General features: G+C 61.3%; 45 protein-coding genes (2 of these 45 only partly in view). 24 read left to right on the top strand and 21 right to left on the bottom strand.

From position 1 onward, the window contains the following. On the top strand, positions 1-430 hold the final stretch of the coding sequence (locus HB376_RS10010; protein WP_213763540.1) for a sodium:solute symporter. Its footprint begins 1,121 nt before the window's first position; 430 of the gene's 1,551 nt are visible here — the last part of the coding sequence; its start codon lies beyond the left edge, outside the window; it ends in the stop codon at positions 428-430. Between the two features lie 155 nt (positions 431-585). Continuing rightward, positions 586-1,695 carry an FUSC family protein gene (locus tag HB376_RS10005; protein WP_213763485.1) on the top strand — a complete coding sequence of 370 codons (1,110 nt, stop codon included), beginning with the start codon at positions 586-588 and terminating at the stop codon, positions 1,693-1,695. A 41-nt stretch (positions 1,696-1,736) separates the two neighbouring features. On the opposite strand, the gene HB376_RS10000 is transcribed toward HB376_RS10005, so the two are convergent. Continuing rightward, positions 1,737-2,153, bottom strand: a complete 417-nt coding sequence (locus HB376_RS10000; protein WP_213763484.1) for a VOC family protein — start codon at positions 2,151-2,153, stop codon at positions 1,737-1,739. A 169-nt stretch (positions 2,154-2,322) separates the two neighbouring features. Next, a complete protein-coding gene (gene tal / locus HB376_RS09995; protein ID WP_213763483.1) occupies positions 2,323-3,276 on the bottom strand; it encodes a transaldolase in 954 nt (317 codons plus the stop codon). Between tal and HB376_RS09990 the strand changes: the two genes are divergently transcribed. After that, the gene (locus HB376_RS09990; protein ID WP_213763482.1) at positions 3,247-3,477 is read left to right on the top strand and encodes a hypothetical protein; all 231 of its coding nucleotides are present in this window, start codon (positions 3,247-3,249) and stop codon (positions 3,475-3,477) included. The two genes, tal and HB376_RS09990, sit on opposite strands and share 30 nt — an antisense overlap. 235 nt (positions 3,478-3,712) lie before the next feature. On the opposite strand, the gene HB376_RS09985 is transcribed toward HB376_RS09990, so the two are convergent. The 4 genes from HB376_RS09985 to HB376_RS09970 all read right to left on the bottom strand — a co-directional run bounded on the left by HB376_RS09985 (position 3,713) and on the right by HB376_RS09970 (position 7,769). Next, entirely contained in the window at positions 3,713-4,900 is a 1,188-nt protein-coding gene (locus HB376_RS09985; RefSeq protein ID WP_213763481.1) for a benzoate/H(+) symporter BenE family transporter, read from the bottom strand. Positions 4,901-5,083: 183 nt separating this feature from the next. Further along, positions 5,084-6,259: a VWA domain-containing protein gene (locus HB376_RS09980; protein ID WP_213763480.1), complete on the bottom strand. Its 1,176-nt coding sequence runs from the start codon at positions 6,257-6,259 to the stop codon at positions 5,084-5,086. A gap of 39 nt (positions 6,260-6,298) precedes the next feature. Beyond that, complete coding sequence (locus HB376_RS09975) at positions 6,299-6,913, bottom strand: GNAT family protein (protein ID WP_213763479.1); 615 nt, start codon at positions 6,911-6,913, stop codon at positions 6,299-6,301. 13 nt (positions 6,914-6,926) lie between these two features. Further along, positions 6,927-7,769, bottom strand: a complete 843-nt coding sequence (locus HB376_RS09970) for a MoxR family ATPase (RefSeq protein WP_062090977.1) — start codon at positions 7,767-7,769, stop codon at positions 6,927-6,929. A gap of 410 nt (positions 7,770-8,179) precedes the next feature. Between HB376_RS09970 and HB376_RS09965 the strand changes: the two genes are divergently transcribed. Beyond that, complete coding sequence (locus tag HB376_RS09965; protein ID WP_097261818.1) at positions 8,180-8,545, top strand: c-type cytochrome; 366 nt, start codon at positions 8,180-8,182, stop codon at positions 8,543-8,545. A gap of 79 nt (positions 8,546-8,624) precedes the next feature. Beyond that, entirely contained in the window at positions 8,625-9,005 is a 381-nt protein-coding gene (locus HB376_RS09960) for a c-type cytochrome (RefSeq protein ID WP_213763478.1), read from the top strand. Positions 9,006-9,121: 116 nt separating this feature from the next. Here HB376_RS09960 and HB376_RS09955 read toward each other — a convergent pair whose 3' ends face one another. The 3 genes from HB376_RS09955 to rsxB form a co-directional block, all read right to left on the bottom strand. Further along, positions 9,122-9,553, bottom strand: a complete 432-nt coding sequence (locus HB376_RS09955) for a DUF1841 family protein (protein WP_031361310.1) — start codon at positions 9,551-9,553, stop codon at positions 9,122-9,124. Between the two features lie 115 nt (positions 9,554-9,668). After that, on the bottom strand, positions 9,669-10,313 hold the full coding sequence (nth, locus tag HB376_RS09950; protein ID WP_213763477.1) for an endonuclease III: 645 nt from the start codon (positions 10,311-10,313) through the stop codon (positions 9,669-9,671). Between the two features lie 5 nt (positions 10,314-10,318). Then, a complete protein-coding gene (gene rsxB, locus HB376_RS09945; protein ID WP_346730468.1) occupies positions 10,319-11,215 on the bottom strand; it encodes an electron transport complex subunit RsxB in 897 nt (298 codons plus the stop codon). Between the two features lie 478 nt (positions 11,216-11,693). On the opposite strand from rsxB, the gene HB376_RS09940 reads away from it, so the two are divergent. Next, complete coding sequence (locus tag HB376_RS09940; RefSeq protein ID WP_213763475.1) at positions 11,694-12,326, top strand: TetR/AcrR family transcriptional regulator; 633 nt, start codon at positions 11,694-11,696, stop codon at positions 12,324-12,326. Between the two features lie 111 nt (positions 12,327-12,437). Here HB376_RS09940 and phaZ read toward each other — a convergent pair whose 3' ends face one another. Both phaZ and HB376_RS09930 read right to left on the bottom strand, forming a co-directional pair. Then, a complete protein-coding gene (phaZ, locus tag HB376_RS09935) occupies positions 12,438-13,709 on the bottom strand; it encodes a polyhydroxyalkanoate depolymerase (RefSeq protein ID WP_213763474.1) in 1,272 nt (423 codons plus the stop codon). 447 nt (positions 13,710-14,156) lie between these two features. Then, positions 14,157-16,022 (bottom strand): glycoside hydrolase family 15 protein, encoded by a 1,866-nt coding sequence (locus tag HB376_RS09930; protein ID WP_213763473.1) that lies wholly within the window; start codon positions 16,020-16,022, stop codon positions 14,157-14,159. Between the two features lie 390 nt (positions 16,023-16,412). Here HB376_RS09930 and HB376_RS09925 point away from each other — a divergent pair, with 390 nt between their 5' ends. Continuing rightward, positions 16,413-16,661, top strand: a complete 249-nt coding sequence (locus tag HB376_RS09925) for a hypothetical protein (protein WP_213763539.1) — start codon at positions 16,413-16,415, stop codon at positions 16,659-16,661. A 189-nt stretch (positions 16,662-16,850) separates the two neighbouring features. Here HB376_RS09925 and HB376_RS09920 read toward each other — a convergent pair whose 3' ends face one another. Then, positions 16,851-17,003, bottom strand: coding sequence for a DUF3096 domain-containing protein (locus tag HB376_RS09920; protein WP_075645423.1), 153 nt, complete (start codon positions 17,001-17,003; stop codon positions 16,851-16,853). Between the two features lie 320 nt (positions 17,004-17,323). Between HB376_RS09920 and HB376_RS09915 the strand changes: the two genes are divergently transcribed. Both HB376_RS09915 and HB376_RS09910 read left to right on the top strand, forming a co-directional pair. After that, the gene (locus HB376_RS09915; protein WP_213763472.1) at positions 17,324-18,559 is read left to right on the top strand and encodes a lactonase family protein; all 1,236 of its coding nucleotides are present in this window, start codon (positions 17,324-17,326) and stop codon (positions 18,557-18,559) included. Positions 18,560-18,709: 150 nt separating this feature from the next. After that, positions 18,710-19,771, top strand: coding sequence for a transporter (locus HB376_RS09910; protein ID WP_218627210.1), 1,062 nt, complete (start codon positions 18,710-18,712; stop codon positions 19,769-19,771). 53 nt (positions 19,772-19,824) lie between these two features. Here the strand turns inward: HB376_RS09910 and HB376_RS09905 are convergent, their stop codons facing one another. Then, on the bottom strand, positions 19,825-24,249 hold the full coding sequence (locus HB376_RS09905; protein ID WP_213763471.1) for a DNA translocase FtsK: 4,425 nt from the start codon (positions 24,247-24,249) through the stop codon (positions 19,825-19,827). 410 nt (positions 24,250-24,659) lie between these two features. After that, positions 24,660-25,268, bottom strand: coding sequence for an META domain-containing protein (locus HB376_RS09900; RefSeq protein WP_213763537.1), 609 nt, complete (start codon positions 25,266-25,268; stop codon positions 24,660-24,662). A gap of 342 nt (positions 25,269-25,610) precedes the next feature. Here HB376_RS09900 and purT point away from each other — a divergent pair, with 342 nt between their 5' ends. The 6 genes from purT (at position 25,611) to HB376_RS09870 (ending at position 33,257) form a co-directional block, all read left to right on the top strand. Continuing rightward, a complete protein-coding gene (gene purT, locus HB376_RS09895; RefSeq protein WP_213763536.1) occupies positions 25,611-26,825 on the top strand; it encodes a formate-dependent phosphoribosylglycinamide formyltransferase in 1,215 nt (404 codons plus the stop codon). Positions 26,826-26,892: 67 nt separating this feature from the next. After that, positions 26,893-27,048: a DUF6726 family protein gene (locus HB376_RS09890; protein ID WP_346730470.1), complete on the top strand. Its 156-nt coding sequence runs from the start codon at positions 26,893-26,895 to the stop codon at positions 27,046-27,048. A gap of 174 nt (positions 27,049-27,222) precedes the next feature. Continuing rightward, the gene (locus HB376_RS09885; protein WP_255631256.1) at positions 27,223-27,588 is read left to right on the top strand and encodes an MliC family protein; all 366 of its coding nucleotides are present in this window, start codon (positions 27,223-27,225) and stop codon (positions 27,586-27,588) included. Between the two features lie 385 nt (positions 27,589-27,973). After that, on the top strand, positions 27,974-29,626 hold the full coding sequence (locus tag HB376_RS09880) for an acetolactate synthase large subunit (RefSeq protein ID WP_213763470.1): 1,653 nt from the start codon (positions 27,974-27,976) through the stop codon (positions 29,624-29,626). A gap of 28 nt (positions 29,627-29,654) precedes the next feature. After that, a complete protein-coding gene (locus HB376_RS09875) occupies positions 29,655-31,112 on the top strand; it encodes an aldehyde dehydrogenase family protein (protein ID WP_213763469.1) in 1,458 nt (485 codons plus the stop codon). A 537-nt stretch (positions 31,113-31,649) separates the two neighbouring features. Continuing rightward, positions 31,650-33,257: a DEAD/DEAH box helicase gene (locus HB376_RS09870; protein ID WP_213763468.1), complete on the top strand. Its 1,608-nt coding sequence runs from the start codon at positions 31,650-31,652 to the stop codon at positions 33,255-33,257. Between the two features lie 102 nt (positions 33,258-33,359). Here HB376_RS09870 and gluQRS read toward each other — a convergent pair whose 3' ends face one another. Continuing rightward, on the bottom strand, positions 33,360-34,259 hold the full coding sequence (gene gluQRS / locus HB376_RS09865; RefSeq protein ID WP_213763467.1) for a tRNA glutamyl-Q(34) synthetase GluQRS: 900 nt from the start codon (positions 34,257-34,259) through the stop codon (positions 33,360-33,362). A gap of 47 nt (positions 34,260-34,306) precedes the next feature. Beyond that, the gene (locus HB376_RS09860) at positions 34,307-35,251 is read right to left on the bottom strand and encodes a sulfurtransferase (protein ID WP_255631255.1); all 945 of its coding nucleotides are present in this window, start codon (positions 35,249-35,251) and stop codon (positions 34,307-34,309) included. A 238-nt stretch (positions 35,252-35,489) separates the two neighbouring features. Between HB376_RS09860 and dnaE the strand changes: the two genes are divergently transcribed. Both dnaE and HB376_RS09850 read left to right on the top strand, forming a co-directional pair. Then, entirely contained in the window at positions 35,490-39,056 is a 3,567-nt protein-coding gene (gene dnaE / locus HB376_RS09855) for a DNA polymerase III subunit alpha (protein ID WP_213763534.1), read from the top strand. 11 nt (positions 39,057-39,067) lie between these two features. Next, entirely contained in the window at positions 39,068-40,165 is a 1,098-nt protein-coding gene (locus HB376_RS09850) for a glycosyltransferase family 4 protein (RefSeq protein ID WP_213763466.1), read from the top strand. Here HB376_RS09850 and HB376_RS09845 read toward each other — a convergent pair. Then, positions 40,134-40,901, bottom strand: a complete 768-nt coding sequence (locus HB376_RS09845) for a glycosyltransferase family 2 protein (protein ID WP_213763465.1) — start codon at positions 40,899-40,901, stop codon at positions 40,134-40,136. The genes HB376_RS09850 and HB376_RS09845 overlap by 32 nt on opposite strands. A gap of 451 nt (positions 40,902-41,352) precedes the next feature. Here HB376_RS09845 and HB376_RS09840 point away from each other — a divergent pair, with 451 nt between their 5' ends. The 6 genes from HB376_RS09840 to msbA all read left to right on the top strand — a co-directional run bounded on the left by HB376_RS09840 (position 41,353) and on the right by msbA (position 49,152). Then, on the top strand, positions 41,353-42,450 hold the full coding sequence (locus HB376_RS09840) for a glycosyltransferase (RefSeq protein WP_213763464.1): 1,098 nt from the start codon (positions 41,353-41,355) through the stop codon (positions 42,448-42,450). Next, complete coding sequence (locus tag HB376_RS09835; protein WP_213763463.1) at positions 42,447-43,286, top strand: polysaccharide deacetylase family protein; 840 nt, start codon at positions 42,447-42,449, stop codon at positions 43,284-43,286. The genes HB376_RS09840 and HB376_RS09835 overlap by 4 nt, the downstream gene beginning before the upstream one ends. 90 nt (positions 43,287-43,376) lie before the next feature. Continuing rightward, entirely contained in the window at positions 43,377-44,657 is a 1,281-nt protein-coding gene (locus HB376_RS09830) for a nucleotide sugar dehydrogenase (RefSeq protein WP_213763462.1), read from the top strand. Between the two features lie 60 nt (positions 44,658-44,717). Further along, positions 44,718-45,854 (top strand): glycosyltransferase family 9 protein, encoded by a 1,137-nt coding sequence (locus HB376_RS09825; protein ID WP_213763461.1) that lies wholly within the window; start codon positions 44,718-44,720, stop codon positions 45,852-45,854. Beyond that, positions 45,851-47,140: an O-antigen ligase family protein gene (locus HB376_RS09820; protein WP_213763460.1), complete on the top strand. Its 1,290-nt coding sequence runs from the start codon at positions 45,851-45,853 to the stop codon at positions 47,138-47,140. Before HB376_RS09825 ends, HB376_RS09820 begins: the two co-directional genes overlap by 4 nt. Positions 47,141-47,433: 293 nt before the next feature. Next, a complete protein-coding gene (gene msbA / locus HB376_RS09815) occupies positions 47,434-49,152 on the top strand; it encodes a lipid A export permease/ATP-binding protein MsbA (RefSeq protein WP_213763533.1) in 1,719 nt (572 codons plus the stop codon). A 293-nt stretch (positions 49,153-49,445) separates the two neighbouring features. Here the strand turns inward: msbA and HB376_RS09810 are convergent, their stop codons facing one another. The 4 genes from HB376_RS09810 to HB376_RS09795 form a co-directional block, all read right to left on the bottom strand. Continuing rightward, complete coding sequence (locus HB376_RS09810) at positions 49,446-50,084, bottom strand: VC0807 family protein (RefSeq protein ID WP_213763459.1); 639 nt, start codon at positions 50,082-50,084, stop codon at positions 49,446-49,448. Between the two features lie 49 nt (positions 50,085-50,133). Continuing rightward, positions 50,134-50,436, bottom strand: coding sequence for a hypothetical protein (locus HB376_RS09805; RefSeq protein ID WP_213763458.1), 303 nt, complete (start codon positions 50,434-50,436; stop codon positions 50,134-50,136). Positions 50,437-50,675: 239 nt separating this feature from the next. Next, complete coding sequence (locus HB376_RS09800) at positions 50,676-53,894, bottom strand: multidrug efflux RND transporter permease subunit (protein ID WP_213763457.1); 3,219 nt, start codon at positions 53,892-53,894, stop codon at positions 50,676-50,678. Between the two features lie 518 nt (positions 53,895-54,412). Next, positions 54,413-54,634, bottom strand: a complete 222-nt coding sequence (locus HB376_RS09795) for a hypothetical protein (protein ID WP_213763456.1) — start codon at positions 54,632-54,634, stop codon at positions 54,413-54,415. A 769-nt stretch (positions 54,635-55,403) separates the two neighbouring features. Here HB376_RS09795 and HB376_RS09790 point away from each other — a divergent pair. Continuing rightward, positions 55,404-57,671: the 5' portion of a CheR family methyltransferase gene (locus HB376_RS09790; RefSeq protein WP_213763455.1), read on the top strand. 1,905 nt of this gene lie beyond the right edge of the window; the window shows 2,268 of its 4,173 coding nt (coding positions 1-2,268); it begins with the start codon at positions 55,404-55,406; its stop codon lies beyond the right edge, outside the window.

Raw genomic sequence — 57,671 nt, 5'->3', positions numbered from 1 at the left:
GGAGCAGGAAACCAATGTTGCCAAGCTGGTGTCGCTGCTGGTGAAGGTGGGCGCTGTCGTGTTTATTCTTGCGCTGCCGCTGACCTACGCTATCCAGTTGCAACTGCTCGGCGGGATCTGGATTATCCAGACGCTGCCGGCGCTGGTGCTCGGTCTGTACACGCGGGTTCTTGATCACCGTGGCTTGCTGCTCGGCTGGGCCGCCGGCATTGCGACGGGTACATGGATGGCGGTGTCGCTGAAACTGGCTGGCTCGATCTTCACGATCCACCTGTTCGGCTATGCGATTCCCGGTTACGCCGCGGTGTGGGCACTGGTCGTGAATCTGGTGGTATCGATCGTGGTGAGCATTCTGGTGCGTGTGATCGGTCTGAAGCGCTCGGACGACCGTACGAGCCCCGAGGATTATCTCGACGTCGCGGAAACCTGATCCTGATCTTGATCCGGGAAAAACGGGCGATCCAACCCCGTTCTGACCCGAAAGCTGGTAAAACGCCCGTAACGGATGTTGCGGGCGTTTTGTTTTGTGCGCCCGCTTTCATCAGCCTCTTGCCCCGCTTTTGCCCGTCAATACACTGGAACCGCATGTCCTCGACCGATACGAGCAGGCCTCACCGCAGCCAGGCACGGCGCTTACTGCATGTGCTCGGCTCGCCGTATTTTCGCTATCGCTACGCTAAATACCTGCATGCGGCGCGCGTGGCGCTGGCCATGCTTGCGTCGATTGCGTTGACCTCGGGTATCGATATTCCGCACGGCGAATGGTCGTCGGTGACATTGCTGGTGGTGATCGGTGGCTTGCAGCATCACGGCAATATCCGCAAGAAGGCTGCGGAGCGCGCGCTGGGCACGCTGCTTGGCGCGTCGCTAGGGTTGGGGCTGATCCTGCTGCAATCGGCTACCCATTCGACGATGATCACGTACGCGCTGCTGGCGGTGATTGCCGGCGTTTGCGCGTATCACGCCATCGGCAAACCGGGATATATCGCGTTGCTGACGGCCATCACGACGATTATCGTCGCGGGACACGGCGATCTGTCCATCGAAGTCGGCTTGTGGCGCACCTTGACGGTGCTGATCGGAATTGTGATCGCGCTCGCGTTTTCGTTCGTGCTGCCGCAATACGCCACCTATTCATGGCGCTACCGCCTCGCCGACAACATGCGCGACTGCGCGCGGATTTACGGCGCGGTCGCGGAAGGGCTGCCAATGCCCGCCGACACCCTGACCAAGCGCTTTCTCACGATGAACGCGCGGCTGGTGAGCTCGCGTTCATTGCTGGCGTCGGTGGCAAAAGAGATCGACGTGCCGGCCGCGGTGCTCGACGACATCCAGCGCCAGCACCGGTCAATTCTGAGCGCGCTCGAAATGATGGCGTCGGCCATGCCGGCGGACGGGCTCGGACTCATCGCGAGTGCTCACGCAGACGAGCGGGCGATCAGGCACACGTTGCTGCTGATCGCCCGTGCGTTGCGGTTCGGGCGGGTAGGCTTGCTGCACGCCGCGACCGGGTCTCCCGCAGCGGCGGCGCGACTGGAGCGCAACGTCCGGGTTGCCGCGGAGCTCGCGCCCGAATTGCAGGGACCATACTGGCCCGCGCAACGGCTGGCGGAACAGGTCGACAGATTGCGTTTGCGGCTGATCGAGATCGAGCGGCAATGGAACATCGAGGGCGCGCAGCCGTTTCATCGGTGAATGGGAGACGGGGTTGAGCACCCCTGCGCTCCGAGGGGGCGCTATCCGCCGAGGTCGTCCATGACGGTCACCATCCACGGGATGCCGAATCGATCGCAAACCATGCCGAACCCGCTGGTCCAGAACGTCCGTTGCCACGCCATCCGGACGTCGCCGCCGTCGCTGAGTGCCGTGAACATTTTCTCGCCGGATGCGAGGTCGTCGGCGGAGATCGAAATACTGAAACCCGAGAAAACCTGAGGCGCGGCGTTCACGCCATCGGACGCCATGATCAGGCTTGCCCCTATCCTGAACGTCGCGTGCATGACCTTGTCCAGCCATTCCGGTGTGGCTTTCACGCCTTCGGGAGAATCCTTGAAATGCAGGACGGACAAGGTTTCCGCGCCGAGCGCTTTTTGGTAGAACGCGAGCGCTTCTTCGGTGCGGCCGTTGAAGAACAAATAGGGTTCGAGACGCATTGGCAACTCCTGGTGAGTCGGGCAGCTTAGCCACCCGTGCCAAAAGTCTAGCCCACGCCGGAGGGCTAAAAACGCACCCCGCAGCCTCCATCCGCATAAAAAAAGGCGTCGGCGCAATAGCGCCGACGCCCGTTTTCAGACGCGAAATACAGGTGTTGCAGCCGCGAAATTATTTCAGCGCTTCGATCAGTTTTTCGAGCTTGACGGCGTCGGCGGCGAACGCGCGGATGCCTTCTGCCAGCTTTTCGGTTGCCATGGCGTCGTCGTTGACGAGGAAGCGGAAGCTCGATTCATCGACTTCGATCTTGCTCACGGGATCATTCGCGACCGCTTCCGGCGACAGCTTGCGTTCAACCTTTTCAGTGCTCTCGGCGAGCTTTTGCAGCAGATCCGGGCTGATGGTCAGCAGGTCACAGCCGGCCAGTTCGGTGATCTGGCTGACGGTGCGAAAACTCGCGCCCATCACTTCCGTCTTGTAGCCGAACTTCTTGTAGTACGCGTAGATCTTGCGCACCGATTGCACGCCCGGATCGTTCGCGCCGCCCATCTTGACTGCGTCCCAATCCGCGCCTGCCGACTTCTTGTACCAGTCGTAGATGCGGCCGACGAACGGCGAGATCAATTGCGCGCCGGCGTCCGCTGCGGCCGCGGCTTGCGCGGTCGAGAACAGCAGCGTCATGTTGCAGTGGATGCCTTCTTTCTGCAGCGTTTCCATGGCGCGGATGCCTTCCCACGTCGACGCGAGCTTGACCAGGATGCGCTTGCGGTCAATGCCCGAGTCTTCGTACAGCTTGATGATGTCGCGGCCCTTGGCGATCGAACCTTTGATGTCGAACGACAGGCGGGCGTCGACTTCAGTCGATACACGGCCCGGAACGATCTTCAGGATTTCCTTGCCGAAAGCGATCAGCAACTGGTCGATGATCTGGCCCATCGGCTTGCTCGCGTGGTCCTTGACGGTCTTCTCGAGCAGCGGCTTGTAGGCATCGTTCTGGACGGCCTTGAGGATCAGCGACGGGTTCGTGGTCGCGTCTTGCGGCTTGAACTCGCCGAGTTGCTGGAAGTTGCCGGTATCGGCGACGACGGTGGTGTATTGCTTGAGCTGGTCGAGAGCGGTGGTCATATCTGGTCTTCGGCGCGTTATGCCGTTGTCAAAGATGCGGAATGCCCGCGGGTGAAAGGGTTGTGCGAGGCCGCCGGTGCTGGTGCTGCGCCAAAGCTGCTGGCGAGCGGCTCGCCCAAGATTGCCATTCTATTCCTGCCGCGCCATTTGGCGCAGAGAACGCCGTGGTTCGCGGTTGTGCTTCTTGCCTTCGGCCGCTGATCTGCCGCGTTGCATACGATGCTCAACTCGTTTCGACGGCAGGTGGCTTCGAGAGTTCACCCGCTGCGCCGGTCGCCGCGATCGCAGACCTGCGGGTACAAGGGTGGCGGATGTTGCGCATGGGCCATGCCTCATGCCCCATGTCTCTTACGCAATTCCGATGCCCAGAGCCCGGCATCAACCCACGCCCCATTACACGTTGTTCGCGTGAACATTTCGCGTCGATACAATCAATCTACGCCCGCCGCGCGTTGAGCACAATCTGCGTGACGACGCCCGCGACCAGGCCCCAGAACGCGGAGCCTATCGACAGCAGCGTCAGTCCCGACGCGGTCACCATGAACGTGACGAGCGCTGCTTCGCGCTGGCGCGGGTCGCTCATCGCGTTGGTGAGGCCGCTCATGATCGAGCCGAACAAGGCCAGCGCGGCGACTGACACGACCAGCGCTTTTGGCATCGATGCGAACAAGGCGGCGATGGTCGCACCGAACACGCCGGCCAGGAGATAGAAAATCCCGCACCAGACGGCGGCCATGTAGCGCTTCGAGCGGTCTTCGCTGGCTTCGGGGCCAGTGCAGATCGCGGCGGTGATGGCCGCCAGGTTGATGCCGTGAGAGCCGAACGGCGCGAGCACAAGCGACGCGAGGCCGGTTGTCGCGATCAGCGGCGCTGACGGGGTGTCATAGCCGTCCGCGCGCAGCACGGCGATGCCGGGCACGTTCTGCGAGGCCACCGCGACCACGAACAGCGGTATGCCGATACTGATGACCGCCGCGAGCGAGAAGTGCGGCAGGGTGAAAACGGGGTGGGCGAGCGCGACGTGGAACTGGCTGAAGTCGAGCAAACCGAGCGACCCCGCAGCCACGATGCCGACCACGAGCGTCATCAGGACGGCATAACGGGGCGCGAGGCGTTTCACGACCAGATAGGTGAAGAACATCGCCAGGACGAGGGCGGTCTGGAACTGGGCGGCCTTGAAGATCTCGATGCCGATCTCGAACAGGATGCCGGCCAGCAGCGCGGCGGCAATGCTGGCCGGAATTTTCCGCATCAGCGTATCGAACCAGCCGGTGAGGCCCACGATGGTGAGCAAAACCGCGCACACGACGAAAGCGCCGATGGCGTCCGGGTACGCCACGTTCGGGAGCGAGGTCACGAGGAGAGCGGCGCCGGGCGTCGACCAGGCGGCGACTATCGGCGCGCGAAACTTGAGCGACAGGCCGATCGTGCACAGCGCCATGCCAATGGAGAGGGCCCAGATCCAGGAGGAAATCTGGGCATCGGAGAGATGGGCGGCACGCCCGGCCTGGAACATGAGGACGAGCGAACTCGTATAGCCCGTCATCATGGCGACGAATCCCGCGACAAGCGCGGAGACGGAGGAATCGGCGAGGGGGCGGAAGGTCGTGGCGGGCGGATTCATGCGAAACCTTGGAGGACGAGTCGCAGATCGTACTGGCCGGAAGGGATTAAGGGCAGTGACAGTCTGGAAAAAAATTGCCGTGCCACTTTAAATCGATGTGAATAAAAGGGGTAAAGGGGCCGGTATAAGCCCTTCAATTTGTATTGAACGGCGCGCGGCAGGAGAGCTGCGAACAACCGACGGTTATTTGGAAAGCGCCCGCATCGCGCTTTCAAGCCCGCCAAGCGTCAACCCAAACATTCGGCCGCCCAGTACTTGCCGAATAATCGATACCGATTGCCGATATTCCCAAAGCCTTTCAGGCTCAGGATTGAGCCACGCGAAATGGGGGAACTGATCGGCGAGTCGCCTTAGCCAGACCGCGCCAGCTTCGGCATTGTTATATTCAACCGATCCGCCGGGTTGAACGACCTCGTACGGACTCATGGTTGCATCGCCGACAAAAATCAGCTTGGTATCAGGTGAAAATTTGTGCAGCACATCGAACGTGGCGGTGCGTTCGCCATGTCGTCTTCGGTTGTTTTTCCAGAGATAGTCATACACGCAGTTATGGAAGTAATAAAACTCCAGATGCTTGAACTCCGATTTCGCTGCGGAAAACAGTTCTTCAACGCGCTTGATATGGTCGTCCATCGACCCGCCTACATCCAGCAGCATCAGGACCTTCACATTATTGTGGCGCTCCGGCACCATCTTGATATCTAGCCAGCCGGCATTGGCGGCGGTGCTGCGAATGGTGTCGGGGAGATCGAGTTCATCGGCGGCGCCTTCGCGCGCGAAACGCCGCAAGCGCCGCAACGCCACTTTGATATTACGTGTCCCTATCTCGACCTGATCGTCGTAATCCTGATAGGCGCGCTCATCCCAGACCTTGACCGCCGTCCGGTTGTCAGCGGAATCCCCGCCAATTCGAATCCCCTCCGGATTAAACCCGCCATTGCCGAACGGCGATGTCCCGCCTGAACCAATCCACTTGCTGCCGCCTTCGTGCCGTTCATTCTGCTCATCGAGAAGTTGCTTCAGGCGTTCCATCAATTTATCGATACCGCCAAGCGCTTCTATCTGGCGTTTTTCCTCGGGCGTGAAATCCCGCTCCAGCCGTTTCTTGAGCCATTCGAGCGGCACATTGAACGCGTCTTCATCGAGTGTCGCGATACCCTTGAAATAGGCGCCGAACGCCTGATCGAATTTATCGAAGTATTTCTCGTCCTTGATCAGCGTCATGCGCGCGAGAAAATAGAACTCGTCGATAGAAGGCCCGATTACCTGGGCCTTGAGTGCTTCAAGCAGCGTCAGGTATTCCTTGACCGAAACCGGTAGCTTGGCGCCGCGCAGAGAATAGAAAAAATCGATCAGCATGCCGGGCTCCTTGCCCAATCTGTCGCAGTACGAGTCGCGCTACGAGTCGAGCGGCAAGTCGAACCGCGTTTCGAGTTTGGCGCGCAGATTCGCGCGTACGGCCGGCCACTCGGACTCGATAATCGAAAATACCACCGTATCGCGGTAAATGCCGTCCCGGCCGATCTGGTGATTGCGCAGAATCCCGTCTTCCTTCGCCCCCAGCCGCGCAATAGCCGCGCGCGATTGCCGGTTCATGAAGTGAGTCCGGAACTCGACGGCGATGGTCTTCAGCGTATCGAACGCGTGCGAGAGCAGGAGCAGCTTGGCCTCGGTGTTGATCGCCGTGCGCTGCACGCGTTTGGCATACCACGTACTGCCGATCTCCAGCCGCCGATGTGCCGCCTCGACATTCATATAACGCGTGCTGCCGATTACGTCGCCCGTCTGCGCGTCGATGATCGCGAAGGGTTGCGCGCCGTCTGAATCGCGCATGGCGAGCGCCGCGTCCATCCATGCGGTGATCGTTTCGGGCGAGGGGACGCTCGTGTACCAGAGCTTCCACAACTCGCCGTCCGCTGCGGCGTTGGCGAGCGCATCCTGGTGTTCGCGTTCGAGCGGCACGAGTCTCACGTACCTGCCTTCCAGCGTAACCGGATCGATCCAGCGGCTCATGCTTGCAGCCCTTTCAACGGTTGTTGCGGTTCATGAACAGCAGGCGCTCGAACAGGCTCAGGTCCTGTTCGTTCTTGAGCAACGCGCCATGCAACGGCGGGATGACCTGTTTCTGATCGGTGGAGCGCAGCGCTTCGGGGCCAATATCTTCGGCCAGCAGCAGCTTCAGCCAGTCGAGCAATTCCGATGTCGATGGTTTCTTCTTCAGGCCCGACACGTTGCGCAACTCGAAGAAACTTTGCATCGCGGCGGCGAGCAGTTCCTGCTTGATGCCGGGGAAATGCACCTCGACGATCTGTTTCATCGTCGTGGGTTCGGGGAATTTGATGTAGTGGAAAAAGCAGCGGCGCAGAAACGCGTCGGGCAGTTCTTTTTCGTTGTTTGACGTGATGATCACCAGCGGCCGGTGTTTCGCTTTCACCAGTTCGTGGGTCTCGTAGACGTAGAACTCCATCCGGTCGAGTTCGCGCAGCAGGTCGTTCGGGAATTCGATGTCCGCTTTATCGATTTCGTCGATCAGCAGCACGCCGGGTTCATCGGCGTCGAAAGCCTGCCACAGCACACCTTTGACGATGTAATTGCGGATGTCCTTCACGCGTTCGTCGCCGAGCTGGGAATCGCGCAGGCGCGACACCGCGTCGTACTCGTAGAGGCCCTGCTGGGCTTTGGTGGTCGACTTGATGTGCCATTGCAGGAGCGGCATGCCGAGCGCGGCGGCGACTTCCTCGGCCAGCATCGTCTTGCCGGTGCCGGGCTCGCCCTTGATCAGGAGCGGGCGCTGCAGGGTGATGGCGGCGTTGACGGCGAGCTTGAGATCGTCGGTGGCGACATATTGCGATGAACCTTCAAAACGCATGACGCGTCCCTCGGAGAAGGAAAAATTGCAGTATAAGTCAGAAGGGTTTTGGCCGAGCCGCCCCCGAAACGCCCAATCGTGCTCAACCGGGTCATTTGCTGCCGAAGGAGAATCAAATGTCCATCGGACAGATTGTCGCAGTCTGCCGGAACCCAGGCGCTGCGGCCTTGAGCGATGGGGCTGGCCCTGCTGCGGCCGGTGGACGCAGGGTAGGTCGCGCGGTACAATTAGCGCGATTTTTTTGGCCCGCGTGGCTGGAAAACGGAAATGCGCGAAAACGCGCGGATTTGCGCTCCAGGGGACTAATTAGTGCCCTCGTTCAGCGCGCGTCCGTTTGACCAGTCCCGAGAAAGTCCCGGAACGCCAAGCGTCCAAGGTGCCGGATTTCCCCTCATGCCAGGTTAGAAGCTATGAATAAATTCGTCGGCAAATGTGCCGTGATCGCAGCGCTGTCGGGGCTTGCCGGCTTCGCGACACAGGCATCCGCCGATGTCGTGGGCAACGCGAAAGCAGCCCAGGGCAAAGTTGCGATGTGTATCGGGTGCCACGGCATTCCCGGTTACCGGACCGCGTATCCCGAGGTGTACCGGGTTCCCATGCTCGGTGGCCAGAGCGCCCGCTATATTGAGAACGCGCTGCATGCCTACAAGAAGGGCGATCGCCATTTCGAGACGATGCATGGCATAGCGACCACGCTGTCCGATCAGGATATCGCCGACATCGCTGCGTATTACGCCGCGCAAACCCCCTCTTCGAAGAACAATCCCGACAAGTGATCCGCGTTGCGCCCATATCTGATTGTCAGGTCAGCGGCGCCCGTCACCCGGTAATCACTAATCGCGGATAGGAGAATTCATGAAGGCACTCGACACAGTGTTGAAGACAGCATGCACGGCAGCCGCGCTGATCGGCGCGATCGGCGTTCTGGCCATGCAGCCGGCGCATGCAGCCGATGCAAGCAATGGCAAGGTGCTCACCGAGGCCCACAATTGCGCGGCCTGCCACGGCCCGAACCTGAACAAGCCGGTGAGCGCGGAGTATCCGAAGCTCGCAGGCCAGCACGCCGACTATCTGTACTGGGCGTTGCGCCAGTATCAGATGGGCAACGGCAATCCGAACTTCGGGCGCAACAACCCGATCATGGCCGCACAGGTGCAAAGCTTGTCGCAAAGTGACCTGAAGGACATCTCGGCGTATATCGAATCATTGGATGGCGATTTGATCGTGAAGAAGTAAGCATCGCCGGATCGTCTTTGTCGGTTTGATGGACGCATAAAAAAACACCCCGCCGGTCAATGACTCGCGGGGTGTTTTCGTTTTTGGTTCGGCCCTCGGCTCTCGGGCCTTGTTCTTCAGTCTCGCGACGCCCGTTGTTCGATCAGCGCAAGATACGCGTCGGTGTCCGGCGGCGTGTTGTTGCGCTGTGATTCCCAGATGATCTGCCCAAGGCATTCCATGATGGCGTGCTGAGCGTCATGCGTCGAACCCATCCGGCCGACCAGTCGCTCATGCGCGCGCCGGATGCCGGGCGGTTGATCGATGGACAATTGCTCGGTAATGGCGAGATGCATCGACAAATGCAGGAACGGGTTGCTCTTGCCCTGATCCGGCGAGTAGTCGGCGTGGGCCACGTCGGGATCGGCGAGTTCTTGCTGGTATTCAGGATGCTCGCCGATCCAATCCGCGGCAATGCTCTCAAGCGGTGTCAGGACGCCGCCCTCGCGCTGCTTGCGCCAGGTGTCGGTGAAAAATTGGCGAACTTCGTCGCGGCTGGGGTTGAACATGGGTGTGGAGTGGCTTGCAGGGGTCGTTTTCAGAGGCTCATTTTAAGCTGCATCGCTGCCTTTCGCCCGTTTCGGCGCGTGTCGACCTTCCCGGTGCTTATTTTACTTATTCCTCTTATTCGATAGGCGCCGGCGTCTTCGGCCGGAACTCGCACAGCGGTTCGATCGCGCAATGCCAGCATTCGGGCACGCGTGCCCGGCAGACATAGCGGCCGTGCAGGATCAGCCAGTGATGAGCGTCCTGTTTGAATTCATCGGGGACGAATTTCTCCAACGCTATTTCGACCGCGCGCACGTCTTTCCCGGGCGCGAGCCCGGTACGATTCGATACCCGAAAGATATGCGTATCCACGGCGATGGTCGGATGCCCGAACGCCGTGTTCAGGATCACGTTTGCCGTCTTTCGTCCAACGCCGGGAAGCGATTCAAGCGCCTCGCGATCGTCCGGGACCTCCCCTCCGTATTGCTCCACCAGGATCTTGCACGTGGCGATCACGTTCTTCGCTTTCGTCCGAAACAATCCGATGGTCTTGATGTACTCCCTCACGCCTTCTTCGCCCAGCGCCAGCACCTTGGCCGGCGTGTTGGCGACCGGGTACATGCGCCGCATGGCTTTGTTCACGGAGACATCGGTGGCTTGTGCCGACAACAGCACCGAGATCAGCAATTCGAACGGCGATTCATGCTCGAGTTCGGTGGTCGGATGTGGATTCAGGCTTTGCAGCGTTTCAAAGATCGCACGGCGTTTTTGGGCGTTCATCGTGTTCAGGTCTTGTTATCGTTACCAGGTTCACGGTCGGGGTCGATGGCAGGTGTCGAACTTTTGTCGTTATCAGGGCGCGTTATACCGAGCCGATGCCGCCGCGCTTCCGCTGCATCGATCTGCGCCTGAACCTCCGGGCTGACCGCGTCGGTATTTTTCGGCCCCACGCCAAGTTTGGCCATCTCTTCTTTCTTCTGGCGTGCACGGTCCATCGCGGCCTGGATGATGGCGCGCTTTTTTGCCTGCGCGTCGTCGTCGGCCGTGGTGACGGGCTGCGCCGTTTTTGATTCAACCGATCCGTCTGGCTCGGTATTCAGTCGACCGCGTGGCTCAGTACCCGACGCACCCGCCATGCGTGCCGCCTTGCGCGCTTCTGCCGCGTCGCGTTCACGTGCGAGGCGTGCCTGGCGAAAGTCGTGCCGCTTGCGTGCCGCGTCGGCTTCCTGCTGGCTCCATGCGTCCCAGCCGGTTTTCTCGCCCGTGACCGGGACCATGGCGATGCAATCGACCGGGCAGGGCGGCACGCACAGGTCGCAGCCGGTGCAGAGCTCGGGGATGATCGTGTGCATCTGCTTCGCCGCACCGACGATCGCATCGACCGGACACGCCTGCAGACACAGCGTGCAGCCGATGCAAAGATTTTCATCGATGATCGCAAGCGGCCGGGGCCGTTCCACGCCGTTATCGGGATTCAGCGCAATGACAGGCTTGCCGAGCAGGCTGGCCAGGCGGACCACACCCTCCTGGCCCCCCGGCGGGCACTGGTTGTAGTTTGCCTCGCCCGCGGCAATGGCCTCGGCGTACGGCCGGCAAGCGGGATAGCCGCATTTGGTGCATTGCGTCTGGGGCAGCCGGTCTTCGATCTGGTCGGCGAGGGTTTTGGCAGAAGTTGCAGTCACTACAGTCACATTAACGGCTTGGGGAGGATGGCGCGGACGGGCTCGTGACCTTGGCGCGAAGGCGTTGCAACACGAACGGTCCATTCATCTGGCGTTGGCCAGGCTTGTGGATCCGACAAAACAGACGATTGGCCCTTGGCACGATCCGTATAATCCGCGTTCGGCGAGATTCGACGACATTCGGCGACAGCACGTGGGGACATGTCGAGCGCTCTGGTTCGCGCTCATTTTTGACGTCCTGTTCGAGCGTTTCCGGCCGTTGCACGGGATGCGGCATTATCGCTGAATTTCAAGCTGTTCCCAACCATTCCCAATTGCCAACCTGCCAACGATGTGCACATAATCAAATTGCTTTCGATTGACTGCAGGACGGTATTCCCCAATCACGTTGGCGTAACCGATCCATCGCATGCGTCCTGAGGACACGGGAACGCGTGACGCTATTTCGATAACGCGGTTTGTCGATCACAAAGCCACCATGAACCAGCCAAAAATCAAAAGAGATCCCGAGGGTACACGCCGTCGCATCCTGCTCGCCGCCGCAGAGGAATTTGCTGCGGGCGGCTTGTTCGGCGCACGTGTCGACCAGATTGCACGCCGTGCCGAAACCAACGAGCGAATGCTCTACTATTATTTCGGCAGCAAGGAGCAGTTGTTCACGGCTGTGCTCGAACATGCATTCGCCGCACTCACCGAGGCTGAAAAGACGCTCGACCTTGATGGGATCGCACCCGTCGAAGCGATCACGCAACTGGCGCATTTCATCTGGAATTATTATCGTGAGCATCCCGAACTCTTGCGGCTCATCAATAACGAAAACCTGCACGAAGCCCGCTATATAAAGGGTTCCACGCGTATTCGGGAGTTGATATCGCCGGTGGTCGCCACGCTTGCGAAGATTCTCGAACGTGGTCAGCATGCCGGACTATTTCGCAATAACGTCGACCCGCTGCGTTTTTACGTGACTTTGTCGGGGCTCGGGTATTACATCGTATCGAATCGTTTCACGCTCGAAGCCACGTTCGGACTCGACTTCAGCCGCGATGCCGAACGCGATGAAATTATCAAGATGAACACGGAATTGCTGCTCGCGTATTTGTTGCGGCGCTGATGCATCGGGCCTGCTCGTCGCAGAGGGGCCCTTCAATGAAACACGCCGCGTAAAACGCGGCGTGCTGTGTCATGCCAATCAATTCCAGGCGGCTATTCCGTCAGACCGCGATCAGGCCGGGACAGCTTCCTTTTTCGGCGCCTTGTCGTGCGCGAGAATGAATTCGCGCAGTTGCGGATACACCATCGTGCGCCAGCGGCGTCCCGAGAAAATGCCGTAGTGGCCGGCCTTCTCCGCCATGTAGTGGCGTTTGTTCTTCGCCGCAATGCCGGTGCACAAGTCATGCGCAGCACGCGTCTGGCCGCTGCCTGAAATGTCGTCGAGTTCGCCTTCGATGGTCAGCAGTGCCGTGTTCTTGATGTCCTGCGGACGCACGAGCTCACCATTGACGTTCCACGTGCCTTCGGCCAGGCGGAACTCCTGGAACACAATGCGAATGGTGTCGAGGTAGTAGTCGGCGTCCATGTCGAGCACGGCGTTGTATTCGTCGTAGAAGCGGCGATGCTGCTCCGCATCTTCGTCGTCACCACGCATCAGGTTCTGATAGAAGTCCCAATGCGCCGTCACGTGCCGCTCCGGGTTCATGGCGACAAAACCGGCATGCTGCAGAAAGCCCGGATACACCTTGCGGCCTACACCCGGATAGTTCGCCGGCACCGTGTAGATCACGTTGTTCTCGAACCATTCGTATGAATGTTCACTCGCGAGCGAGTTGACCGACGTGGGGCTGCGACGCGCATCAATAGGGCCGCCCATCATGGTCATGGTGCGCGGCGTGTCTTCACCGCGGCTGGCCATCAGCGCGATTGCGGCGAGCACCGGCACGGTCGGCTGGCACACCGAGATCACGTGCAGGTCTTTCGCGCCAATATGGCGGATGAATTCCTGGATGTATTCCACGTAGTCGTCGAGATGGAACGACCCGTCTTCAAGCGGCACCATGCGGGCGTCGAGCCAGTCCGTCAGATAGACCTTGTGGTTGTGCAGCAGCGTCTTCACCGTGTCGCGCAACAGCGTGGAGTGGTGACCCGACAGCGGGGCGCAGACCAGCACGATAGGTTCGGTCTTGAGTTCGGTGACGGTTGCGCTGTCGTCGGAGAAACGCTTGAAGCGGATCAGCCTGCAGAAGGGTTTTTCCAGCACGATCTGCTCGACGATAGGAATGGCATGGCCGTTCTTCTCGATCTGATGCAGTTCGAACTCGGGCTTCTCGTAATCCTTGCCCAGGCGATACAGCAATTCGTAGCCGGCCGCGAGCCGCGTGGAACCGGGCACGTACGCGAGCGGGCTGGAAGGATTGGTGAACGACTTCGATGCCGCTTCCGCCCATGCCGTAAGGGGGCTCAACATGGCCCGCTGAAATTCGTGGAATTGATAGAGCATGTCTGACCTGTATAAATCCGGCTGCGCCCGTCTCCGGGAGCGTGTCCGGCGGTTGGCCTCTATCGGCGGTGGCGTCATGCCGGGTCAGGCTTTCGCTGGTTCCCGGCTCGGCGTGCAGTTCGTCGATTGCACCGCATTGCTGGTGCTGGCAGTTATTCGTTGTTGCTTGCGTTGTTGCTTGTTCGCTTCATGAGGGGTCGCAGGGAAGAGGGGCGGGACTGGGCATCAAGCCGGCGTTGCCTTCCGGGCTCAACACAAAACACATACCGGCTAAGCCGTGATCCAGACCCCATTCAAAATTTCAATTCACCGAACGACCGGTCGGAAAGCCTCTTCGATCATAGCCAAGAACACGCTTTTGTGCAACGCAACATACGTGCTCTTTACCGCTATTCAGCATGAATTTAGCGTTGAAATCGTCAATTTCCGTTAATTATTCGAACAACATTACGTTTTGCTTTCTTTTGCGAGCGTTGCGTCCGAGGGTTTGTCCTGACGCGACGTGGGCTGGCCGGTAGCCTTCGCCATGCCTTGTTCGTGGCGCATCAGGTTCATGCCGGTATGCACGAGCGCGACATGCGAGAACGCTTGCGGAAAGTTACCAACCAGACGTTTCGCGACCGTGTCATATTCCTCGGCCAGCAGGCCGACGTCGTTGGCGAGACCGAGCAAACGCTCGAACATCGCGTACGCTTCCTCGTGGCGCCCCTGCAGCGCGAGATTGTCGACCAGCCAGAAGCTGCACGCCAGAAACGTGCCTTCCCCGGGCGGCAGTCCGTCCTGTACCTCCGTCGTGTGGTATCGCTTGACCAGTCCGTCATGGGTGAGATCACGCTCGATGGCGTGGACCGTGGAGATCACGCGCGGATCTTCCGGAGGCAGAAAGCCGAGCAGTGGAATCAGCAGCAAACTGGCATCGAGAGCGTCGCCGCCGTAAGTTTGCGCGAACGAGTTCATCGACGGATTCCAGCTTTTCTCGCATACGTCCGCGTGAATGGTGTCGCGCACCGCGCGCCAGTGGTCGATCGGGCCTTCCAGGCTGAACTGTTCCGCCGATTTGATCGCGCGGTCGTAGGCGACCCACGCCATGACCTTCGAGAACGTGAATTGTTGACGGCCGCCGCGCGTTTCCCAGATGCCTTCGTCTGCTTCCTGCCAGATGGTGTCGAGATGATCGAGCATGGCGCGCTGGATCGACCATACGGTTTCATCGCTTTGGAGGCCGCCCACGCGCGCGAGATGCAGCGCGTTCATGACCTCGCCGTAGACATCGAGTTGCAACTGGTTGACCGCGCCGTTGCCAATGCGCACAGGTTTCGAGTTCTCGTAACCCGGCAGCCAGTCGACTTCCCATTCGGGCAAGCGCCGCTCGCCCGCAATGCCGTACATGATCTGCACCTGATCCGGCGACCCGGCCATCACGCGGCCAAGCCATGCCCGCCAGGCGCGCGCTTCGTCGTAGTAACCGCTGCGCATCATTGCGAGGAGGGTGATGGTGGCGTCGCGTAACCAGCAGTATCGATAATCCCAGTTGCGCGTGCCGCCCAGTTGCTCAGGCAACGACGTGGTCGGCGCCGCGACAATACCGCCGGTCGGTTCGTAAGCGAGCGCCTTGAGCGTAATCAGCGAGCGGCGGATGGCCGGACCCCAGCGGCCGTCAAGATTGCTGCGTCCCGACCACTCCAGCCAGAAGTTCTCGGTGCGCGCGAACTGCGTATGGGGATCGAGTGCGCGAGGCAGGTGCAAGTGCGATTGCGAATACACGAGCGAGAAGGGGACGCGCTCACCCTCGCTTACGGTGAATTCGCCGACGGTGCGCATGTTCTCGCCGGTGAGCTCGATGGGCGTACGCAACACGCATAGATCGGGACCGGCGATCGCGCGAATACCGCTTTCGTCGGGGAGCCGGCTGACCCACGGAATGGAGGAGCCGTAATCGAAGCGCAGCACCAGTTCCATTTTCATCTTCACCGTGCCGCGCCGGCCCACCACGATGCGCACAAGGTCGGATGCGCCATCACGGACCGGCATGAAGTCGATGAGCGAAACCTTTCCGTCGGGCGTTTCGAAATCGGTTTCCAGGATCAGCGTATCGCCGCGATACCGGCGGGTGATGACCGGCGGCGGGGCGCCCTCGGGCAGGTCGGGTGTAATCAGCCAGCGGCCGTTTTCCGGCGTGCCCAAGAGGGCCGCAAAACACGCGCCGGAGTCGAAGCGCGGCCAGCACAGCCAGTCTATCGAGCCCTCTTTTGAAATCAGGGCAGCGGTGTGACCATCGCCGACCAGGGCGTAGTCCTCAATCAGTGCGGGCATAGGCTAGGGGAGTGAGGTCGATGCGGCCGCAGTACAGGTGCCGCGTGGTTGGGGGAGGCCAGGCTGTTCCAGTCCTTCGAGTGTTCGATTATGAAGCGCATTCGCATTTCGCGTTTTCATGCGTACCGGTTGCAAGCTTCGGTCGCAAGCTCCAGTCCCTTACTCCCGGTGTAAGTGACCTTGCAGACGGCCGCGCAAAAGGCCTTGCAAAACCGCAAGCGCAGGAAGGTTGAAAAAACTTGTGACAAATGCCTAGAATGAATCTTCGCGCCTGACGGTTTTGCCGAAAGCAGTCACGTGGGTCCGTCGTACCGTGGTATCGGACCTGTTGATGCACGTCACGCGCTCCCTGCTTGCCTAACGTTTTCGAGGACATCGAAAGTGAAAGCCATGCTGAATCCGTCGAGAGCCGATTGCATCGCCATCCTGTCGGCCGCGAGCCACATCGTCGATCAAACCGCGCTCCTGGATCTCAATTACAAGAATCTCGGCCTGTCCCGCAACGGGATGGAGACCGCCGCGTCGTTCCTGATCGAACGCGCCTGTTTCACGCGGCATCGCGAGGTCGACGGGCGCACCGCCGTGGGCGGTTTGTCGCTGCAGGGCCGGATGCGGCTCGACCAGCTTGCCAATAACTGATACCGATTGCGCTGCAGCGCGCAACGGCTTAGTTCAACTTCAGAACATTCTTAGCGCGGGATCGCGGATTGCGACCCCGCGTTCAGCGTTTGCTCGTCGTTCGGAACGTTCGGAACCTCGCTCCAATAACAGCGTCTTAAGGAGCGCGTGACGGCCAGGAGCGCGATGGCGGTGTTCGTGCCGAGGCCGTCAGAAATGTGTCGTGCTAAGTCCGAATACGCCGATCAGCCCGATGATGATCAGGTAAATCGCAACGATGAAGTTGAGCAGGCGCGGCACGATCAGGATCAGAATGCCCGCTATCAGCGCAACCAGCGGTCCAAGGCTCAGATGGATATTCATGGCGACTCCTTGTTGATTTTTTGATGGGAATTGGTTTGCATCATGCGGTTTGCATCATGCGCCGAAGCAGTGACCGGTGACAATTGGGACAATCGGGCGCTTGTCCACGGCTCATATAACCTGAAACAAGCCGTAATAACGAACGATCAGGAGGCTGTATGTATTTGGCGGATCTCACCCATTTCTCTCGTTTGACGCGTTTGACATGTCGTTTTCCTCATTTTCCTTCCACGCTCCGTGTCCGGGGCTTCGCTTCCACGCAAACATCGTGCCGCGCCGCCGGGTCGGCGCGTTTAAATCAGTCCGGGCGGTCGCGATTGATGTCGAAAGGTGTGGCGGCGGGTGTTGCCGCGGGTGTTGCCGCTGTGTTGTCGCTGGCTGCCGCCCAAGCCTTCGCACAAGGGGCGGGTACGGCCGCCGGCACCGGCACGTCAGCGACTTCCGGCGCTGCCGATAACGGCGTATTCGACTTGCTCGTGGGCACGTACACCGGCAGCGGCAAGAGCGAGGGTCTCTATGTGTACCGGTTCGACACGGGCACCGGTGCGATCACGCGCCTTTCATCCGCGCAAGCGGTGAATCCGTCGTATCTCGTGGTGAGCCACGATCGGCAGCATGTGTACGCGGTCAACGAGCTTCCCGGCGATAACGGTCCCGCTTCGCAACGCGGTGGCATCAGCGCATTCCGCTTCGATCCGCCGAGCGGGCAACTCACCTTCGTGAACCGCGTCTCTTCCGATGGCAACGATCCCGCGTATCTCGCTTTATCGCCGGATGGCCGTTATTTGCTGACCGCCAACTACTCGGTGGCATCGAATCCGGGCGGCAGCTTTGCCGTGTTTCCACTGGAAGGTGACCGGGTTGATCCGTCGGTACTCACCGTGCATCACGACGGCAGCGGTCCCGTGAAAGGGCGCCAGGACAATTCGCATGTGCACTCCACGGTGTTTTCGCCCGACGGCCGTTACCTGTTCGCGCAGGACCTGGGTGCGGACAAGATCTATTCATATAGATACACGCCCGACGGCAGCCGGGGTTTGTTCGGGCCGACCGAGTCGCGTTATACGCTCGTGAAACCGGGTTCCGGGCCGCGCCACCTGATCTTCGATCAAGCCGGCAAACATGCCTACCTGACAACCGAAATGAGTGCGTCGGTGTCGGTGTACGACTATGACGACGGCAAGCTCACGCTAAGGCAAACCCTGCCGATGACCGCGCCCGGTTTCAAGGGCAAGGTGGGCGGCAGCGCGATCCATCTGTCGCCGGACGGCCGTTTCCTCTATGCGACCAATCGCGGCGATGCGAACGAACTCCTGACCTTCGCCGTGAATCCGTCCGATGGTCATCTCAAGCTGCTCAACCGGCGTTCGACGCTCGGCAAGTCGCCGCGCGAATTTGCTATCGATCCGACCGGACGCTGGCTGATCGTCGGCAACCAGGACAGCGACAGCGTCTACTTTTTCCGGCGCAATCCGGACACGGGCGAACTTGCGTCCGATCCCAAGCGCCTGGAGATTGGTTCACCGGTCGATTTCAAGTTTGTTTCGCCATCCTGAGGATTTTTTATTCAACTGTGCGGGTCGTTGGGGGTTCGCGGCTTGCAGAGGTTTCCTGGCTTTTTCCTGGTTCTTTCTTGGTTTTTAAGTAACGTGGTTTTTGTTTAACTGGTAAGGCCGGGGTTGTCCCGGTATCGAAGGAATTCAACGTTGAACATTACGTCAGTAGTTGGTAGCGAGTCGGGTCCCACCGCTCGCAGTACGGAGCAGGACGCACCCACACCACCGGGTTTTATCTGTGCGTTCCGGTTTGCCGGCGCGGAGGCGTTACGGCTGTCCTGGGATGAAGCGCGCCGCGAGATTGCAGGCGACGGCCCGACGTGGCTGCATTTGAGCGCAAACGACGACACCGTCGAAAGCTGGCTGACCGGCGTGACCGCCATGCCCGACGTCGCCCGCGAATTCCTGAACGGTGAGGACAAGCGCCCGCGCGTGCACATGGGCGGGACGTTCATGTACGGCGTGGTGGCGGATCTGGAGCGCGTCGCGGAGACCCCGGACGCCGATCCGAACGCGCAGGCCACGCGCCGCGCGACGGGCGCGCTGCGCTTTTACGTCGATAAGAACCGCATGATCACGGTGCGCGCGCAGCCGCTTCAATCCACCGACCGGCTGCGTCATGCCGTGCTCGAAGGCGCCGTGTTTCGCGACACCGTCGATCTTTTCGCCGGCCTGATTCGCGCGTTGAACGAGACGTTCGCGGATCGTATCGATGAAATCGGCGATCGGCTCGATGACGTCGAGGAGGGCGTGCTCGACGGTCGTCATTCGAACTGGCGCGCGGAGCTGGGGTCGGTGCGCAGGCGGCTGGTGGAAGTGAAGCGGTTTGTGGATCCTGAGCGCAACGCGCTGACGCAACTGGTTCTGCGGCGGCTGGAGTGGGCAGAGCCCCGGTCGATGGAAACGCTGATCCAGGCAATTCAGGTGCTCAACGGGCTGGCTGCCGGACTCGAGGCGCAATACGAACGCTCGAAGTTGCTGCAGGACGAGATTGCCGCGTTGCTCTCGGAGGACATCAACCGCAAGCTGCTGTGGCTCGCGGTCATGTCCGCGTTGCTGATGCCCGCAACGCTTGTGTCCGGTATCTTTGGCATGAACGTGGCCGGGCTGCCCGGCACGCACGATACCTATTCGTTCTTGATCGTGATGGGCGTGATGGCCGTTTGCGCCGCCTTCACGCTGTATTTGTTGCGGCGCTTTCGGTTGTGGTGAGGTGACGTGAGGTGAGATGGCCGGGGCCCCCGCACCGGTCATCTTATAGCGGCTTATTCCGCCGGTCCCGGTGCGAGCACTTCGCGATTTCCATTTGTGCTCATCGGTGAAACCAGGCCCGCTGTTTCCATCTGTTCGACCAGTCGCGCTGCGCGGTTGTAGCCAATGCGCAATTGCCGCTGCACCGACGAGATCGATGCCCGGCGCGTGCGCAACACGAACGATACGGCTTCGTCGTAGAGCGGATCGGCTTCGGCATCCGGCGTGTCGCCGAACAGGTCCGGCGTGCCACCTTCGGGCGTCGGTCCCGACAAGATCCCTTCCTCGTACTCCGGTTCGCCGAACTGCTTCAGATACTCCACCACGCTATGCACTTCCTCATCCGCGACAAACGCGCCATGCACGCGTTGCGGGTAACCCGTGCCGGGAGGCAGGAACAACATATCGCCGGCGCCGAGCAATGACTCCGCGCCCATCTGGTCGAGGATCGTGCGCGAATCAATCTTCGATGACACCTGAAACGCCACCCGCGTCGGAATGTTCGCCTTGATCAGCCCGGTGATCACGTCCACCGATGGACGCTGCGTCGCGAGAATCAGGTGAATGCCGGCGGCGCGCGCCTTCTGCGCCAGCCGCGCGATCAACTGCTCGATCTGCTTGCCAGCGACCATCATCAAGTCGGCCAGCTCGTCGATCACGACCACGATCATCGGCAGCTTGGCGAGCGGTTCGGGTGCGTCGGGCGTGAGCGAAAACGGGTTCGTCAGCTTCTTGCCAGCAGCTTCAGCATTGCGGATTTTCTGGTTGAAACCCTGCAGATTGCGCACGCCTACCGCCGACATCAGCTTGTAGCGCTTCTCCATTTCGCCGACACACCAGTTCAGCGCGTTCGCGGCCAGCTTCATGTCGGTGACCACCGGCGCGAGCAGATGCGGAATGCCTTCGTACACGGACAGTTCCAGCATCTTCGGGTCGATCATGATCAGGCGCACGTCTTCCGGTTTCGCCTTGTAGAGCAGCGACAGGATCATCGCGTTGATCGCCACCGATTTGCCCGAACCCGTCGTGCCCGCGACCAGCATATGCGGCGCGCGCGCGAGGTCGGTCACGACCGGATTGCCGACGATATCCTTGCCCATCGCGATCGTGAGGAACGACTTCGAGTCGCGATAAACATCGGCTTCCAGGATTTCGGAGAGCCGGATCATCTGCCGTTTGGCGTTCGGCAATTCGAGCCCCATGCAGGTCTTGCCGGGAATCGTCTCGACCACGCGGATGGATGTCAGCCCGAGTCCGCGCGACAGGTCCTTCATCAGGCCGACGATCTGGCTGCCGCGCACGCCTAGCGCCGGTTCGACTTCGAAGCGCGTGATGACCGGTCCCGCCGATGCACCGACCACGGTCACCGGTACCTTGAATTCCTGCAGACGCTGCTCGATCAACTGGCCCGTTTCGGCGAGATGTTGTTCGGAGACTGGTTCGACTTCGTCGGATGCGGGTTCGAGGAGATCGAGGCCGGGGAGATCGACGGCCGACGCCGCGGGCGCGTGGAACTCGAATTCGGTCGCGATGAAACCACGCACCGGCGGGCGGGAATCGGATTGCTGCGGGGTTGTTTCAGGCGCGGGAGCCGGGGTCGCGTCCGCATTGGCACTCGCGTCCGCGTTCGCAATGGCGCGCGGAAAATGGACAATGTTCGAAGCGTGGTTGTAGTTCGGGCCTGCTTGTGCTTCGGTCGCGGTTTTCCATTCCGTTTGCGCCGTTCGGTCGGTCGGCGTTTGCGTTTGTGCCGCGTATTCGTTCGGAGCGAGAGAGGCGGGCGGGGTATCGATGCTGGTTTCGACGTTTGCGTTCGTTTCGTCGGGCGCGGCATGTGGCGTATCGACGTCGCTCAACGGCGCACGTGCGGCGCCCAAATCTGCTTGCCACGGCGGCGTGTGGGCCTGACCCGTGGACGCGGTTGCGGGGCTTCCCGATAACGACGATGCCGGTGTCGCCGGGACGATGTCACGCGTCGTCTGTACAGGGTGCGTTTGCCCGGCGCGGACGGCCCACGGCGGGAGATCGGCGAGGTGAACTGGCGTTTGCGTGGATGGTGACGTATTGGGCGACGTCGTCGTGCTCGGCGTTGCCGGTTCCAGGGGTGTGGATGAACCGTTCAGGCCGCGGGTTTCGATCGACCCAGAACCGGTCGATGGGTTGAGCGCGGCATTGCCTGCAATGGCGGAAGAGGCCAGGTGCGCGGTTCCGTCGATATCGGCCGGCCATATCGGATCCGACGTCTGATTCTTGGTCTCGTCGCTATCGGTGGGCTGCACGGGCAGGTTCGACAACGGGTTCGAGCGTACATCGACGGATTGCGTCGTGACCGGGGTGGTTGCCGGTGTTTGTTCGATACCGTTATCGTGCGCTGTCGGTGATACGGGATAGGGCAGGGCGCCGTTGTTGTGGATGTCTGCGTTGCTCGTGCTTGCATCCGTGCCGGTCTCCGGCTGCGTTGGCTCGCGCACGATAGTCTGGGCGGCAGAGGCGAAGGTGTAGCCATCGCGTAACGAAGCGCTGGACGAATACGTGCCCGCAACACTCGATGCCGCCAGCGACGCAACGCCTTCCGCCGTTCCCGGCTGGTCGGCCTGGTTCGCGGACGGGTTGGTTATCGACGACGGAGTAGTCGTGCCCGACGTCGGGGACGAATCGGAGATGATTGTGGTCTTCTCAAGATCCGTCGCGTTCGGTGTTGGTGTGTTGGGGGTTGCATGACTCGCGAGACCCGCACTTACCAACGATGCAGAAACAGCCGGGGGCGCAAATGCCGATGCCGGAGAAGCTAGGGGTGTGGTGATAGCTGAGGACGCTGGAGGAGCGGAACCCACGGGGCTAGCCGAAGCGGCCAGCGCGTCGGAAGCACCCGAAGCACCCGAAGCACCCGAAGTACCCGAAGTACCCGAAGTACCCGAAGTACCCGAAGTACCCGAAGTACCCGAAGTACCCGAAGTACCCGAAGTACCCGAAGTACCCGAAGTACCCGAAGCGTTCAACGCCGATGCATCGTGTCTCTTATCCGTGCCACTCGCCTCTGGCAACCCTCCCGCTTCCCGCGCTGTATCAACGCCACCTGCGCGCGTGGTCCATTGCGCCGTGCTTTGCTCGATGGAGCGCAGCGTCTCCTTTATCCGTTCAGGTGCAGGCGGTGGACCGGCAGGTTTGGCGGGAACAGCCGCGAATGCCGTTGTCGCAGCAAAAAAAGAGTCGCTCGACACGCCCGGAGGAACCGATTTGCCGCCGGTAGGGTTCATCGATGTATTGCGCGAAGCGGCGTGGGAAACACCGGAGGAACCCGACGCACGAATAGCGCCCGGTGCGCTCCGGTTCAGCAACGGACGCGATACATCTGGAAGCCGCGACGCGGCAGTATCCACGGAACGGTCCGTTCCCCGCGTTGCCGATGTCCGGGCCGCATTCGGCGGCACGGCACCTGTCGTTCCCCCCGCCGTTCCCCCGGTACCCGCCGCACTCGCGATCCGCGTGACGCCACCCGATCCGGCGCTCGTCCCCACCTCGGGCACGTTCACGCTTGCCGTCCTTTCCCGCGTTCCCGACGACGATCCCGACTCCGGGCTGCTCTTCAGCCAGCCCGCCGGTGCGATCGGTTCGAGCGGCTCCCGAGGTCCTGTTCCACGACCGCTGTGCGAAGCGGCAGGGCGTGCATCGGGGAAGCGGTCCGAATAGCTGTCTTTGCCGGTACCCGGTTCACGATGTGTCGACGACAAGGGTTCGATCGGCCGCGCAGCCTCGGGCCCGCGCATCGGCCGCTCGGCGTCGCTGCGCCGTGCAGGCTGCGGACGCCAGACGGTCGGCCGCTGATAACGACCGCTTGGGCGTTGCGTTGCAGTCGGCAAGCCGAGTGCCGGAGCATCGTGCGAGGTTCTACCAGAAGTCGTGACACCGCTCCCAACCGTGCTCCCCGCCTTGAAGCTGCCGAGACCCGCGCTCGCTCCCCGCGTTTGCGCGTTGTCGCGCGATGCCCGGGCACGCGATGGTTTCTCTCGGACCGACCGTTCCCGTGGCGTGAACCACTCGGGTTTGAGGCCCAGGCCGAATGCGCCGTTTGCCCAGCCAAGGGTCTCGCGCCATTGGAACCCGCAGAGCCACGGCAAGCTGATGAGAAACACAATGGCCGCACCGGCACCCACGCTCAGCGCAGCCCGCGTGCTCACGACGCCGGCCTGTCCGCCCAGGCCGAGCAACAGCGCGTGGCCGAGATGGTCGACGTCGGCTGCGAATGCGAACGAATGAAACAGGGCGGCTTCTAGCGCGCAGCTCGCGAGGAGCACGCAGAAGAAACCGAGCCAGAGCCGGATCGTGCCCGGACCGCGCAGGCCGCCGCCGTTGGGGAGAACGGACTTGACGATGCGCCAGAGAAGGGGGATGAACCAGACGGCCGAAGCACCGAACCAGCCGAAAACTACCGTGTGCATGCAAGGAACCAGGAATGATGTAAGCGATGTGAGCAGCGAACCCAGGCTCAGACAAATATGAATCAGTACCGCCGAGTTTAACCGCCATGAACGCGGCGAGGGCGGGCGGTGGTCAAGCGATCAAGCATTCGGCCGCAGGTGACGATTGATGCATCGAGACGGTGTTGGCCGGGTCAGGCGAGCGTTCATATTCCGTTTCAAAGACGAACAGCCAAAGCCGAACAGCCAAACGAAAAACCAACGCGTTTTTAATGGCGTCAAACGACGTCAAGCGCCAGGATGCCAAATGCCCTGACTCGACCGGGCGCCAACGTCCAACAGACTCCGTGACGACCGCCTGAAACGCAACCGCCTTTTCCTCAACCTCCACCCTCAAAAACCTCAACCCTCCAAACCGGCCTTCATCGATCTCAAGGTTGCGCGCCTCGTGTGAACGTCATCACGTCGCCGTTCTTGAGCGTGATCTGCAATTGTTGCGGCGGCTGCATTTGCACGCCGGTTTTTTCGATATCCGTCAGGCCCTGGAGGAACGGTTGTTCGAGCGCGCTGCCCGGTCCCGGCGCGCAAGCCATCCGCGTGCTGGCAAGGGGGCCGAAGGACAGCTCGCCGCCAGCCAGATCATAGGTGCCGGTGAAACGGTTGCAGCCGGAAAAGCCGTTCGCCTTGCGTTGGCCGCCTAGCGTCGAAAAGTTCAGGGTGATCGGCGCTCCGCCCACGCTACCGCCAGCGGCGCCAGCCGGACTGGCCGGAACCGGGCGCGACTTGCCGTCGGCATTGGTCCAACTGGTGAGTTGCCATTGGGTATCGTCGAGAAGCTGGGTCGCGGCCGGGTTGTAAGGATCGGTCGGCGGCGCGGCGCTGTCCGGATGTGTCGGCATCGTGCAACCTGCTAACGCTGCACCGAAAGCGAGAGTCACGATCGACACCACGGTTGCCAATGAGGGCTTGGAACGCGGGAACGCAGCATGGACCCGGCTGCGCGCCGAAACACGCGCAGGTTGCGAACGGGAGGGCTGCATCGACATGGAATTTCCTTGGAGCTGGCAAAACCGTAAGGGTATCGCACTCGTCCCAAGATTGACCAAGGCAGATTGCGGCAAAGTCATTGCAACATGTAAAGAAAGGTTAGCGCGACCGCTTGTTCGATCGCACCAAAGCCGCCGTGCAGGCGGCCGCCGCGCAACGCCGCTACCATCGCTGATCCGCCAGCCCGCGCCCGAAAACACAACACCGATCGCGTCCGGAAAAGGGTCCGCGTGTTAACATCACGGGCTTGACAGGCCTCTTTTTCTGGAGCACCCATGCAGAGCGCGAAGTCCGCTGCGTCCGCCGTTTCTTCCCCTCAATCCGGCGTGCAGCCGATGCAGCAGCCCGCGAAAATCGGCACGCCGCTCACGCCCGGCGCGACGCGCGTGATGCTGCTCGGCGCGGGCGAGCTCGGCAAGGAAGTGATCATCGCGTTGCAGCGGCTCGGCGTGGAGACGATCGCGGTCGACCGTTACGCCGATGCCCCGGGTCATCAGGTCGCGCATCGCTCGTATGTGATCGACATGACCGACGGCTCGGCACTGCGCGCGTTGATCGAAGCTGAACGGCCACATTTGATCGTGCCGGAGATCGAGGCCATCGCAACCGATACTCTCGCCGAAATCGAAGCCGAGCGGCTTGCCGTCGTGATCCCGACCGCGCGCGCGACGCAACTCACGATGAACCGCGAAGGCATTCGCCGTCTCGCCGCCGAAACGCTTGGGCTTCCGACGTCGCCCTATGCGTTCGCCGAGTCGCTGGACGAGATGACGGCGGCCATCGGCAAGATCGGTTTTCCGTGCGTGGTGAAGCCGGTGATGTCGTCGTCGGGCAAGGGGCAGTCGGTGCTCAAAAGCGCCGCGGATATCGAACCGGCGTGGCAGCACGCCATGGCCGGCGGCCGCGTCAATCATGGGCGCGTGATCGTGGAAGGGTTTATCGACTTCGAGTACGAGATCACGCAGCTCACCGTGCGCGCGGTCAGCCCGGAAACGGGCGCTCTGCAGACGTATTTCTGCGAGCCGATCGGCCATGTCCAGGTGGCGGGCGACTATGTGGAATCGTGGCAACCGCAGGCAATGAGCGCCGTGGCGCTTGCTAAATCGCGCGATGTTGCCGCGAAAGTCACCACGGCGCTGGGCGGCCGCGGATTGTTCGGCGTCGAATTGTTTGTGCGCGGCGACGACGTCTGGTTTTCCGAAGTCAGTCCGCGACCGCATGACACGGGTCTGGTCACGCTTGCCACGCAGCGCTTCTCTGAGTTCGACCTGCACGCGCGCGCGATCCTCGGTCTTCCCGTCGATACAACCTTGCGCGCGCCGGGTGCATCGGCGGTGATTTATGGCGGGCTGGACGAAGCGGGCGTCGCGTTCGAAGGTGTCGCTGACGCGCTCGCCGTGCCCGATTCGGACCTGCGCCTGTTCGGCAAACCGGAAAGCTTCGCGAAGCGCCGCATGGGCGTTGCGCTTGCAACTGGACGCGATACCGACGAAGCGCGGGAACGCGCGAAGCTGGCCGCGTCTAAGGTAAGACCCGTCTCCACGCGATGACGGCAACACGCCGCTCGCGGCGAGCTTTTCGCGGGCGGCACGGAGGTTTCAAGTGAAATGGTGTGCAATGGTCGCGCTGTGCGCGACGTTGGTTGGTTTAGCCGGATGCGGTGTGGCGGCGGCGCCGTGCCGGGTGGCATCGGCGGGATTGAAGATGGTGCCGCTGGTCGGCCATGTGGCAGCCGCGCCGACCGATGCGTGCGCGGGCGTCATTGATCCTTGATGATGTTGGGTGAGTCGTTTGAAGGCGTCGGCTATTCCAGCAGACCGGGTTCGACGCCGCTCCGTGCATCCGACGCTTGGCGGTTGCACGGCGGGTTCACCAGGAAAGAGGTAACGAAAGGATAGAACGATGAAGGATGGAAAGAGGCAAGCGCGGTTCCAATGGACGGAACGAATGGTCAGATCGATCGCTTTGACAGCCGGTACGCTGGTTTTGATGTCCGTGACCCATTCGGCGGTCGCGATGCCGCTGACCGTGCCGCAGATTCAGACGGCGACGACCAACACGCTGCGTTACGAATGCCGCGGCGGCGGCACGCTGACCGTGCAGTACATGAACACGAAGAACAAGCAGAGTTTTGCGCTGCTGACCGTCGATGGCCGGAAGATGTTGTTTGTGAATGTTCTGGCGGCATCGGGGGCGAAATACGTTGGCGACCACTACACGTGGTGGACCAAAGGCCCTGAAGGTTCGCTCACCGACGACACCGCCGATCCGAAGGCCCCGCCGATACTTGCCGACTGCAAGACGGAAAGCTAGAGAGCCGTTTGACCGCACGATGAAAAAGAGTCCGTTCCGATTCACGTTGGAACGGGCTCTTTGTATTCGACGTCCGATTTTTCGACGTCCGATTCATCCAGAACCTTGAACCCGGACGCCTGTAAGGTTTGAAGGCTGACGCTTCCGCTGACTTAAACCCGCGCCGTCGTCCGCGACATCGAATGGCTATCCGGAGTAAGGTTGTATCCGCACGCGCAAACCGCGTGCAGGTCAACTGACCATAAACGGACGGGCGGGTGCCGCGCGGCCTTCGTGTGGCTTTCTTGTGGCCTTCGTGTGGCCTCATTCAGCGGCACCCGGTCCATTTCATTTCCGTCTTTTGCACGACATTTACCGTGCACGCCGTCCCCAAGCGAGACTCTCCATGAAAGCATCGGATCTGTTCGTCAAAGCGCTGGAAGCAGAAAAAGTCGAATACGTGTTTGGCATTCCCGGCGAGGAAAATCTCGATCTCCTCGAGTCGCTGCGCCGCTCCAAAATCAAGCTCGTCCTGACTCGCCACGAACAAGCTGCGGGTTTCATGGCCGCAACCTACGGCCGCCTGACGGGCAAGACCGGCGTGTGCCTGGCCACGCTCGGGCCCGGCGCGACCAATTTCGTGACCGCCGCCGCGTACGCGCAACTCGGCGGCATGCCCATGCTGATGGTCACTGGCCAGAAGCCGATCAAATCGAGCAAGCAAGGCAGTTTCCAGATCGTCGATGTCGTGCGGATGATGGAGCCGCTCACCAAATACACGCGCTCGATGGTGTCGATCGGCAATATTCCGGCGTCGGTGCGCGAGGCGTTCCGGCGCGCGGAAGAAGAGCGTCCGGGCGCCGTGCACCTTGAACTGCCGGAAGACGTGGCGCACGAAGAGGGCGACGGCGCGCCGATCCCGAAGAGTTTCAGCCGTCGTCCGATCGCGGAGGAAAAGGCGGTGGAGCATGCCGTCGCGGCGATCCGCGAGGCGAAATATCCGCTGCTGATGATCGGCGCGGGCGCCAATCGCAAGACCACGACGAAGATGTTGCGCGAATTTGTCGACCAGATCGGCATTCCGTTCTTCACCACGCAGATGGGCAAGGGCGTGATCGATGAGTCGCATCCCATGTGGCTTGGCAACGCCACGCTTTCCGATGGCGACTTCGTGCATCGCGCGATCGATCACGCCGATTGCATCATCAATATCGGCCATGACGTGATCGAAAAGCCGCCGTTTTTCATGCGTAGCGGCGACGGCGATGAAAAGACCGTGATCCACGTGAATTTCCTCGGCGCACAGGTCGATCCGGTGTATTTCCCGCAGATCGAAGTGGTGGGGGATATCGCAAACGCGGTGTGGCAGATGAAGGAATTGCTGAAAAAGAGCGAGCAAAACTGGGATTTTTCGCGCTTCAAGATGATCAAGGAACATTTCGACGCGCAACTGGCAAAGGGCCAGCACGACGACCGGTTCCCGCTTTATCCGGTGCGCATTGTCAAGGACGTGTACGACACCATGCCGAAGGACGGCATCATTTGCCTCGATAACGGCATGTACAAGATATGGTTCGCGCGTTATTACCGGGCGCACGAACCGAATTCCATTCTGCTAGACAACGCGCTTGCATCGATGGGAGCGGGCCTGCCGTCTGCTATTGCAAGCAAGATCGTGCACCCCGACCGCAACGTAATGGCCGTTTGCGGCGACGGCGGTTTCATGATGAATTCGCAGGAAGTGGAAACGGCCGTGCGGCTGAAGCTCGATCTGGTGATTCTCCTGCTGCGCGACGATGCGTTCGGCATGATCCGCTGGAAGCAGGAAAACATGAATTTTCCGGATTTTGGAATGACGCTGCGGAACCCCGATTTCGTCTTATATGCGCAAAGTTATGGGGCGCTCGGGCATAGAGTGAATTCGGCGGACGAGCTCGCGCCCTTGCTGCGGGAATGTTTCACGACGCCGGGCGTTCATCTGATCGATGTGCCTATCGACTATTCGGACAACGAGCGCGTGTTGAACCGCGAAATCAAACGGCTCAGCGCGCAACTTTAGACCTACTAGCGGCTAAGCAGAGGCTGACATGCTAAAGAAAACCTATCCGTATTACCTGGCAAACGTCGCCGTCGCGGCGAACACGGACCTGGAAGTCACCGATAAATTCAGCGGCGAAGTGGCGACCCGCGTGGCAATGGCGGACGCGAAGGCGATCGATGCGGCCATCGGCCACGCCGTTGCGGCCCAGCGCGCGATGCGGGAATTCAAGCCGTATCAGCGGCAAGCGGTGCTCGATCATTGCGTGAAGCGCTTTCGCGAGCGTTTCGATGAACTCGCCGAGGCGCTGTGCATTGAAGCGGGCAAGCCGATCAACGATTCGAAAGGCGAGGTCACGCGGCTGATCGATACCTTCCGGGTCGCGGCCGAGGAGTCGGTGCGTATTGACGGCGGCATGATCAACTTGGAGATCGCGCCGCGCGCGGCCGGTTACCACGGCTATTACAAACGCGTGCCCATTGGCCCGTGCTCGTTCATCTCGCCGTTCAATTTTCCGCTGAATCTCACGGCGCACAAGGTCGCGCCGGCCATCGCGGCGGGTTGCCCGTTTGTGCTTAAACCGGCGAGCCGCACGCCCGTCGGCGCGCTCATCATGGGCGAAATTCTCGCCGAAACCGATCTGCCGAAAGGTGCGTTCTCGATTCTTCCGGCTCATCGCGACGGCGCTGATCTTTTCACCACCGATGATCGGTTCCGTCTCCTGTCGTTCACGGGATCGCCGGCGGTCGGCTGGGAGCTGAAGAAGAAAGCGGGCAAGAAGAAGGTGATTTTGGAACTCGGCGGCAATGCGGCGGCGATTGTCGATCGCGATCAGGCTGACCGGCTGGATTACGTTGTGGACCGGCTGGCGTTCGGCGCGTTTTATCAGTCGGGGCAGAGTTGCATCGGCGTGCAGCGGATCCTGATTCACGCCGATATCTACGACGCCTTGCGTGAAAAGCTCATCGCGAAAACGAAGTCGCTGAAAATGGGCGATCCGAAGGACGAGAAGACCTTCGTCGGCCCGATGATCTCGGAATCCGAGTCGAAGCGGCTGGCCGGCTGGATGGAAAGCGCCGTGGCGAGCGGCGCGAAAATCATCGCGGGCGGCAAGGTCGAAGGCGCAATGTTCGAAGCGACGTTGCTGGAAGGCGTGCAACGCGACCAGGATCTGTATCGGAAGGAAGCGTTCGGGCCGGTCGCGATCCTGGAAAAGTTCACGGACTTCAGCCAGGCGCTCGAAACGGTCAATGACAGCGATTTCGGTCTTCAGGCCGGCGTGTTCACGGACAGCCTCACGAACGTGAATCTTGCGTGGGACGAACTGGAAGTAGGCGGCGTGGTGGTCAACGATGTTCCGTCATTTCGCGTTGATAACATGCCATACGGTGGTGTCAAGGATTCCGGACTGGGCCGGGAAGGCGTGAAATACGCGATCGAGGACATGACGGAATTGCGTCTGATGGTCGTCAGGGATGCGCCGAAACCCGTGCAGAAACCGAAATAGGCTGTTATAGCAGCCGAGGCCGCGCCGTCGAGGTCCGTCTGGCCGGGCTTCCCGGCCGCGGCGCCGCCTTGAAGGCGCGTCGCGGATCAACGTGATGGCGGGCGGGGGAGTGCTACAATAGCGGGCTTTCCCGTAGTCCGAGCGCCTCACCCGGCGGGGATCGGGAACCGGACGGGAAGCCAGGTCCTTGGGCCGGCAGATCGGTGTTCTTTCATATCGATTGCCAAGCTTTTTCATGCCTGCGGCGGTTGCCGTCATGGTCATGCAGCACCAGCACTTGCCACCCGTACTTAGCCGTTTGCACCCGCTTTGTACCGCTTACGTACTACGCCATCCGGTTGCGTCAGACCGGGTCAAGCGAGGATTCGCAGCGAAACGAAACCCTGCGGATCTGAAGTCCGCGCGTTGATCGTTGTTTGCCGGTTGCATCGACGAAACACGCGGTTCTTCTTCATCCGATGTCCATGAGCGGTGGAATGACCGCTCGCGCGCCGCTCCGGCGCATTTTTAGCGAAAGCGAAAGCCACCAAAGTCACCATGTCCGATTCCGTCGCCACGAACCCGTCCGCCGCTTCATCCGACGCCGCACCCGGGGCTGATTCCAGCACTGAAGTTCAAGCGAGTCCTGCCGCGCCCGCTGCCACATTCGCCCCCGCGCTCGAGTTGGGCGCCACCGAATCCGCGGTGCCCGGTCCCGTGCCCACGTTCGACCAGTTCGGCCTGTCCGCCGACATCCTGCGAGCGGTGGTCGATTCCGGCTACACGATCCCCACGCCGATCCAGGCACAAGCTATCCCCGTGGTGCTGGCCGGCCGCGACATGATGGGCGCCGCGCAAACGGGCACGGGCAAGACGGCGAGTTTTTCCCTGCCGATCATCCAGCGTCTGCTGCCCATGGCCAGCACGAGCGCATCGCCCGCCCGCCATCCGGTGCGCGCGCTGATTCTCACGCCAACGCGTGAGCTCGCCGACCAGGTCGCGGCCAACGTACAGGCGTATTCCAAGCACACGCCGTTGCGCAGCACGGTGGTGTTCGGCGGTGTCGACATGAACCCGCAATCGGAAGCGTTGCGTCGCGGTGTTGAAATTCTGATCGCCACGCCCGGACGTTTGCTCGATCACGTTCAGCAAAAGACGCTGAATCTTGGCCAGGTGCAGATTCTCGTTCTCGACGAAGCCGACCGGATGCTCGACATGGGCTTCCTGCCGGATCTGCAGCGCATCCTGAATTTGTTGCCGAAGGAACGTCAGACGCTGCTGTTTTCGGCCACCTTCTCGGGTGAAATCAAGAAGCTTGCAGCAACCTATCTGCGTAATCCGCAAACCATTGAAGTCGCGCGCAGCAATTCCACGAACGCGAACGTTCGGCAGATCGTGTTCGAAGTCGCGGAAAGCGATAAATCCGGCGCAGTGACGCAACTGATTCGTGAGCGCGGCCTGAAACAGGTGCTGGTGTTTTGTAACAGCAAGATCGGCGCGAGCCGGTTGGCGCGCGTGCTGGAGAAGGACGGGATTATTGCGACGGCGATTCACGGCGACCGTACGCAGGGCGAGCGCATGCAGGCGCTCGACGCATTCAAGAAGGGCGAGATCGAAGCGCTGGTCGCAACCGATGTGGCCGCCCGGGGTCTCGACATCACCGATCTACCGGCTGTGATCAACTTCGACCTGCCGTTCAGCGCGGAAGATTACGTTCACCGGATTGGCCGTACGGGTCGTGCGGGTGCGTCGGGTGACGCTTTGTCGTTGTGCAGCCCGAACGAGCGCAAGCAACTCGCCGATATCGAAAAGCTGATCAAGCGGCCGCTGGAAGTCATGGTGCTGAAGGTCGACGTGCCGGTGCGGCGCGAATCGTCTTCTGCTCCTCGCCGCGAAGAGCGCTCGGCGCGGCCGGAGCGCGGTGAGCATCGGCATGCGCGTAGCGAGGAGCCGCGTCGTCGTTCGACATCGTTCGAGCGTTCGCATACGCGTCAGCAACCTATCGACGATTTCTTCCTGAAGCCGTACGAGCCGTCGGCGGCATCGACGAGAAAAACTCAGGATGACGCCGCTGCGGAAGCCGAACGCAAGAACACGCCGCGTCAGCCGCTGGCTGCGCTGCTCGGTGGACTGGGGATGCCGCGGAGAACACCGTCGGGGTCTTGAGTTACCGGCTGGTGGTAGGGTGAGTGAAAAAAACGATGGAGCGGCAGAGATGCCGCTTTTTGTTTTTCAACGCTCTATTTTCAACGTCCTGCAATAACGATCCTAAATCGCGAACCGCTTCGCCCATTGCGCCGTTACATCGGAGAAAAACGCTTCGAGCGAACCGGCCGGGGAGGGATACAGACCGAGATGCTTTGCCGCTTGCGTCAACTCGATCAGCGGGGCTCTGGTATCAAGCGCCGTTGCACCCGTTTGCTTGCTAAGTTTCTCACCTTGTTCGTTCACTATGACCGGCACGTGCAGATAAGCGGGCGTTGAAACGCCCAGGCAGCGTTGCAAATAAATCTGGCGCGCGGTCGAGTCCAGCAGATCGGCGCCGCGCACGATATGCGTAATGCCAGCCGCTGCGTCGTCCACGACTACCGCCAGTTGATACGCCCACTCTCCATCCGCACGCTTGAGGACGAAATCACCGACCTCTGTTGCCAAGTCTTGCGTTTGCATTCCTTGCCAGCGATCCTTGAAGTTCAAAACGGCGGCGTCGCCATCTGGAACGCGCATCCGCCACGCACGCGGTGGTTTTCCATGCAGCCCGTTGCGACATGTACCCGGATAAGCCAGCGTGGCGTGTCGAGCGTGGGTGTGGCGGGTGCGGCTGTGTGCGAGCGAATCAGCTATTTCACGACGCGTGCAAGCGCACGGAAACACGAAGCCGGCGGCCAGTAATTGCTCGAAGGCCTGCTGGTATGCAACTTCACGCTGACTTTGCCAGACCGGTTGTTCGGCGGAAACCATGCCGAACCTGCCCAACGTGTCCAGGATTTCCTCGGCCGCGCCCGGCACGGTGCGCGGTCCGTCGACGTCTTCGATCCTGACCAGCCACGTTCCTCGATGAGCCCGGGCATCGAGAAAACTCGCCAACGCGCTCACCAGCGAGCCGAAATGCAGCGGACCGGTGGGGGAGGGTGCAAAGCGGCCGCGATAGCCCGGTTCAGCGTTCATCTCGCCCGCCGACCCGTGAGTTTGGGATGCACAACGCGGCCATCAGATCAGCGCGGGGCGCGCGACGAAAGGTCGTGCGCCGCTGGCGTGCCGGAAGCCTCTGCGTGCGATTCGTGCGGGCCGTGGTTCGGGCTAGGGAACGACGCCTGGCCGTCTGCTGTTATCGCGGCGTGTGCCTCGTCGGTATCGGTGGCGTCGTCTTCCGTGGTTGCCGTGGCCCCCACACCTTGGGCTTCACCGTTCTGCGTAATCGCCGCCGGTTCGAGCGCGGCATTCAACGCCGTCCGGTGATCGAATACAAAACACTCACCGTGGTAATGCGCGCCGCCCACTTCCTCGAAGTATTTAAGAATGCCGCCCTCGAGTTGATAGACGTGGTCAATGCCCACTTCCTTCATGTGGATGGCCGCTTTCTCACAGCGAATCCCGCCCGTACAGAACGACACCACTGTCTTGCCGTCGAGATCCGCGCGATGTTCCTCGATTACACCCGGAAATTCACTGAATTTCGGGATGCGGTAATCGAGCGCCTGATCGAAGGTGCCGACGTCGACTTCAAACGCATTGCGCGTGTCGAGCATGACGACGGGACGGCCCTCGTCGTCATGTCCCCGATCCAGCCACGACTTCAGCGTGGCCGCGCCGACGGACGGCGCCCGGCCCAGTTCAGGCCGGATTGCCGGCTTTTTCATGGTGATGATTTCGCGCTTGAGCTTGACGAGCATCTTGCCGAAAGGCTGCGTGGCCGACACGCTTTCCTTGAACTCGATATCGGCGAATTTCCCCTCGAAGAGCGAGTCAGTACGCAGGTAGTCCATGAACGTGCCAATTTGCTCCGGCTCGCCTGCGACAAACAGGTTGATGCCCTCCGGCGCGAGCAGGATCGTGCCGCGCAGGCCGAGTGCGGTGCACCGGTCAACAATCTGCGGACGCCAGTCGGCGCCGTTCTCGATGGTCACGAACTTATAGGAGGAAAGGTTGACGATGCTCATGACGCGAATGCTCTTAAAGTGCTGGAAAACGGGCGTTGCCGGAGGAAAAAGCGGATTCGACGAGCGCCAGGGGCGTTCACCGAATCCGTATTATCCCGCAAACGGCGCGCGCTTCCGACTCGACCGATCGGCCGATGAGCCCACGTCGATGCGGCACTTTTTTCATCCGGCTTGATTAGCCCTGGCCGAACGGCTAACGCAGCCGTCGGGGCGAATTTCGCGAATAGGCGCATGTACAATATCGTTCATGTCAGATCCCCGCTTTGTCCATCTTCGTGTTCACTCCGAATTCTCGATTGCCGACGGCATCGTGCGCCTTGACGACGTCGTTAAAGCCGCTGCCAAGGACGGTCAGGGCGCGCTCGCGCTGACCGATCTCGGCAACGCTTTCGGCCTCGTCCGTTTCTACAAGGAAGCGCGCGGCAAGGGTGTCAAACCCATTGCCGGCTGCGACGTCTGGATCACCAATCCCGCAGATCGCGACAAACCCTCGCGTTTGCTGTTGCTGGTGAAGAACCAGCGCGGTTATCTCAACCTGTGCGAACTGCTGTCGAAAGCCTGGTTGACGAATCAATATCGCGGCCGCGCTGAAGTCGAATACGAGTGGCTGGAAAGCGGATTGTCGGAAGGTTTGCTGGCGCTGTCGGGCGCGCAGTATGGCGATATTGGCATGGCATTCGCCGCCGGTAACGATCAAGCCGCGGAACGTCACGCGGAGCGCTGGGCCAAGCTTTTTCCGGGTGCGTTTTACATCGAGTTGCAGCGCGCGGCGCTACCGGGCGGCGAGACGTACATCCAGCAGGCCGTCGCGCTGGCCGCGAAGCTCAAGCTGCCGGTAGTCGCTACGCACCCGATGCAGTTCATGACCCCGGATGACTTCACGGCGCACGAAGCGCGCGTGTGTATTTCCGAAGGCGATATGCTCGCGAATCCGCGTCGTCAGAAGCGCTTCACGACCGAGCAATATTTCCGTACGCAAGAGGAAATGTGCGCAATGTTTGCGGACATTCCATCGGCGCTCGCGAACACGGTCGAAATTGCGAAGCGCTGTAACCTGACGCTCGAACTCGGCAAGCCGAAACTGCCTCTGTTCCCGACACCCGATGGCATGTCGCTCGACGACTACCTCGTGCATTTGTCGAAGGAAGGTCTCGAGAAACGGCTGATCCAGCTTTATCCCGATGAAGCCGCGCGCGAAGCGCAGCGCGAGACGTATTACGCGCGCCTGGAATTCGAGTGCAAGACCATCATTGGCATGGGCTTTCCGGGCTACTTCCTGATCGTCGCCGACTTCATCATGTGGGCGAAGAACAATGGCGTGCCGGTCGGTCCGGGCCGTGGTTCGGGCGCCGGTTCGCTGGTCGCGTACGCGCTGTTCATTACCGACCTCGACCCGCTCAAATACAACCTGCTGTTCGAACGTTTCCTGAATCCGGACCGTGTGTCGATGCCTGACTTCGACATCGACTTCTGTCAGGAAGGGCGTGACCGCGTCATTCAGTACGTGAAGCAGAAATACGGCGCGGACGCCGTGTCACAGATCGCGACCTTCGGCACGATGGCGGCGAAGGCGGCTGTGCGCGATATCGGCCGGGTTCTCGACCTGGGTTACATGTTCACCGATGGCATCGCCAAGCTGATCCCGTTCAAGCCAGGCAAGCACGTGACCATCGCGGATGCGCTGAAGGAAGAGCCTACGCTGCAGGAACGCTTCGACAATGAAGACGAAGTGCATCAACTGATCGAACTTGCGCAGCGCGTGGAAGGGTTGACGCGTAACGTCGGCATGCACGCGGGCGGTGTGCTGATCGCGCCGGGCAAGCTCACGGACTTTTGCCCGCTTTATACGCAGGGTGAAGACGGCGGTGTCGTCAGCCAATACGACAAGGACGACGTGGAAGCGGTCGGGCTGGTGAAGTTCGACTTCTTGGGTTTGACTACGCTTACGATCTTGGACTGGGCGGAGCGGTATATCCGCAGGTTGGACCCATCGAAGGAAAACTGGAGTCTGTCGCAGGTTCCGCTCGACGATCCCGCTTCGTTCCAAATCCTCAAGAAAGCCAATACGGTTGCTGTGTTCCAGCTGGAAAGCCGCGGCATGCAGGGCATGCTGAAGGATGCGCAGCCTGACCGGTTCGAGGACATCATCGCGCTGGTGGCGTTGTATCGGCCGGGTCCAATGGACCTGATCCCAAGCTTCTGCGCGCGTAAGCACGGTCGCGAAATCGTGGAGTATCCGGACCCGCGTGTTGAGTCCGTCCTGAAAGAGACCTACGGCATCATGGTCTATCAGGAGCAGGTGATGCAGATGGCGCAGATCATCGGCGGATATTCGCTCGGTGGCGCCGACTTGCTGCGTCGCGCGATGGGTAAGAAGAAGGCCGAGGAAATGGCCGAGCATCGCGAACTGTTCCGGCAGGGCGCGGCGAAGAATGGACTGACCGCCACCAAAGCCGACGAAATCTTCGACTTGATGGAGAAGTTCGCCGGCTACGGTTTCAACAAGTCGCACGCGGCCGCTTATGCGTTGCTCGCGTATTTCACGGCGTGGCTCAAGGCACATCATCCCGCTGAATTCATGGCGGCGAATATGTCGCTCGCCATGGACGACACGGACAAGGTCAAGATCCTGTTCGAGGATTGCCTGGTCAACAAGATGGCCGTGTTGCCGCCGGACATCAACCAGTCGGCGTACCGCTTCGAACCGGTGGCCGAAGCGGACGGCACGCGTTCGAAGACCATTCGATACGGCCTCGGCGCGGTGAAGGGCAGCGGGCAGGGTGCTATCGAAGAAATCTTGCGCGCGCGGGAAGAAGCGCCGTTCACCGATCTCTTCGACTTCTGCATGCGGGTGGATCGGCGCATGGTGAACCGGCGCACGGTGGAAGCGCTGATCCGTGCGGGCGCATTCGACTCGTTGCATGAGAACCGGGCGCAATTGATCGCATCGGTATCTCTTGCAATGGAAGCGGCCGATCAAGCCGCGGCCAACGCCATGCAGTCCGGCCTCTTCGACATGGGCGACGAACCCCAGCAAGGCCACGAGCTTCTCGACGAACCCATGTGGTCGGACAAGAAGCGTTTGCAGGAGGAGAAGAGCGCGCTGGGTTTCTACCTGTCGGGCCATCTCTTCGACGCCTACAAGACCGAAGTGCGGCGTTTCGTGCGCCAGAAGATCGGCGAATTGAAGGAAGGGCGCGACAAGCTTGTCGCGGGTGTGATCACGACCATGCGCACGCAGATGACCCAGCGCGGCAAGATGCTGATCGTGAATCTGGACGACGGCACCGGCCAGTGTGAAGTCACCGTGTACAACGAGCAGTTCGAAGCGAACAAGGCGCTCTACAAGGAAGACGAGTTGCTGGTCGTGCAGGGTCAGGCGCGTAATGACGCGTTCACTGGCGGCATTCGCTTCACGGTGGATGCGGCAATGGATCTCGAACGTTCACGCAGCCGCTATGCGCAGGCGGTGAAGGTGGAAATGAACGGCAACGCCGACGCACTGCGGCTTAAGAAGGTGCTGGAAGCGCATAGCGCGCCGCCTGAACAGGCCGCTGCGCCGGTATCGGCAGCAGTGCAGGCACCGTCGCGCGGAGGTTCGCGAGGCGGTGATCGCGACGGCGGCCGTGGCCAGCGGCAGCCGGTGCATATCCCGAATGGCCTGAACGTGAGTATCGTGTATCGCAGCGAGCATGCGGAGGGTGAAGTACGGCTCGGCGACGCGTGGCGCGTAAAACCGACCGATGATCTCATCACGGCATTGCGCGGCGAATTCGCGGGAAGCTCGATCGAAATCGTGTATTGATGCGCGCCGGGATGAAAGTCGCCATCTCCGCCAACGCGCTGAAACTCAGCGGTGGACTTGAACGTTACGCGCTGGACCTGATTCGAGGGCTCAACGCGGCCGGATTCACCGGCGAGCGCAAGCCGGTGTTTTTCGCGCGCAAGATCGATGCGTCGCAGCCGGAAAGCCAGATGGTCGATGCGCGCCGGATCAACGTGTCGTTCCTGCCTTCCAGGTTGCGCGACACGTATTACAACTGGGCGCTCAAACGAGCGCGCAAGAAAGCGCGGGTGGATCTGCTGATTGGCTGCAATCGTGTGGAGTCCTCCGAGATAGCGATTTGCGGCGGTACGCATATCGGCTTTCTCGCTGCGACCGGCCGGCGGGAGCGCCGTTCGGACAGCCGCCAGATAACGCTGGAGCGTTTGCAATATCAGCAAGCCAGCGTGATCGTCGCGCACTCGGAAATGATGCGCGACGAATTGCGCTCATTCTACGATGTGGCCGACTCAAAGATCCGCGTGTTGTATCCGCCGGTGGACGGCACACGGTTTTCCCCTGTGCCGGACGAGAAGCGCAGCGAGCTGCGCAAGCAGTTTGGTTTCGCCGATCACGAAATCGTGCTGCTGTTTCCGTCGAGCAGCCATGAGCGCAAGGGGTTGCCGCTGATCGAGACGGCGCTGCGTGACAGCGGTCTGCCGGTGGTTGTCGCGGTCGCCGGGCGGCCGCCCGCGCAGACCTCGGCGCAAGTGCGCTATATCGGTTACGCGAGGAATATCGAAGACGCTTATCGGGCTGCGGATTTCACCGTGCTTGCCTCGAAGTACGAGCCGTTCGGGCTGGTCGGTATCGAATCCGTCATGTGCGGGACGCCGGTGATTTTCCCAACCAGCGTAGGCTGTTGCAGCGCGATTGCGGACGACGCGAAATTTACCTTCCAGCCGGGCGATGCAGATGGCCTGCGGCACGCCGTCCGGCGCGCACTGGATGCAAAAAATACCAACGTGACGTCGGCATCCATTCTCTACGACACCAGCATTGCCGCGCACATCAAGTTGTTGCTGACGCTTGCCGAGGGCGTCGCTGCCAACATGCCGGTCAGCGCATCCGGTTCAGTTCAGCGAGCTTGAGAAACCGGTAATACACGGTCTGCGCATTGAACACGGCAATCATGAAACCCGCGCGGCCGTCGAGAAAACCGCGTCGCAGAAAGTAGGTACGAACAAAGGCCCATGCCCCGCGCAGCACCGCAGTGCCCAAACTGCCGCGTTTGCCCGCCGCATGGCGTTGACGCGCGCCGGCCGTGGAGTAGTTATCCAGTTTGCGCAGGACGGTCTCGAAGTCCTCGTAGGAATAGTGCATCAGCTTGCCCTGCAGACGCGCGACCTTCGTTGCATCCGGGTTCGTCAGCACTAGCCGCTCGTGCACGAGGTCATCGGAGAAACGAGCCGTGCCTCGTTTGAACAAACGCGGAATCCAGTCCGGATACCAGCCGCTGTGCCGCACCCATTGCCCGCAAAAATTCGACAGCCGGTCGATCGCGTAGACCTCGGCTTGCGGCTTCGAGAGCACCGCACGGATCGCGGCGCCCAATTCCGCCGATACCACTTCGTCTGCGTCGATGGACAACACCCAGTCGGTTGTGAGCGCATCGAGCGCGCGATTTTTCTGCGGCCCGAACCCCGGCCAGTTGGGCGCCTCAATCACGCGCGCGCGATGCGCCTCCGCTATGCCGACCGTTGCGTCGGTGCTGCCGCCGTCGATCACGACGATTTCATCGGCGAAGGAAACCGCTTCGAGACACTGCGCGAGGCGTGCGGCTGCATTGAAGGTAATGAGGGCAATACCGAGCGTTGGACGAGTCATGGGGCTTAAGCGTGGGGTATGCGAATTGCTATAATTTGATGCAAAAAGTTTCAACGGTGAATGCTGCGTTTATAGTCGCTGTCTCGATGCGTTGTCTCGTCCCTAGCAGGGCGTGCGAGGGCTTGCGAGGGCGTGCGGGGCTTGGCAAGGCTGGGTGGATTCACGCCATACGCGTTGCGCATCGATCTTGGCCGCCCGGCCACCGTTATACCAGACCAGTAGGCGCATGCTCCGGTCGGCAGGGCCACGGGCCTGAAAACCGCAGCCCGGGGTGAGCCCGAATGCGCTGAAAAGACGCCAACGCGCGCGGCCCGGCGCACGAAATTCAGCGCACTGACACAGCGCCAGAAACGCATGAAACACACGAAACGCAGGGTCCGCAGCCCGGCGCCCAGCGCTCGTCGTCGTTCACCTTGAAACCATCAAGATTCACCCGGAGTTCGCCATAGCAATGAAACCGCTGAGAATTCTGCACAGCGAATCGTCCAACGGATGGGGCGGTCAGGAACATCGGACGTTCAAGGAAATGCTCGCGCTGCGCGAACGCGGTCATACGCTCGAACTCGTATGCGTGCCGGGCGCGCGGCTCGGCGAGCGTCTTCGCGCGGAAGGTTTTACGGTCCACACCACGACCATGCGTTCGGGCGCCGATGTCAGCGCGGTTGCGCACATGCGGCATATTCTCAAGCAAGGCCGCTTCGATGTGCTAAATACCCACAGTGGTCGCGACAGCCTGCTCGGCGGCGCCGCCGCGCGGCTCTCGGGCACGCCGCTGATCGTGCGGACGCGCCATCTGGCGCTCGCCATCACGTCGCGGGCGACCTACACGTGGCTGCCGCACAAGGTGGTGGCGGTGAGCCAGTCGGTGATGCGTTACCTGGTGTCCGCGGGTGTGCCGCAGAAGGATATCGTCACGATCTATACGGGCATCGTCAAATCGCAGCCGGTGAGCCGCGTGGGCTCCACGTTGCGCGCGGAACTGGGTCTTCGCGAGGACGCGGTGATCGCAGGCACGGTGGCGATCATGCGCGACAAGAAGGGGCATCCCGACCTGATCCGTGTCGCGAAACCGTTGATCGAGCAGCGGCCGAACCTGCATTTTGTCTTCGCCGGCGACGGTCCTCTCTTCGACGAAATCAGCGCGAACGTGCAGGCGCAAGGCCTTGGCCGTCACATTCATTTACTCGGCCTGCGCCGCGATATCCCGAACGTATTGGCGGGCTTCGACCTGTTTGTGCTGCCGACCTATCAGGAGGCGCTGGGCACGTCGTTCATCGAGGCAATGGCAGCAGGCCTTCCGGTGATCGGGACGGCGGTGGACGGCGTGCCGGAAGTGATCGATGACGGTGTGAACGGCCTGCTCGTGCCAGCGCACGACGACCGCGCGCTGGCCGCCGCGCTGCTACGTCTGGTCGATGCTCCCGACGAACGCCGCTGCATGGGCGCGGCCGGTTTGCGGACCACGCAGACGCGCTTTTCCGTCGATACCATGGCTAGCGAGATGGCCGCGTTTTACCGAAGCAGCCTGAGCGAGCGGGGCGCCGCATGAATACGGGGCTGAACACGGCGCTGAACACGGCGCGTGCAGTGCCCGTGCTGATGTATCACCACGTGAGTCCGGCGGCCGGCGCGGTGACGGTGTCGCCCGTGCATTTCGCGGATCAAATGGCCATGCTCGCGCGCGAGGGTTACACCACGCTCGGCGCGCGGGCGTTCAGCGAGTTTCTGGCGGGCAAGCCGGTGCCGGCGAAGTCGGTCGTGCTCACCTTCGACGACGGTTATCTCGACAATTGGGTTCACGCGCATCCGGTGCTTGCAGAACACGGTTTTACCGCGCTCGGATTCCTTGTGTCTGGCTGGGTGAACAGTGGTCCCGTGCGCCCGAACGCGGTGGACCCGGCGTCCCCCCTTTATTTGCTGGGCCACTCGGCAGCGAAGGCGGCGATCGAGGCCGGTGAGACCGACAGGGCCATCATGCGCTGGTCAGAAATCGACGCAATGCGTCAAGCCGGGACCTTCGAGTTTCACAGCCACACGCACACGCATACGCGCTGGGACCGCGTGAGCGCCAATCCAGCTAGCAAACGTGCGAGCCTGCGCGAGGACCTGTTGCAAACGCGGGCGACGCTCGCCCAGCACCTTGGAGAGGTATCGGATCATCTCTGCTGGCCGCAAGGCTATTTCGATACCGACTACGTGGAAGAAGCGCACGCGGCGGGTTTCCGTCATCTATACACCGTTGAACCCGGCACCAACCAGCATCACGGCAATCCGGGGCGCATCTTGCGGCTGGACGTGCGCGACAAGCCGGCCGCGTGGCTGAAAACCCGTCTGTGGGTGCATAGCCGGCCGCTTCTCAGCGGTCTTTACCTGAAAATCAAATGACGGTTTGCCTGCGGTTTTCCCGTCCCTTGCTGACCCGCGGGGAGCTGCCTTCGGGCTTGCCCGTTTCGATCATTCCGAGCACTTATTACCATGCATGATCGCCACGTTTCCGTCATTGGCCTGGGCTATGTGGGTTTGCCCGTCGCCATTGCATTCGGCTTGCAACGCCGCACGATCGGTTTCGATACAAGCCCGGCGCGGCTAGCCGATCTGCGTGCGGGCCTCGATCGCAATGGCGAAACCAGCCGTGAGGAACTGGCCGCTACTCGCCTGGAACTGACCGATAGCATCGAGGTCCTCCGGCAAGCTAATTTTCATATTGTCGCGGTACCCACGCCGATCAGCGCGGGCGCGCAGCCAGATCTGATGCCGGTGAAACAGGCGTCCGAGACGGTGGGTCGCGCGCTTAAACGCGGCGACGTGGTGGTGTACGAATCGACGGTCTATCCCGGCGTCACGGAGGAAATCTGCATCCCGATCCTAGAGCGTGAATCGGGCCTCAAGCTGGGCGTGGACTTCACGGTTGGCTACAGTCCGGAGCGCATTAATCCCGGCGACAAGCAGCACACGTTTTGCAATATCGTGAAGATCGTGTCCGGGTCGGATTCCGCAACGCTTGACCTCGTGGCGCGGGTCTATGGCTCGGTGGTGACGGCCGGTGTGTACCGTGCCGGTTCGATCAAGGTGGCCGAGGCCGCGAAGGTTATCGAGAATACGCAGCGCGACCTGAATATTGCGCTGATGAACGAGGCGGCCATCATCTTCGATTACCTCGACATCGACACGCGCGAAGTCCTGGACGCCGCCGGCACCAAGTGGAACTTCCTGGATTTCACGCCGGGACTGGTGGGCGGACATTGCATCGGCGTGGACCCGTATTACCTGACGCACAGGGCACAGGTTTCCGGTTATACGCCTCAGGTGATCCTCGCCGGGCGGCGCGTGAATGACGGCATGGGCCGTTTCGTGGCCGATCGCGCAGTGAAGACGCTGATCCGGACCGGCCGCGCACCGCTGCATGCAAAGGCGACGGTGCTCGGGCTGACGTTCAAGGAGAATTGTCCGGATCTGCGCAATTCGAAAGTGATCGATATCGTGCATCACCTGCAAGACTACGGACTCGAGGTTCAGCTTCACGATCCGCTCGCGGATACGGTAGAAGCCTTCGATGAATACGGCGTGACGCTGACCAGTTTCGACGCGCTGGAACCCGCCGATCTGATCGTTCTGGCGGTTCCGCATCGTGATTTCCTGGCGAAGACGGACGCGTTGCTGGCGCTGGCGAAACCGGGCGCCGTGTTCGCCGACGTGAAGTCCAGCCTGCCGCTCGACGTCATCAGCGCGGCCGGTCTTGTAGTATGGCGGTTATGAAAACCCGGGCTCACCACGACCAACCGGCATAATCTCGATTTCACGTAGGAACGCCACCCGATGAGCCGACTTTCCGGACGCGTGCGCATTTTCGCCCGCGCGTTGCCCCGGCTGGCGTTGAAGCCATTGCGCCACAAGCCTCGAGTCTTGAAGCGCATCCTGATCGCGCATCATTTGCTGCTCGGCGACACGCTTTTGCTCACGCCGCTCGTCGCGAAACTTCGCGCACAAAATCCTGACGCGCAGATTGTGCTGACCTGTCCCAAGCCGATCGTGCCGCTTTATGCGGGCAGGCCGTTTGGCATCGACGTCATTCCCTTCGACCCGCGCGATTTCCGCTCGGTCAATGCGGTGCTGCGTTCGGGACCGTACGATCTTGGCATCGTGGCCGGGGATAATCGACACGCATGGCTTGCGTTGGCGGCGGGGTGCCGCTGGATCATCGGACATGCTGCGGACACGCCGGCCTGGAAAAACGCGCCGCTCGACGAAGCCGTGCCATATCCCGACGCGCCCGCGGCATGGGCGGATCTCGCGGCCGAACTGGTGGCCGGGCCGCCGCCGCGGCCGTATCGGCTGAGCGACTGGCCGGCGCCCGCGCCCGCCGCGTTCCCGGAGCCTGACGCGCTCGTGTTGCGACGTCCTTACGTGGTGTTACATCCGGGTGCGAGCACGGCGGTCAAACGCTGGCCCGATGAACGCTGGAAAGCACTGGCGGCGTTTGTCGAAGCGCGGGGTTTCACGCCTGTGTGGAGCGGCGGACCGAGCGAGACGGCGCTGATCGAGGTTATTGATCCCGATGCCCGCTATCCGAATTTCGCGGGCCGGATCGATCTGGGACAGGTATGGCACCTGTTCTCCGGCGCGCGGGCGATCGTCTGTCCGGACACGGGCGTGGCACACCTCGGGCGTCTGACCGGCGTGCCGACGGTTACCTTGTTCGGCCCCGGTAACGCGGTGATACATGGCGCGGGAAACTACTGGCGCGATGCGCCGTTCATGCCGGTTACTATCGCGGACATGCCGTGCCGCGATGAACCGGTTATTTTCAGACGGCACGTGGCCTGGGCTCGCCGTTGTGACCGCAATACGACGACTTGCGTCGCATGGCGCGGTGACCATGCGGACTGCATGGGATTTATTTCGCTTGAGGTCGTCTGCAACTGCTTGCAGGCGGTCCTTCCGGGAGTGCAATGACGAAGACGTGCAAGCAGGTGGAACGCGTGCTGTGGGTGGCGTGTCCAGTGATTATGTTTGTCGCGATGTTCGCCCACATGACTGCGTTCGAGAACATGGCGCTGGGGCTGGTGGGTATCGGCACGATCGCCGCGGCTTGTTCTTCGGAGCGGCCGTCGCCGCTGCACTGGCCGCTGCTGTGGCCTATCGTTGTCTGGAGTGCGTGGGCGCTGGCGTCGATCGCGTGGTCGCCGTATCCGCGCGACAGCATGCACGCGTGGCTCGACGAAGTGTTGTATCCGCTGGTGTCGTTCTTCGCGTTCTGGCTGATCGGCACGCGCACGGCCAGACCTGAGCGGATGGTGTTGATCAACTGGGTGGCCTGCGTGCTGCTGGCCGCCGGCAGCCTGTATTACTGGGGCCGTTTGCAGCCGCCCACGAATCCCTCCGACATCCTTCTCCACTATTACAACCGCGTCGGCCACACAAGCACACTCGCCATCTTTTCGATGACGCTCTTCACCGGCCTGATGCTGAACCGCCGCTGGTGGCCGATCGGCCTGAGCGGGCTGGTGCTTGCTTTTGTCATCGGGCTGGCGACGCTCAACCGTTTCTTTTGGCCGGCCGCAGCCGTGACGCTCGTGATTGCGTGTTACCCGTTGTACCGGAAACACTTGCTGGTCGCGGGCGTGTGCATTGCGGTGATCTGCGTGGCGGCGGTCGGCACGCTTGAATTGAGCGCACGGCTTCGTTACGGTCATGCCATGCCGACACCCGCTGCGCGGGAGTTGAAGATGGGCGGGGACCAGGTGTACGTACCCAAGGCGCTGGCGGGCATTGGCGACGTCATGTCTTCCGATACCCGTCCCAAACTGTGGGCATTCTACGGTCGTGAAGGCGAGTCGCATACGTGGACGGGCGTTGGTTTCGGCAAGCCGTTGCCGGGGCGGGTATTTCAAAGCGAAATACCCCCCGCGTTGCTGGAGACGGAACCGCAGGCGCTGACGCATGCGCACAACCTGTTTTTGAATACGTGGCTGGAGACGGGGATAGTGGGCGTGGTGCTGGAGGCTGCGCTGCTGATTGCGTTGATCCGGCGCTTCTGGCGGTTGCGGCATGTGGTGCCGTGGCTGAGCGCGGCGGGCATGGCGCTGGTTATCGGGATGATTGCAAAGAATTTCACCGACGACTTCATGTGGCAGACCACCGCGCTTGCCTTTTGGTGTTTTTCGGGGCTCCTGCTCGGTCGCGGCGAGCGCCTGGCGGGGAGGGTTGCGCCGGCGCGACGGGCTTTATCGCAGCAGTAGCGGCGGAAATTCAACTTGGCCGTGGCTCTCGCCCGGACGAGCCTCTGGGTGAGTCTCCTGGCGAGCCTCTTAATGAGACAAGAGGGTCCGGCGCATTACAATAGCGGTTTGCCGCATCGGCGGGATTCAGCGCGCTCAGCGCCGCCCGGGCGCAGGTTCAGTCCTGCTCCGCCCGCCGTCCGCCGTGCGATCCACGGATCCACGGGATCCACGACTAAGGACACCTTTTGAGTCAGAAGCCAACCTTGAGCAAGACGATCGGCAGCGGGCAGACCACGTCGCCGGCCGCCGTGATGAGCCGGCTCTGGCCGTACATCCGCCCCCTGATCTGGATTGTCGCGCTCGGCCTGATCGCCATGGGTTTCGTCGCCGCGAGCGAGGCAGGCATTCCCATGCTGCTCAAGCCGTTGCTCGATCACGGCTTTGGCGCGAAAGGCAGCGCCAGCGCCAAGTGGATCGTGCCGGCCGCCGTGGTCGGCCTCGCGGTCGTGCGGGGCGGCGCGCAATACGCGTCGGGCTACTTGCTCGCTTATGTCACCAACAAGATCCTGCTCGAACTGCGTCTCAAGATGTTCGACCGGATGATCCACACCAGCGCCGGTTTCTTCCAGCGGGAAACGGCCAGCACGATCATCAACGCCATCGTGTTCGAGGTGAACCAGATCCTCAACGTGCTCCAGAGCGTGGTCGTTACGCTCGTGCGCGACTCGCTGACCGTCGTGTTCCTGCTGGGTTACCTGTTCATCCTCAACTGGCGGCTGACGCTGGTGATCGCGGTGATCCTGCCGGCTATCGGCTGGCTGGTGAGCAAGATCAATCGCCGGTTGCGGCGGCTCAATCGCGAGTCGCAATTGCTGACGAACGAACTGTCGTACATCGTGGAAGAGACCGTTGGCGGTTATAAGGTCGTCAAGGTGCATAACGGCCAGCGCTACGAAAACGACCGTTTCACCGAAATGAGTAACCGCCTGCGCGGTTACTCCATGCGCATGACGGTGTCCGGCGGCCTCGCGCAGCCGCTTACGCAGTTTTTGGCATCGATTGCGCTGGCGATCGTGATCACCATTGCCGTGGTGCAGTCGGCGAATGACCAGACGACCGTCGGCGGTTTCGTGGCGTTCGTCACGTCCATGCTGCTGGTGATCTCGCCGCTCAAGCATTTGATCGATATCAACCAGCCGCTGCAGCGCGGCATGACGGCGGCGGAACTGATCTTCGGTCTTATCGATGAACCGGTCGAGCCCGAAGGCGGCGGCCGGCCACTCGTGCGCGCCAGCGGCGAGGTGGAGTTCCGCGAGGTGTCGTTCAGTTACGGATCGACCGGGACGCCCACGCTCGACGCCATCTCGTTCAAGATCGCGCCCGGCGAAATGGTGGCGCTCGCCGGTGCGTCGGGAAGCGGCAAGACTACGCTGGTCAACCTGTTGCCGCGTTTCTTCGATCCCGCAAGCGGTGCGGTGCTGGTCGATGGCGTGCCGCTGCCCGAGTACAGCCTGCACGATCTGCGCGGACAAATGGCGATGGTGAGCCAGGACGTGGTGCTCTTCAACGACACGATCGCCGCCAACGTCGCGTACGGCCGGACGCCGGATCGCGAGCGGGTGATGGCGGCGCTTGCCGCCGCGAATCTCGCCGATGTCGTCGCGGCCATGCCCGACGGCGTGGACACGCGCGTGGGCGGCAATGGCATGCGTCTGTCGGGCGGGCAGCGGCAGCGGCTGGCTATTGCGCGCGCGATCTACAAGGACGCGCCTATTCTTATCCTCGACGAAGCCACGTCCGCGCTCGATTCTGAGTCCGAACGGCACGTGCAGGAAGCCTTGGAAACGCTCATGAAGGGGCGCACGACGCTGGTGATTGCGCACCGCCTTTCGACTATTGAACGTGCCGACCGGATTCTAGTGATGGACGCCGGGAAAATCGCGGAGCAAGGCAGCCACGCCGAGTTGCTGCGCCACAACGGGCTGTACGCGAATCTTCACCGGATTCAGTATCAGCAACAGGCCGCCTGAAGCTTTTTCGTTTTGAATCGATGCGCGCCCCTGGTCGGAACGGCCAGAGGCGCGTTTTTGTTTTTGGGGAGCGTGTGGAGGGGCCGGTTGAGTCCTGTGCAGCGGATGGCGTTTCAGCGGAGCCCGGGGTAGACGGCTGTGCCTGACGAAGCGCTGAAACCTATGGTGCTCGCGAATTAACCGCCGCATTTGTACTGCCCAGCGGGTCGAGGCGCCCGCTCCGTTATGGACGAATGTGCTTGCGGATCAAGCGCCGCGTTTATTCCGCCCAGCAGGCCGAGGCCCCCATTGCACTATGACCGAACAGCCACGGTGGGCGCGGCCGTAGCGCGCCTCTGCAGCTTCTTACGATACATCAACGTCCATACCGTGAGCGCGCCATAGATCGCGTAACCGATGAACGGCGAAACGACCAGGAAACGCTCGATCGGCCAGTGCCACGCCAGCCAGCTTCGAAGCGCGTTCTCGCCCGTCAGGCCGAGACCCCACACGGCCGTCATCAGACGAACCGATCGACGCAGCGCAGGCCGTTCGTTCCAGAGCGCTTCGAAGCGCGCCGCGCCGCCTTCGCCTTCACGCGCGACGGTTGCCCGAGCGAGGTAAAAGGTGAGCGGACGCCGCATCGCAAGCGACAGCAGGAACACGATGCCGATAGCACCGGAAGCCATCGATTCACGCATCAGCAGCAACCGCGGACTGCCACCGAGCGCCATCAGCACAATGGACAGCACGATGCCGAGCAGGACCAGGATGCTGAGGGCATCGACGCGGCGGGTTCTCGCGAACTCCACGAGACTCCAGACGACAGGCGGCACCGCCGATGCGTACAGCGCGCCGAGTTCGCCCCAATGCGGCAACGCGAGCCGATACGCAACCCACGGCAGGACGAGATTGACTCCGAGTTCAACGACAAGACCTGCGCGTATCTTCATGACGAAATGGTGCCGGGGAAGAGAAGGGGAAGCACGGCGCGAGCGATCCTCATTGCGTGAACACGGACACGATGATCGCTATCCACAGCGCACCTACGCCGCCTAAAAACGCGTGCCGTGCTAGACGCAGGCGGGATTCATCGTCGGGGCGCTTTGTGGGTGACGTGGCGAGCCAAGGCACTGAACCCAGGCACGCGAAACCGACGAGCGCCAGCAGGGCGACACAGACATCGCCCGCGCGCCAATGCGAGCCCTCGTGAATACCCCAGTAACCGAGGAACACGATACCAATGGAAAACACCGTTGATGCGGCCGAACTGAGTGCCTGGACTGATCCCGCTGGAAATTGCATGACCTGTCTCCCGACACGCGTGAAAGCACGCGAGATGTCGCCATCATAGGTGAAACAGGCCGGGGGAAAGGAGATGCCGCAAGGATGAGCGCGAGCGCAGGCGCCTGGAAGCGGCGCATCGGGTCAGGTTCAGCCATCGTCTCCGCGTGGCGCGCTCCCGCTCGTGATTTTCGCTCGTGCCGCCACGGGCAGAAGCCACCCCCGAAGCGCGCGCCGAACCTATCCGCTAGTCCCTGACGTTACCCCTCTTGCGAGCCTTGAACGTCGCCACGCGGCGCCTCGGACTCGACGTTCGCCGTGACCTTCTCCCTTGCCATCGACTTCACGCGGTCTTGAATAAACCGCTGCCCCGACACGACGATATAAAACGCCAGCGGCGTGAACACCAGCCCCAGCACGGTCGCCGTGATAGCGCCGCCGAATACGCCGGTCCCGATCGATCGCCGGCTCTCCGCCCCGGCGCCGCTGGACACGAGCAAAGGCACGACGCCCAGCAAAAACGCCGCCGATGTCATCACGATCGGCCGGAAGCGCGCGCTCGCCGCCGCGATAATTGCCTCCGCCAACGGCGTGCCATCGGCGTACAAGGCGCGTGCGAACTGCACGATCAGGATCGCGTTTTTCGCCGATAACCCAATCACGGTGATCATCCCGACCTTGAAGTAGACGTCGTTCGGCATGCCGCGCACGAGCATCGCGATTACTGCGCCAATCACGCCCAGCGGCACGATCGTCAGCACCGCGAGCGGAATGGTCCAGCTCTCGTAAAGCGCCGCGAGCGCCATGAACACGGCCAGTAACGACAAGCCGATCAGTATCGGCGTCAGGCGGGCGGCACGCGTTTCTTCGAGCGCCGTGTCGGTCCAGTCGAAACCCACGCCCACCGGCAATGCTTGCGCAAGCCGCTCCATTTCGGCCATCGCCGCGCCGGAACTTGTGCCGTTGGCGGGACGGCCGCTGACATCGAGCGAAGGCGAACCGTTGTAGCGCGTCAGGACCGACGGCCCGGTCGTCCAGTGCAGCGACGCCACGGACGACAACGGCACCATCTGCCCTGCGGCGTTACGCACCGAGAGGCTCATGAGACTGTTTTCGGTCATGCGCGACGGCGCGTCGGCAGCGACCATCACGCGGCGCATGCGGCCGCCCGAAGGGAAGTCGTCGATATACGACGAGCCAAAGGTGTTCCCCAGCGCGTCGCCGATCTTGTCGAACGAAACACCCAGCGCATAAGCCTTCGCGCGGTCCACGTCCAGCTCGATGCGCGGCGCGTCCGGCAACGTTTCCGAATGCACATCGGCGAAAGCGGGATTGTTGCGAGCCTGCTCGAAGAGTTGTTCGCGTGCGGCGTTCAACGCTGCAACGCCAATGCCGCCGCGATCTTCCAGCCGCATCACAAACCCTTCCGAATGGCCGATGCCGGGCACCGACGGCGGCATCTGGGCAGCCACGTCGCCGTCCATGATCTTGGAGAACGAGCGGTTCAGCGTATCGCGCAGGGTGGCCGCGTCAGTGTCCCGCGCCGACCAGTCTTTCAAATCGACAAAACACATGGCCACGTTCTGGCCGCTGCCCTGGAAACTCCAGCCGACCACACTCGTTACGTTCGCCACCGCGGGTTCGCGTTTCAGGATCGCTTCCGCCTGCTCGACCACCGCGAGCGTGCGCGCCTGCGTGGCGCCCGCCGGTAACTGCACCGTTACCTGAAGCTGCGCCTGGTCTTCCTGGGGCAGGAAGCCACCCGGCATATGCAGATAAAGCACCGCGCACGCGCCGGCCAACACGAGATACACCGCGAGCATGGGACCTGCGCGGCGCAGCACGCGCGCAACGAGCCCGCGATATCCCCGCGAGGTCCAGTCGAATGCCGCCGTGAAGCCGAACGAACGGCCAGCGGCCGTATGCGAGTCGCTTGATCCATGCGAGCCGTGCGCACCATGCCGCAACGCGCTTCGCGGCGGCGCTTTTAGCAGGCTCGCGCACAGCGCCGGCGTCAGCGAAAGGGCCGTGAACGCAGACACGAGAATGGACGCGATCATCGCGACCGTGAACTGCCGGTAAATCCCGCCGACACTGCCGGGGAAAAACGCCATCGGCACGAACACGGCGGTCAGCACGGCCGTAATGCCGATGATCGCGCTGCCCATCTGCTGCATCGCCCGGCGCGTGGCCGCGCGTGGCGCGAGACCCTCTTCGCGCATCACGCGATCGACGTTTTCGACCACGACGATGGCATCGTCGACCAGGATCCCTATCGCCAGCACCATCGCGAACAGGGTGAACACATTGATCGACATGCCGAGCACGTAAAGCGCAAGCAGCGAGCCGGTCAACGCAACCGGAATGACCACGGTGGGGATCAGCGCATAACGCAGGTCGCGCAGGAACAGCCACATGACGAGGAACACCAGCAGCACCGCTTCGAGCAGCGTCAGCGCCACTTCGTGCAACGCGACGTGGACGAACCTGGAGCTGTCGAACGGGATTTCGACTGCCGTGCCCGGCGGCAGGCTGCGCGACAGCTCGGCAAGCTTCGCGCGGATCGCGGCGGAGGTTTCCATCGCGTTGCCCTGCGGCGAGAGCCGGATGCCGACCGTTGCCGCCGGCTTGCCGTTCAGCCGCGAAAACGACGCGTAGCTGTCGCGGCCCAGTTCGACCCGCGCGACATCCTTCAGCCGAACGGCCGATCCATCCGCGCGCGCTTTCAGCACGATCTCGCCGAATTCGGCCGGCGAGATCAATTGCCCCCTGACCGTGACCGACGCCGTCAATTGCTGACCGGTGACGAAAGGCACGTCGCCGAGCGTGCCGGCCGTGACCGTCGCGTTTTGCGCCGCGATGGCCTGGGTGACATCGGCGGCGGCCAGGTTGAATTCGCGCAGTTTCATCGGGTCGATCCAGACCCGCAACGCCTCTCCGGCATCCCACAATTCGGCTGAGCCAACGCCCGGCGCGCGCTTCAGATCGCGCAGCATGGTGCGGTTGACGTAGTCGCTCAGTGCCACGGAATCGCGCTGACCGTCAGTGGACGTGAGCGCGACGAGCATCAGGAACGTGCCGGTCGACTTGAAGACGCTGATGCCTTGCTGCACGACTTGCTGCGGCAGACGCGACTCGATCTGCTTCATCCGGTTCTGGACATCGACCATCGCGATGTCCGGGTTGGTACCCGCCGAAAACGTGGCCCCGATCTCGAGTTCGCCCAGGCTGTCGCTGGTGGTTTCGTAGTATTGCAAGCCTTCGGCGCCGTCCAGGCTTTCTTCGATCACGCTCGCGACGGTGTTGTCCACGCTTTCTGGCGACGCGCCCGGATACATCGCGTCAATGACGATGCGCGGCGGTGTCAGCCGTGGATATTGCGCGACAGGCAGAAAGGGCGTGACCAGTGCGCCCGCCACAAAAATGGCCAGGGCAACAATCCACGCAAAAACCGGACGATCGATGAAAAAAGACGGCACGCGGGTCCTGACGATTCAATGAGGTTTATTGAAGGCTACCGGGATTTGCCGATCTTCATCGGGAATGGTCGCGGCCGGGATGCCGCGCCATTCCCGCGGCGACCGCCAGTGACGACTTATCCGGGATTACGCCAATCTTGCGTGGCGACCGTTGTGGCGAGACGGTTGTGCCGGATAAGCGAGCTTCGAAACTTGGTGACAATGGGATCACGTCCTCACGTTCATCCAAGCGTCAGCGGAGTGATCTTAAAAACATAAAATAATCGTGTCCAGCATTATTAGAAAGAAGCTCTTTTAGCTCACGTTTTCAGCGTGAATTTCGCCGATCGCGGTAATTTTCATCATTATTTTATATTGAAAGACGATAAGGCTATGCGTTTAAAGCATGGGCTATTATTAGATGTGATATTTGATGGCGGTTGTTATGGCACGATCAGGTTCAAGATGAGTCGATCTGGATAACTCATTGTCGACAGGCCATTGGGGCGGCCCGTCGAACCTTGCTCAGCCATCAATCATCAACCAAACTGGGAGGTCTTGCCCGAGGCCGTTTTCTCCAGCATCGAGATGACGGCTTCTATATGGCCTATGCGCTTGCGTTGCGTCGGCATGAGGCTCATTGATAATACCGAATCAACACGGGTTCGCCAATATGATAAAGACAACCCGTGACTTGATGCAATCCGGTTGATTATCTGTTCCAGATGCGCAAGATCGGTTTCTATGAGTAGATGATTCATTATGTTCCCCGGTAGCGCCGTCATTTTTGCGGTCGCTGGTTATTGCCATCCGGTTCGACGCTTTTATATGCGTTGTAACAGGCGGCAAGACATGGTGCTTGATTAAAATCAGGCCCTGACAAATTGAATAAGAGCCGCTGCGCCCGTGCACTGGTCAATGCCCGGCTTATAAGGTCTCACGCATGACTCATGCCATACTTCGCCTCGTTCAGGGAAACGCTACCGGCCCTTCACTGGTAACGTTTGGCGGGCAACTGGAAATAGCCGGAAACCATTGAGTGGCGATCATGCGCATCACCGCCGTTACGACGTTACGGCATGCCACGTTACGTTTGTTCGCGGCATAAACGTGAGCGGATCTGACGCAAACGATAAACCGACCGTACGTGCTAATTGGCATTAAATCGGAATATGTCACTGTTGCCGATCTAAATCATTGCGGCATTTTTTCGATAAAATCTACCGATGAATCGCCATTGGCCATTGTCATAAATAATCATTTGGTACCGAATCGGGGCCTCGGCGTTTCGCAAAGTTCAACAAATACTTCGTAGAAGAAATAACGTGATTAATCAGAATCTTCTCTCCGGATTGTCCGATACGGGTTAGTATCGTTGAAATAAAGCTGACGGCAATAACGGTGTTATTAACCTGTTTCTATCTCGCGAGACGGATGGACGGCCGGCGCGGATGGCCCAGGAAGCGAGCTTGCAAATCACTTTTAACCCGGTGAACCGGGAGGTTTGCAAATGCTCGAAAGGAGCCTCCAATGACCATTAGAAAACAGCCCGGCGCCCGGATCATTTCGCCCTCGGAATCCTTGCCGAATCCCCATTCACTCGATTTCCCGATTGTCGGCATTGGCGCGTCGGCGGGCGGAATCCAGGCGTTGATTCGGCTGCTCCAGGGTATGCCGGCGGACGGCGGCATGGCATTCGTCGCCGTGCTGCATGTATCGCCGAATCACGCGAGCCATGTCGACGAAGTGCTGCAACGCTCGGTCTCCATGCCGGTCGTGCAGGTCTTCGGCACCACGCCGATCGAAAAGAACACGGTCTACCTGATTTCACCGTCGAACGATTTATCGCTCGCGGACGGTTGTCTTCATGTCGTCCCGAGCGACCCATCGCGACGCCGGCCAGTCGCGATCGACCTGTTCTTCCGGAGTCTGGCGGACGCGCACCGGGCACGCTCGATCAGCATCATCCTCTCGGGGATGGGCAGCGACGGCTCGATGGGCATTGCGCGGATCAAGGAGCAGAACGGCATAAACATCGTGCAGGACCCGATGGACGCGGAATACGACGAGATGCCGCGCAATGCGCTGGCAACCGGATTCGTCGATATCGTGCTGTCCGTCGAGCGGATGCCCGCCCGGCTGATCGAGTTGCGCGACAACGCCCGCGCGATGAAAGCCTTGCACGCCGCTGACGACTCGCCGCTAAACGAGCCTGGCATTGAACCCGGCGTTGAATCTGGCATTGAGCCAGCCGTCCCGAACGCCGATATCGACGTGCTTCAGGCATTGCTGAGCATCCTGCGCATCCGCACGGGCCACGACTTCCGGCACTACAAGCGCGGGACGGTAATGCGGCGCATCGAACGGCGGCTGCAAGTGAACGGCGTAGCCGATCTGGCCGGGTACAAGCGGTTTATCGAAATGCATCCTGAGGAAACGACGGCACTTCTGAAGGACATGCTGATCGGCGTGACGAATTTTTTCCGCGACCGCAAATCGTTCGATGCCCTGGAGCAGCGGGTGGTGGCGAACCTCTTCGCAGCGCGCCCGCTCGACGAGCCGGTGCGCGCGTGGTCGGCGGGGTGCTCGACGGGGGAGGAGGCTTATTCGCTGGCGATGCTGCTGAGTGAGCACGGGCCGGCCCACGGCAAATTTCCGCTGATCCAGGTGTTCGCTACGGATGTCGACGCGAGCGCGATCGAGACGGCGCGTGCGGGCGTTTATGCCGGATCGATCGTGGCGGACATATCAGCCGAGCGGCTGAGCCGGTTTTTTGTGAAGCCCGGCGGCCGTTACCAGGTGAGCAAGGAATTGCGCCAGAGAGTGGTGTTCGCTATCCACAACATCCTGAGCGATCCGCCGTTTTCGGGAATGGATCTGATCTCCTGCCGCAACCTGCTCATCTACCTCGATAGAACCGTTCAGCACCGGGTCCTGGAGACGTTTCACTTTGCGCTGCGGCCGGGCGGATTCTTGTTTCTCGGCGGCGCAGAATCCATCGAGATTGCGAGCGACCTGTTCGAGCAAGTGGACAAGCGCAACCGCATTTACCAGTCGAAACGCGTTGGTACGCGTGCTACGCCGCCGCTGCCGCTGATCCGCCCCGCGATTTTCGATATCCCCAGGCGGCCCGGTCTGGGGCATGGAACGCCCGCGTCGCTGGCGGCGCTGCGTCAGCGTGTATTCGAGCGTTATGCGCCACCTAACGTGACCGTGGATCGCGATGGCGTGATCCTGCATATGTCCGATCACGCCGGGCGCTTCCTGCAGTACGTCAGCGGAGAGCCCTCGCGGAATCTGCTCACGCTCGTCAACCCGGAGTTGCGCGCGGAGTTGCGGAGCGCGCTGCATCGCGTATTGCGCGACGGGGACAGCGTCGTGTCGCGGCGCGTGCGTTTTTCGCGCGGCGAGACGCTCTCGTTCGTCAATATATCGGCACGATTGTTCAAGGACGACGGCAGTGGCGAAGACGTGATTGTCGTGTTCTTCGACGAAATCGAGAACGAGGTTGCCGCGCAACAGGACGCCCCCGCGAACAAAGCCCAAGCCGATACCGATACCGACAAACTCATCGATCTCGAACATGACCTGCATCGTGCGCAGACGCAAATGGAGTCGTTGACGGAAGGCGCCAGCGTGTCCGCCGAGGAGTTGATGGCGTCGAATGAAGAATTGCAGGCGATCAACGAAGAACTGCGCTCGACCAGCGAGGAACTGGAAGCGGGCAAGGAAGCACTGCAGTCGGTTAATGACGAACTGGTCACGGTGAATCTCGAACTCTCGGACACCGTCGCCGAA

Origin of the sequence: Caballeronia sp. dw_19, from assembly GCF_018449515.1 — a bacterium.
Taxonomy (GTDB): Bacteria; Pseudomonadota; Gammaproteobacteria; order Burkholderiales; family Burkholderiaceae; genus Caballeronia.
The sequence above is the reverse complement of the archived record's forward strand: the minus strand, read 5'-3'. Positions and strand labels throughout refer to the sequence as shown.

Excerpts from the sequence above, each read along its gene's own strand:
- HB376_RS10005 (WP_213763485.1), top strand. The coding sequence starts at position 586 with ATGTCCTCGACCGATACGAGCAGGCCTCACCGCAGCCAGGCACGGCGC.
- HB376_RS10000 (WP_213763484.1), bottom strand. The coding sequence starts at position 2,153 with ATGCGTCTCGAACCCTATTTGTTCTTCAACGGCCGCACCGAAGAAGCG.
- tal (WP_213763483.1), bottom strand. The coding sequence starts at position 3,276 with ATGACCACCGCTCTCGACCAGCTCAAGCAATACACCACCGTCGTCGCC.
- HB376_RS09985 (WP_213763481.1), bottom strand. The coding sequence starts at position 4,900 with ATGAATCCGCCCGCCACGACCTTCCGCCCCCTCGCCGATTCCTCCGTC.
- HB376_RS09980 (WP_213763480.1), bottom strand. The coding sequence starts at position 6,259 with ATGCTGATCGATTTTTTCTATTCTCTGCGCGGCGCCAAGCTACCGGTT.
- HB376_RS09975 (WP_213763479.1), bottom strand. The coding sequence starts at position 6,913 with ATGAGCCGCTGGATCGATCCGGTTACGCTGGAAGGCAGGTACGTGAGA.
- HB376_RS09970 (WP_062090977.1), bottom strand. The coding sequence starts at position 7,769 with ATGCGTTTTGAAGGTTCATCGCAATATGTCGCCACCGACGATCTCAAG.
- HB376_RS09965 (WP_097261818.1), top strand. The coding sequence starts at position 8,180 with ATGAATAAATTCGTCGGCAAATGTGCCGTGATCGCAGCGCTGTCGGGG.
- HB376_RS09960 (WP_213763478.1), top strand. The coding sequence starts at position 8,625 with ATGAAGGCACTCGACACAGTGTTGAAGACAGCATGCACGGCAGCCGCG.
- HB376_RS09955 (WP_031361310.1), bottom strand. The coding sequence starts at position 9,553 with ATGTTCAACCCCAGCCGCGACGAAGTTCGCCAATTTTTCACCGACACC.
- nth (WP_213763477.1), bottom strand. The coding sequence starts at position 10,313 with ATGAACGCCCAAAAACGCCGTGCGATCTTTGAAACGCTGCAAAGCCTG.
- HB376_RS09940 (WP_213763475.1), top strand. The coding sequence starts at position 11,694 with ATGAACCAGCCAAAAATCAAAAGAGATCCCGAGGGTACACGCCGTCGC.
- phaZ (WP_213763474.1), bottom strand. The coding sequence starts at position 13,709 with ATGCTCTATCAATTCCACGAATTTCAGCGGGCCATGTTGAGCCCCCTT.
- HB376_RS09930 (WP_213763473.1), bottom strand. The coding sequence starts at position 16,022 with ATGCCCGCACTGATTGAGGACTACGCCCTGGTCGGCGATGGTCACACC.
- HB376_RS09925 (WP_213763539.1), top strand. The coding sequence starts at position 16,413 with ATGCTGAATCCGTCGAGAGCCGATTGCATCGCCATCCTGTCGGCCGCG.
- HB376_RS09920 (WP_075645423.1), bottom strand. The coding sequence starts at position 17,003 with ATGAATATCCATCTGAGCCTTGGACCGCTGGTTGCGCTGATAGCGGGC.
- HB376_RS09915 (WP_213763472.1), top strand. The coding sequence starts at position 17,324 with ATGTCGAAAGGTGTGGCGGCGGGTGTTGCCGCGGGTGTTGCCGCTGTG.
- HB376_RS09905 (WP_213763471.1), bottom strand. The coding sequence starts at position 24,249 with ATGCACACGGTAGTTTTCGGCTGGTTCGGTGCTTCGGCCGTCTGGTTC.
- HB376_RS09900 (WP_213763537.1), bottom strand. The coding sequence starts at position 25,268 with ATGCAGCCCTCCCGTTCGCAACCTGCGCGTGTTTCGGCGCGCAGCCGG.
- purT (WP_213763536.1), top strand. The coding sequence starts at position 25,611 with ATGCAGCAGCCCGCGAAAATCGGCACGCCGCTCACGCCCGGCGCGACG.
- HB376_RS09890 (WP_346730470.1), top strand. The coding sequence starts at position 26,893 with ATGGTCGCGCTGTGCGCGACGTTGGTTGGTTTAGCCGGATGCGGTGTG.
- HB376_RS09885 (WP_255631256.1), top strand. The coding sequence starts at position 27,223 with ATGGTCAGATCGATCGCTTTGACAGCCGGTACGCTGGTTTTGATGTCC.
- HB376_RS09880 (WP_213763470.1), top strand. The coding sequence starts at position 27,974 with ATGAAAGCATCGGATCTGTTCGTCAAAGCGCTGGAAGCAGAAAAAGTC.
- HB376_RS09875 (WP_213763469.1), top strand. The coding sequence starts at position 29,655 with ATGCTAAAGAAAACCTATCCGTATTACCTGGCAAACGTCGCCGTCGCG.
- HB376_RS09870 (WP_213763468.1), top strand. The coding sequence starts at position 31,650 with ATGTCCGATTCCGTCGCCACGAACCCGTCCGCCGCTTCATCCGACGCC.
- gluQRS (WP_213763467.1), bottom strand. The coding sequence starts at position 34,259 with ATGAACGCTGAACCGGGCTATCGCGGCCGCTTTGCACCCTCCCCCACC.
- HB376_RS09860 (WP_255631255.1), bottom strand. The coding sequence starts at position 35,251 with ATGAGCATCGTCAACCTTTCCTCCTATAAGTTCGTGACCATCGAGAAC.
- HB376_RS09850 (WP_213763466.1), top strand. The coding sequence starts at position 39,068 with ATGAAAGTCGCCATCTCCGCCAACGCGCTGAAACTCAGCGGTGGACTT.
- HB376_RS09845 (WP_213763465.1), bottom strand. The coding sequence starts at position 40,901 with ATGACTCGTCCAACGCTCGGTATTGCCCTCATTACCTTCAATGCAGCC.
- HB376_RS09840 (WP_213763464.1), top strand. The coding sequence starts at position 41,353 with ATGAAACCGCTGAGAATTCTGCACAGCGAATCGTCCAACGGATGGGGC.
- HB376_RS09835 (WP_213763463.1), top strand. The coding sequence starts at position 42,447 with ATGAATACGGGGCTGAACACGGCGCTGAACACGGCGCGTGCAGTGCCC.
- HB376_RS09830 (WP_213763462.1), top strand. The coding sequence starts at position 43,377 with ATGCATGATCGCCACGTTTCCGTCATTGGCCTGGGCTATGTGGGTTTG.
- HB376_RS09825 (WP_213763461.1), top strand. The coding sequence starts at position 44,718 with ATGAGCCGACTTTCCGGACGCGTGCGCATTTTCGCCCGCGCGTTGCCC.
- HB376_RS09820 (WP_213763460.1), top strand. The coding sequence starts at position 45,851 with ATGACGAAGACGTGCAAGCAGGTGGAACGCGTGCTGTGGGTGGCGTGT.
- msbA (WP_213763533.1), top strand. The coding sequence starts at position 47,434 with ATGAGCCGGCTCTGGCCGTACATCCGCCCCCTGATCTGGATTGTCGCG.
- HB376_RS09810 (WP_213763459.1), bottom strand. The coding sequence starts at position 50,084 with ATGAAGATACGCGCAGGTCTTGTCGTTGAACTCGGAGTCAATCTCGTC.
- HB376_RS09805 (WP_213763458.1), bottom strand. The coding sequence starts at position 50,436 with ATGCAATTTCCAGCGGGATCAGTCCAGGCACTCAGTTCGGCCGCATCA.
- HB376_RS09795 (WP_213763456.1), bottom strand. The coding sequence starts at position 54,634 with ATGAATCATCTACTCATAGAAACCGATCTTGCGCATCTGGAACAGATA.